Below are 57,671 nucleotides of genomic sequence, written 5' to 3' on the forward strand. Positions count from 1 at the left end.
TCTTCTAGCTCAGGATAATTCTCAAGAGCGTTGAACCATAGCTCTTTTGAACGAGAACACGTTATAACTTGATACCCTTGCTTGACGAAGCGACGAACGATACGTAAACCAATACCTTTTGACCCACCGGTTACTAATGCAATTGTCACTTAGAGACTCCTTTCCATGTGATTATTCAACACTCACTATAGTAGATTGCAATCTGAAATGAAGGACGGGGTTTCTACTTCTAAATTGTCATCACAATCAAACTAAAATGCCAAAAATTAAGAATCCGATTATTCAAACATTCCAAGTAAGAAGGACTTTTAGAAGACGTGACTCTGCCACTCCATTGCTCATTACTCATTACCAAGCATCGAGTCATCTTTGGTACTGTTCTCGTGGCTATCTAAAAACGAATACTGGTGGTTGGTGTCATCCTGCATAAAAATATAGGATTGCTTGTAAGGGGAACGCTCTGAGTCATCCGTGAATACAACAAATGACTCTATGAGCAACTTGCGACCTTCCGCTTTAAACGTAAATGTCCGCTGAGAAAAATCATTGTCCCAACGAGCGACCGCTTGAGCTAGAGGTGGTTTATCTCCCGCACTAGAAAGCATGTGAAACTCGGTTTCTCCCCATTCGCAATTTGTCGGGGAGCAACTTCCCCAAGCATTAACAAACAGCTTTTGGTCATGTTTTTGAATGTCTAGTTCGACCATGCCGTTTGTTTCTGGGTTGACGTTTTTCCATTTACCTAATGCGATTAACTCATTTGCAGAAGCGGCTTGAGATAACAGAACTAGAGCTGCCAGCGTAATGTGTTTTTTCATTGTTTTTCTTCCTCGTTGAAGTCACTTTGGTATTCCATGAATAGACCCAAGTCACGAACGCGAGTTCATAAAAAGTTTTAATTAGGCGGTTAATTGCCCCCATCTTCGCCAAATAGATAACTAAAATTCAACACATCAATATCTCAAACACGCTGCAGTTACTTAGTGAATCAATGAAGAGGAGTGCGGACATGTCCGTTTAGGATTTCCTTTCCTTCTACCTCAAGTGGTTTCACTGCTTTCAGATATCAATTTTCGTCAATATGACGAATGAACTTCGCAGGTGTCCCTCCATAAAGGCTGTCCGGTGGAACATCTGAATTGACCACTGAGTTAGCAGCAATGACAGAGCGAGCACCAATCGTCACTCCCTGATTTATGACAACATTGCTACCTATCCAAACATCATCTTCAATTAAGATCGGCTTGCAAAATGTTGCCCAGTTGCGACGTTCCAGATGATTAAGAGAGTGGCTAGCGGAATAGAATTGAGTATTTGGCCAAATTAACACGTTGTTTCCTATGCTAATCTTTGCGCCATCTAGCATCGTCACGTTCATATTGATGAATGTGCCTTCACCCATGAAAATCGTTTTACCGAACTCACAATAAAACGGAGAGCGAATAATGCTGGACGCAGGGATCTCCCCCATTAATTGATGGAGTAACTTGCTACGTTCGGTTTCATCAACAGTTTGGTTTAGCGTCAGCAATAAATTTGCGGCCGTATTGCGGATGTCATTGATGCTTTGATCGCCACCGTCAAAGTCTTTGCCTTCCATCATTTTTTCGAATTCAGTCATTTTCTTTCCTAGAACTACACAATAGGGAAACCAACAGCAGAAGCTAGCCACCTGACCCTAAGATAATCAATACGAGAAAATCTAACCCAAGCATTGCATGATCAACAGTGACATATTTTCACGAATGAATTTACTGATGGGAATATCATGTCAGAGTGACTGATTTAATTCACATGAATAAAGCCGAGAGAGTATGCGTTTCCTTATATAAAAAAGCTCTCCAAAATAGAGAGCTAAATTGAGTTTTCGAACATATCCGTTCTGGCGTTTAGACATTTTGCTTACAACGGTATCGGCTAAGCGAGTGCTTCTAACCAATTCTGAATATGTTTAGAAACAATCTGGGGCTTTTCCATCGTCGATAAGTGGCCACAATCCGGAATAACGTGAAGTGAGACCTGCTTGATGTGTTTTGCCATCAAAAGATGATTGTCGATCGGACATAGCAGGTCGTCTTTTCCGGTAACAATCAAGGTGGGTACCTGAATATCCTGAAGTAACGGCCTAGCATCAGGACGAGTCGCTAATGCTTGGGCATGAGCCTCAAACCTTTCTACGCCGACGTTATTCGCCATTTGCGTGATTCTTTGAGTCAGAGCTTGGTTCGCTAACTGGTTAGGATGAATAAGCACTGGCATTAAAATATCGGGAGTTATTGACTCGAACTCCCCTGCTTTTGCTTTATCGACTAACGCGTTTCTTTTCTCCGACACCTCTGGCTTTTCATCAGCAGAGTTTGTATCCATTAAGATTAAGCCTTTCACGCGTTCTGGTGCCTGCCTGAAAACTTCAAACGCGAGGATCCCTCCCATGGACAACCCGCCAAGAATGAAACTTTTCGGGGCGTTATCTAGTACTTTACTCGCCAAGGCTTGCATGGATGTGTCGGCTCCCAAGTCACAAGTAAAAGGAGCCACCCAATCGGGCAGCTCTTTATTGACGTCTTGAAACAACGCTTCATCACATAGCAAACCAGGTAACCATAGCAGTGGTACTTCTGGTTTCATCATTAGTTGCCTTGTAGTGTTTGTGGTTGGTCAGAACCCAATACCACGTAGGTGAAGCTCGTGCCTCTTAGGTTCTCAAGGCTGTACGATGCGCCCACAGGCACACTAAACACGTCACCAGTCGTCAACACTAGCTGAGCTTGCTCGCCATCCTTCACTAGATTAAGCAAGGTATCGCCTTCAAAGTTAATCAACACCTGCTTTTCATCACGTTGATGAACTGGAATGTTCGCACCTTCGGTTAACTCGTAAGCCATGATACTCACGTCATCAACGCTTTTAACTTGGAAGTCGTAGCTCGCAGACGGGTGACCGGTTAATGCAAATTGCTTCACGCCAGGCTTGTCAAAGTCGCTGGTGATTTCTCGGTAGTCCTTTTTCAGCGCAACGAACGGCATCATCTGTTCCGCAGTGTAAGTATCAAATTTACTCAGTTCTTCTTCGGTTAGCAGTGGCATTAGTTCTGATTCATTTGGTACGGCATCACCATCAATGGTATCAACCAGTGTACCGTCTGCTTTTAGGTACAAGCCGTAACCTTGGCTATCTTTAATCACATTCGGATGCCAAACCACGCCACCACCAGAGTTGTCGCCACCTAAAACGGAATACATAAAGCCGTAGTCACGCCCTACCACCTCAAAGCCTCTAAAAAGATTGGTAGGAATAGAGATGACATCACCATGTGATAGCACCGCTTCATGTTCACCTTCGTTGCCCCAATAGAATCTAAACTGACCTTTGAAAACCACGAACAATTCCGCGGTATGGTGTGAGTGCAGAGAGTTTTTGATTCCTGGTGGCTGGCCAGCAGCACCGATGTTAAAGCCTGCTGTTTCGCGAATATGAACATGCTGACGGCTGTTTTCAGCTACACCTGCACCGATGATGCAAAAATTATCTTTTAGATCGCTTCCCGGAGTACGCGCGTCAATGAAAGCACTAGTACCAGGAATCAGTTCCATGTAGCGCACGAGGTTATTATTAATTGTATTTTGTAGGGTCATTCTAAATTCCTTTTAACCTAACATCGCGCTTCCATTAGGTTCCGAAAGCGTGATGTTAAGTGCGTAAGCCGCTCACCGCAGCGTTATATTAATTACCTAACGGTCTTCCACCATCGACTGCAATGGTATTACCGGTTGAAAATGTCAGTAGCTCCGCAGCTGCATAAACGGCGTTGGCGACCTCTTGATCACTGGCCAATCGTTTCAGAGGAGTTGATTGCTCTTGCGCGTTGCGCCACTCATCATCTAGCCCTTTAACAAACTCGGTATCCACAAGACCCGGCGCCACAGCAAGCACTCGGATGTCCGGAGACAAAGCCCGACCTAATGAGCGAGTCATGTTTTCGACTGCCGACTTACTCGCGCAATACGCGACATTACTTCCCATGGCTGTTTGAGCCGCAATAGAAGTAATATTCACCACGCAACCTTTGGCGCTGCGAAGTAGAAGTTCGAACGAACGAACCATGGCAAATGGTGCACGAACGTTGACTCGGAAAATCTTGTCTATCAGCTCGTCATTTAAAGACTCTAAATCACTGTGTGCGACAAACTTTGTCATACCGGCGCAGTTCACTAGCAAGTCTAATGAAGCCGATAATTCCTTAACTTGTTCCGCCAATGCGCTTATCGCAGAGCTGTCTTCAACATTCAGCTGATACATGGCATGGCCAGGTCCTTCCAAACTATCCAAGATCTGTTGAGCGGCAATTTCGTTACTGTTGTAAGTGAACACAACGCGATAACCAGATTGCGCTAACTTGGCACATATGGCGGCACCAATGCCGCCACTGCCGCCTGTCACTAAGGCGAGTTTTGTCATGTTATGCCTCTACTGATTTTTCTTTGTAGCGACGCACACGAATATCCGCTTGCTCTTTATGACCAGCGAAGCCTTCTAGTGCACACAGACGTGAACAGTACTCGCCTACTTTTAGCGAAGCCGCCTCCGTAACACGTTGGTAAGTACATGTTTTAATGAATTTACCAACCCACAGACCACCTGTGTAACGTGCTGCTTTGTTGGTTGGAAGTGTATGGTTAGTACCAATACATTTATCGCCGTAAGAAACGTTGGTCTCACGGCCTAAGAACAATGCACCGTAGTTGGTCATGTTATCTAAGAAGTACTTAGGATCTTTGGTCATGACTTGAACGTGTTCAGAAGCAATATCATCGGCCGCTTCAACCATCTCTTCGTAGCTATCACATACAATCACTTGACCGTAGTTTTCCCACGCTTTGCCAGCCACTTCCGCAGTAGGAAGAATCGTTAGCTGACGCTCGATTTCTTTTATTGTCTCTTTCGCAAAAGTTTCGCTATTGGTTAGCAGTACCGCAGGGGAGTTGTAACCGTGCTCAGCCTGACCAAGTAAGTCCGCAGCCGCTAATTCCGGGTCACAGCCCTCTTCATCAGCAATCACCAATGTTTCTGTTGGGCCAGCGAACAAATCGATACCAACACGACCAAACAGTTGACGTTTTGCTTCTGCGACAAAAGCGTTACCCGGGCCAACGATCATATCTACCGGTGCAATAGTTTCTGTACCAAGCGCCATCGCACCCACCGCTTGCACGCCACCAAAACAGTAAATCTCATCCGCACCCGCCATCGCCATTGCTGCAACGATCGCCACGTTTGGTTGGCCATTAAATGGAGGAGCACAAGCAATAACACGTTTCACACCTGCAACCTTTGCAGTAAGAACACTCATGTGCGCAGACGCTACCAATGGGTACTTACCACCAGGGATGTAACAGCCAACACTGTTCACCGGTACGTTTTTGTGCCCAAGCACAACGCCAGGCATGGTTTCAACTTCAACATCGTGCATTGAATCGCGTTGGATCTGCGCAAAGTTACGAACTTGTGTTTGAGCAAATTCAATGTCGTGCTTGGTAGATTCGTCCAATGCGTCCACACATGCCTGAATTTGCTCATCTGTTAGGCGAAACTGCTCCGGAGACCAGTTATCAAATTTTTCTGAAAGCTCACGAACCGCACTGTCACCTTTCTTTTCAATATCAGAAAGAATGTTCTCAACCGTTTGACGTACTTGCGCGTTGTTTGATGCCGATGCTTCTTCAGTGATGCCGTGTTTTAGAATGCGAGCCATGCGTAATTCTCCTTGTGGCGTATGCCTAATGTTTGCTTGTTATTAGTTTCAACAGTGTTTTAATTTTGTTTTGTATGATTTTGGATACGAATGCAAAACAAACATAAACATTTTATTAACACTTAGCAAATCCATTTACCACTCAGGTAATATAAAACTAACCTTTTGATTTAATTAGCGCAAACAACAAAATCCTATTTTAAATAGAGATTTAAAGAACAAAAAACAATCAATTAATGTTGCATTGATCACATTGTTTTTACTCTTTTTTTACAACAACACGTGTTAAGTTTTGCATACCTTTGCAATGGAGAGTAAAAACACATGGATAGCTTTAAGCACATATTGAATAACGCAGAACTGCTTGGCACATTTGTCAAAACGCCGCACCCACACATCATCGAAGTGCTGTCACTAGCAGAGCTTCCTTTCATTGTCTTGGATGCAGAGCACGCACCTTTCGATAGGTCGACACTGGATAGCTGCATTCTTGCGGCTCGCGCCAATCAGCTCCCTTGCATTGTTCGAGTTCAAGATAGCCAACCATCAACCATATTGAATGCATTAGATTGCGGTGCGACTGGAATCCAAATCCCACACGTATGCAGCGCCGAGCAAGCAGAAAAGCTGGTGAAGATGTCCCATTATGGTGAAGGTGGCCGAGGCTATGCCGGCTCAAGTCGCGCCGCTAAGTACGCAACCAAACCAATGGCAAACCACCTCAAAGACAGCAAGAGCGACACCGTCGTCATTGCTCAAATTGAAGACCCAGAAGGTGTGGTAAATGCTGAATCGATTGCAAGAGTTGAAGGTATTGATGCGCTGTTCATCGGCCAAGTAGACTTAGCGGTGTCGTACGGGGCAGAAAGCGTGAATGACGAATGTGTGCGTGAAGCAAGCATTAAAATAATCAAAGCGGCTCAGCAAGTTAATAAGCCTGTCGGCATGTTTGTCGCAAATGCTCAAGCAGCTCGCAACTGGAAAGAACTAGGAGTTAGCTTCTTTTGCGTCGGTTCTGAACATAAAATGATCATCGATGGCTTTCGAAATGAGCAAGCCGTCATGAATTCATAAATTTTCTTTGTGATTTCAAATGTTACACGTATTGTAATTATTAAACTCAGCTCATTATGTATGGCGTGGTACTTAGATTTATCACGATATAAGGAGATTCACCATAAAAGCGAAAGTTACCTCAATCGACGTTGCCAGAATGCTCGGCGTTTCTCAGTCTACCGTTTCTCGGGCATTTAGCCCAACGGCGAGTATTAGTGAGAAGAAACGTAAAATGGTTATGGATGCCGCAACCAAACTTGGTTACACGCCAAACGCGATTGCTCGCAGCCTTATTTCCAACCGTTCAGGGCTAGTTGCCATCGCGCTCGATTGCGAATCAAACCCAATGTACGACTTACAATCTCGTGCACTCGCGATGGAGATTCAAAAGCGCGGCGGTCAAGTTGTACTTTGTCCAATCGACAAAGATGACTTGGATCTTGCTATCTCACGTGCGATTGAATATCAAGTTGATGGTTTGATTATCGCCACCAGCCGTCTCACCTCACGAGCGTTTGCACAATGTGAGAAATTTGGTGTGCATTTAAGCTTAATTAACCGGTATACCGAAGGCATTAACGCGAACAGCGCTGGCTTAGATAACCAACAAGCCGGCACGCAAGCCGCCGATTATTTACTCGATAAAGGCTATAAACAACTGGCTTACGTAAGTGGTGACGCTGGCTCAATGACCAGTGACAAACGTTGGTTAGGGCTCTCTGAAACAGCCAAAGCACGAGGTGCAGCTTCACCTATTTTCATTAATGCTAAATACAATTTTGAATCTGGGTTAGAAGCAGCTAAAGAGCTAATGGAGCACACTTCAAGACCTGATGCCGTGTTCTGTGCCAATGATATCTTGGCTATGGGGGTCATGGATGGACTGAGGCAGCTTGGCTGTAGCATTCCTCAAGATTTTGCAGTGATGGGAGTCGATGACATTCCAATGGCATCTTGGCCAAGCTACGACCTTACCACCATCGCTCAGCCTATCGATAAAATCGTACAAAGTGCTGTCGAAGACTTGATGCAACGAATTAACGATAACGTTGACGCTAAAGGCGAATACCTGCTCGAACCCGGAACGATTATCGAGCGTGGAAGCACCGCCAGTCACCCATAACCAGTTTGTTACCTCACAACAAACTCGCTCTAAGCCAACCGTATTTACCTCCGTGAATTTAGACTAAAAGCCCTAATTAGATATTAGGGCTTCTTTCTGTGATCCCGTTTAAAAATTCACCGGTTGATTTCAAACTTTGCTATCAAACCGCATCAATTGTTATTGACTTGTTAGCCTCATGTTTATATTTTGGATTCGTATGCAAAATTAGGATATGAAGTGCGGACAAATAACCCACTGAACAACGTGACTCAAATGAATGCACATAAAAGTCATGTGATGAACAAGGAAGAACAATGAAACGCGCAATCTTTACCTCAATCACGGCCCTCGGCTTAACGCTATCAAGCATGAATACCTTTGCAAGCAACGTCATTCGCCTAGCTCACGATAGCCAAGAAACGTCACCAGTCCACAAAGCAATGCTGCACTTTGAAAAAGAGCTAGAGTCTCGCTCTGGTGGTGAACTTGAAGTAGAAATCTACCCAGCTCGTCAACTGGGCGATGTAAGAGAAACCACAGAGCTGGTTCAGCAAGGTAACTTACAAATGACATTTGGTGCCTCTGTACTGCTTTCCCCTTACGTACCTGAATTCAACGTGCTTGATGTCTTCTACCTGTTTGAAGATGAAGCGCAAGCTCATAAAGCACTTGATAGTGACAAGATCGGCAAACCGCTGCTCACTTCAATGGAATCAAAAGGCTTTCATGGTTTAGGCTTCATGGAAGTTGGCTTCCGCAGCATCACCAATAACAAGCAACCAATCAACAGCATTGAAGATCTTAACAGTTTAAAAATTCGTTCCGCTTCTAACCCAACACAGATCAGTGCATGGAAATCGGTAGGGACTGCTCCAACACCACTTTCTTGGGGTGAGATCTTCACTTCACTACAACAAGGCTTAATCAATTCGCAAGAAAGCGCGGTTTACTCAATTTACGCTGAGCGTTTTTACGAAGCGCAAGAGTACCTATCGCTGACCAACCATATCTACACAAACTACGTGTTGTTCATGAATAAGGAGTTCTGGGACTCGCTACCAAGTGACCAACAAGCACTTATCAATGAAGTAAGCCAAGAAACTATCGCAGTTCAGCGCACTCTCGCGGCGAAACAGAACCGAGAAGTCATTAAAGAGCTTGAAGCGAAAGGTATGACAGTAAACGTCGTACCAACTGACGTGCGCGCTCAAATGAAAGATAAAATGAATGCTGCGGTTTACCAAGAACTGCGTAGCAAAACTGGTGAAGCGCTATTCGACAGTGTGATCACAGAAATAGAGCAACTCTAATTCGTCTATCACCACTGTTAACCCTTAATAGGTGCCCGTTATTGACTCAGGCTTTAAGAGCTAGCTTTGTCGCTTTACAAATAAGCCGCTTTAAAGCCTGAGATGCTGTTCATTCATTGGCATTCAATGCCCTTTTCAACACTCTTTGGAGTTATGTATGAAATGGTTTCGCCTGTTCGACCGATACTTCGAACCAACACTTATCGTACTTTCTATCTCGTTGATGACCGCGCTACTGTGTTTACAGATAGCTTTACGTTTATTCGACGCTTCAATCGCTTGGGCGGAAGAACTCGCTCGCTATCTTTTCGTTTGGGCGATGTATTTGAGCATCAGCTACTGCATTCGTGACGACCGACATATACGAATTCGCCTGTTCATTGACAAGTTACCGGGCAATTTTACGCAATACAGCTTGATCCTTTCCGACCTTATCTACTTGGCCTTTAGTTGCACTGTTGCGTGGTTTGGCTTCAAAGTGATTGGTCGCAGCTTAAAGCTAGGGCAAATTGCTCCCGCGATGGAAATCCCCATCGCATGCTTATACGCCTCTGTTCTGGTTTGCGCCGTATTAAGTGCTATTCGACTTATTGTCAGCATCAATAAGCGTGTTTCAATTATTGCTTACTCGCCAAAGTCGGTGCGGCTCACGCAACACCGCTACCGTCACTTAAAAGCAAAACATCGCACATCTAACCGTTTACTGGAGCTAAGCTTATGACCTCTGCTTTGTTATTTGGTAGTTTCGGATTACTGCTTCTTATCGGTGTTCCCGTCGGTATTGCCCTCGCAGGAGCCAGCATGCTGGCTATCTTGAGTCTGCCGTTTCTAAATATCGAATTTCTAGTACAAGGTTTGGTGACAGGCCTAGACTCTTTTCCGCTATTGGCTGTGGTGCTCTTCACATTGGCTGGAAACCTAATGAGCCAAGGCGGTATATCAAAACGCCTTTTACATGTCGCAGAAGTCTTCTTCGGTCACTTCACTGGCGGATTGGGGATTGTCGCCATCGTCGCTTGCATGTTCTTTGCTTCCATCTCTGGTACAGGTTCTGCGACCGTTGCAGCTATTGGCTTAACCATGATCCCGTCTATGGTGAAAAAAGGTTACGACCGAAGCTTTGCAGGTGCGCTTATCGCCTCTTCTGGGGGGATCGGGGTGATTATTCCGCCATCTGTTGTAATGATCGTGTATGCCATTACTGCCGAAGTCTCAGTCACCAAAATGTTCATGGCTGGCATCATTCCCGGGCTTGTCGTAGGGTTAGTACTGATCGGCTACTGCTTGATTGTGTCCAAGATTCGCGGCTACAAAGGTAACGATAAAAAAGCCACATGGAGTGAGCGACTAGCCGCACTCAAAGAAGCGATTTGGGCGATGCTGTTACCTGTCATCATTCTCGGTGGCATCTACTCTGGCGTGTTCACGCCAACTGAATCCGCTGCGATTGGTGTCTTGTACGGCTTGTTTTTCGGTATGTTCATCTACAAAGAACTGGATTATAAAAAGGTCATGAAGATCATTTTAGAGTCTTCCTTGTTGGTGGGCGCAGTACTGGTGATTGTGGGCGCCTCGGTTACCTTTGGCAGAATCCTAACACTTGAACGTCTGCCAACCGAAATCGCACAGTTCATTCTCTCTATTACGGAAAACAAACTGCTCATCTTGCTATGTATCACCGCATTACTGCTTATCGTCGGTACCTTCATGGAGACATTAGCGGCGATTGTTATCTTAACTCCAATCTTATTGCCTATCGTGACAGCATTAGGAATGGATCCGATTCACTTCGGTATCGTGATGATAGTCAACTTAGCCATAGGGTTTGTGACTCCCCCACTCGGCGCCAACCTATTTATGGCCAGCCAAGTCGGTAATGTGCCCATTGAATCATTATCGCGGGCAATTCTAGGGTGGATTGGAGCGATGCTCGTCGCCCTAATGATCATCACATTCGTGCCAGCAATTTCCTTAACCTTACCCAACCTCTTAGGTTAACCCTTAGTCACATCAAAAACAGTCAACACTTGAAGTGAGCCAATCGGCTCACTTTTTTATTGCACCACCACAATGCATACCTATCCAAAAACACACCAAGCCTTTCTCGCTCAAGATTTATACAATGTCAACCGGTTATTATCTAATCAAGGCTATCAAATGGTCTTAACATGATTCCTAACACACTATTGATACGAATATGTGTTAATTGTTAATTATATGTTGCCGTTTTATTCTCGTTTGCCAAAATGGATTCGTATGCAAAAACATATTCAAACATGGATGGAGTAAATCATGGCATCAGTTTCACTCAAGAACATAAAGAAATACTGGGACAATTTCACAGCCATTAATGACTTGTCATTAGAGATTAAAGATAAAGAGTTTCTAGTTTTGTTAGGCCCATCAGGTTGCGGTAAAACAACCACAATGCGAATGATCGCTGGCCTTGATACTCCCAGTGAAGGCGAGGTCTATATCGATGGTGAGTACGTCAACGACACTCACCCAAGAGATCGTGATATCGCAATGGTCTTCCAAAGCTACGGTTTGTACCCACAAAAAACCGTTTACGGCAACATTGCCTTCCCTCTTGAGATGCAACGTGTTCCGAAAGAAGAGCTACATGACCGCGTGATGCGTGCAGCTAAGCGTGTTGAGCTAGAACATCTACTAGACCGCAAACCAGCGACACTGTCAGGAGGACAGCGCCAACGTGTTGCGTTAGCTCGAGCGATTGTTCGTGAACCTCGTATGTTCCTAATGGATGAGCCTCTATCCAACCTAGATGCAAAATTGCGTGTTTCAATGCGTGCCCTACTAAAAAATCTACACCATGAATTTCAACGCACCACGGTATACGTAACCCACGATCAAATTGAAGCGATGACATTAGCTGACCGTGTTGCCGTTCTCTACCAAGGCAAAATCCAACAGCTTGATACCCCAAAAGAAATCTACAACAACCCAGCAAGCCTATTTGTTGCAAGCTTTATCGGCTCACCAGGCATGAACTTCATTAAAGGACAACTTGCTGATGGAACATTCTCAGGCGTGAGTTGTTCAGTGTCAGGGTTCAATAGCGAAGACAATGAGGCCGTCACCTTAGGCGTTCGCCCTGAAGATGTCTCTTTGTGCCCTGTCGATGAAAGCCATTTATACGGTGATGTCTACTCGGTAGAAATGACCGGCGAATGTACGTTGATTACCGTTCAAGTCGACGAGCACTACGTTATTTGCCGAACCGATAAGCATTGTACTGTTGGTATGGGCGACCGCGTAGGCTTCAAGTTTAACCTTGAACATACCTACCTTTTCGATAGCGAATCTGAGCAGCGCATTTATCGCGAGCAAGCAACCAGCTGTATCCAAGCCGCTTAATCACTTTAAGACCATCAAGCGATGGTTATAAACGACCACAAATTACGTAGTAAAGGATTACCAAAATGAAGAGAACATTATCACTTCTTGCCATCTGTACTGGCGCTATCTTATCTGCTCCAAGCTTTGCGGCTTGTGACCTCGGTAACACCGAAGCAAAAGGGAAAATCTCCCTGCTGTCGAACAGCTACCCTGTACTCAAGCACTTCTCAGATAAGATGAAAGAGTGCGAAACCTCCACATTACAAGTCAAAAACAAGCTAGTGGGTGGCAGTGCCGTTCAAGAACAAGCACGAATCGTACTTTCTAGCCGCCGTGGCAATTCACCTTACGACGTGATTCAAGTATCGGCTCAAAGCTATCATGAATTCCTACTTAAAGAGCAAATTCAACCCATCACAGACCTTGTTGAAAAATACTGGGACGAGTATGACCTAGCTGACATCCCGCCGAACATCTGGGAACTCGCGACGTATGACGGTGAAATTTACGCGCTACCGATTCAACTAAACATGCAAGAGTTCTTCTACCGCCAAGACCTGTTCGACAAATACAACCTAGAAGTCCCTCACACCTATCAAGAAGTGGTCACCACTGGCCAAGCTCTGCAAGAAGCTGGTATCGACTACCCACTTTCTCAGGCGATGGGTAAAGGTTGGAACTTGGCGACTGAATTCACCAACATCTACCTATCTCTTGGAGGTCAGTACTTTGATGAAGACGGTAAGCCTCTGTTTGACGGCGAAAAAGGCGTAGAAGCGGCCAATATTTTGAAATCATTGTTACCTCTGATGTCTCCGAATGCTTTGTCTCTCTCTAACGATCTAGTCATGGTTAACTTCCAGCAAGATAAAGCCGCGATGGGTAACGTATGGGCCACTCGCGCTGCAGAAATGGATAACGATCAAGTATCTAAAGTGGTGGGTAAGGTGAACTACTCTATGGCACCAACGGCGAATAAGAGCACCACCATACCGTCTACAAGTATATTCTGGGATGGATACGTATTCCCGCACCGCCTCAATGCTGACCGAGAGCTCGTTTTCAAGATCATGATGGAATCGATGAGCAAAGAAAACATGAAAGAAGGGGCAGAATTGGCATTCTTGTCTCGTCAATCAGCAAACCAAGTGGAAGGTGAACAATACCGTTACTTGGGTGCGCTTGCAGAAATGATCGAAAAAGGTGCGAAGCCTTTTCCAACCGAAGGTTACTACGGCCTAGCTCATACCGAGATCGGCAACAAACTCCCTGATGCCCTGCGTGGCAAAACCAGCATCGAAGTGGCACTGAACGAAGCTGCGCAAGGCTACTACAAAGAAGCACGAGCACAAGGTTACATTGACTAAGGAGCGGTCATGAATTTACGTAATTTCCTCGGTTTCTCAGGCCCGTCTATCGCCTCAATGTCGCTGCTGATGGCAGCGCCATTGGTGATGACGCTGTACCTGTCACTAAACCGATTTAACTTTAAAGGCGAACTTCGCTATGTGGGTTTCGAAAACTATTTAGATATCTTGCAAGACGAAGCATTCTGGTCTGCTTTTGAATTCACTTTTATCTACACAGTTTGTGTTGTGATCAGTGTTTTAGTGCTTGGCTTTATTGTTGCCCTAGCACTTAACAAACTCAGCCAGAAAATCCGTGGCTTCTTCATGGCAGCGACACTACTACCATTCGTAGTGACGCCGGTTGTTGGCACCTTGATTTTCTCTTGGCTGTTCCAAGACTTTGGTTACATCACTTACCTGTTAAATCTGGTTGGTATCCAAGTGTATTGGTTCAGCGATGTGTTTGAGTCTCGCGCTTTGATCATCCTTTACGGCATCTGGCAAGTCACACCGTTTGCAGCAATCGTGTTCTTTGCTGGCCTACAGGCGATTCCACAAGACACATTAGAGTCTTCTGTGCTCGATGGCGCTCATCAATGGGACCAAATTAAACACGTTGTCATACCGGCACTTCAGCCGCTGACTCTGTTTATCTCGATGATTTGTATCATGGATGCGTATCGCCTCTTTGACTCAGTCGCAGTAATGACAGGCGGCCTTAATGCCACAGAAACGCTGATGTATTACAACTACCGTGTCGGCATCGTGCAAGACGCCGTAGCGAAAGGCAGCGCAGTTTCAGTACTGACCATGCTAGGCATTTTCGTACTTCTGATCCCTTTCTTATACCTGACTTACAAAGAGCAAAAAGGAATTCGCGCATGAACCCAAGTAACCTAAATATTCAACGAATGATGGTGTATGGAATCATGGGCTTATGGGTTCTATTTTGTGCCTTCCCATTTTTCTGGACCATCATGACGTCCATTAAAAACCCTGTCGATGCGTTCTCCAACCCACCCGTTTGGGTGTTCGAGCCAACCGCAACCAACTACGCCAATTTATGGTTAGAGTTCGGCTTTAGTGAATTCCTGATCAACTCAGTGATCGTCACCCTTGGTGTGGTGGTGATCTCGCTGACGATAGGTTGTTTCGCGGGTTACGCCTTAGCGCGCTACCCAGGAAAGCTAGGCTTCTGGCTTCTGATGCTAGCACTGGTTTTCCGTTCACTTCCTCACACCGTGTTCCTTATCCCCTACTACGAGTTCACTCGTATGGTTGGGCTCTATGACACGCACATTGTATTGATCCTTGTACTGGTTGCGATTAACCAACCCTTCACCATTTGGATGATGCGTTCGTTCTTTATGAACATCCCTAAAGAGCTAGAAGAATCGGCAATGATGGATGGTTGTAACCAGTTCCAGGCCTTTGCCAAAGCCATCGTCCCTGTGATGTGGCCGGGCATTATCACCACTGGTTTGTTCACTTTCTTGTTGGCGTATAACGAGTTCTTGATTCCACTTACGCTTACCGCCACCAACGCCGCGACCATGCCGGTTGCCATATCTCAGTTTGGTGCAGATGACATTAAATACTGGTCAATGACAGCGGCAGGCGCCGTTTCTATCACACTACCCATTGTCGCGTTGATCATTTTCTTCCAGAAGAAGATCGTATCAGGCTTGGTTGCCGGCGCAGTTAAAGGATAAAAGGAGAATACCAATGACACATACATGCGAACGTCCAAACACACAGCAATCAACAACGTCAGCAGCTCGCCCAGAACAAGGTGTGCTAACCAACGATAATGACCTGACCAAAACAGACGAAACACTGCACGTTATTGACTCAATGGTTGACGGCCTTAACGACCACGACATCGACAATATGGGTCGCTTCTTCGCAGAAAGCTTCCGCTGGATGGGCAATGCGGGCTGTGGTTTCAAAGACAACCTCAAAGAGTTTCAAGAAAACTGGCAACACCCTTTCCAAGCGGCCTTTTCAGAAAAAGTGTGTATTGATGAAGCGCGCTTAACTCAAGGTGAGTGGTGTGCGGCGTTTGGTCGTCAAGAAGCGATTCACTCGGGTCCTTTTATGGGCATCGAGCCAACAGGTAAAAAGGTCATTATTCGCTATATGGACTTCTGGAAAGTAGCTGACGGAAAAATCGTCGACAACTACGTGATGGTGGATTTCCCAGCGGTAATGGCTCAACTAGGCGTCGATGCGTTCTCTGGTCACGGCTGGGAGAATAAGGATTCTAAGAGCAATCCTCTTTACCAAGCGCGCTAGAGGTAATTCATGTCCTGCTCTGATAATAAAGAGCGCATTCGTGCGCTCAATCAAGCGATGTATGATTTCGAACCAGCCAACATTGAAGCGCAACTGAACGACTTAATCAGTGATACTGCGACGCTGCAATATGGCTACCCGTTCGAAACACTCGCAACCAAACAATCAGTATTTACCCATCTTTATCAGCCCCTATTGCAAGCGATTCCTGACTTGGAAAAACGCACTTATATCGAAATGGGAGGCAAAGCCAATGGTGGAGACTGGGTGGGATGCGCTGGCTATTACACCGGCAGTTTTATGGAACCTTGGCTTGATATCCCCCCAACCGGACATCAAGTCTCGATGCGCTTTCATGAGTTCTACCGCTTTGAAAATGGAAAAGTGGTCGAAGTCCAAGCGCTGTGGGATATCCCTGAACTGATGATGCAAGCTAATGCGTGGCCAATGTCACCGAGCCTTGGTCGTGAATGGCACCCGCCCGCACCGGCAAAATTAGACGGTATCGTTGGACAGACTGATGCGTTAAGAGCGGATGCGAGTTTGACCGTGGTTGGCGAAATGCTAAACGGCCTATCCAAACACGCTCAAGGAGGAGTAGACGCCATGAATCTTGAATCGTTTTGGCACCCTAAAATGAGTTGGTATGGTCCTTCTGGTATTGGTACAGGCCGTGGGATATCTGGATTTAGAAACTGGCATCAAATTCCTTTCTTAAATGCTCTGCCCGATAGGCGAACCAAAGAAGGTAATGGCTACTTGTTTGCTGATAATAATTACGTTGCCTTTACCGCGTGGCCAGGAATGGAGATGACCGTATCAGGCAGCGGTTGGCTAGGTATTGCGCCATCTAATCAAAACATCACGATGCGAAGCCTAGATTTTTGGCGCGTTGAAGACGGCAAAATTCGTGAAAACTGGGTGTTGGTCGACCTGCTCGACGTCTACCACCAGCTCGGCGTCGATGTATTGGCACGAATGAAAGAGCTCAACAAAGCACGTTACCGTCAGTTTGACAAATAAACACACCATAAAATGAGCGAGTCAGGTATTCACTTAGGCTCGCAACGAGAAAATACAATCAAGGATAGAACAATGACGATGACTGGATTTGATCCAAAATGGCAAAATTTTCCCGACTACATATTAGGTATTACCAAAGAGATCTGGGAAGATCGTGGCTTACACACTCTGCATGATTATTACTCTGAAGACATCGTAGTAAGAACGCCTCAAGGCATCTCTATCGGCAACAAAGACGTGATCAACGCGACCTTAGCTGTGCTTGCACAATTTCCAGACAGAACGCTGTTTGGCGAGGATGTTATTTGGAGCGGTACACCTGAGCAAGGCATGCTGTCGTCACATCGCATCATTTCTACCGCAACCGACAAAGAGACCGGCACTAAGCTCAAGTTTAGAATCATTGCAGACTGTCACGCCATCAATAACCAAATCAACGATGAATGGCTAATTCGAGATCAAGGCTCTATTGCAAGGCAGTTAGGCTATACCCCAAAAGCTTATACGCTACACTTAATAGAACAAAGCGGTGGCATCGAAAAGTGCCAGCCCGTGTTTACGTCTGAATTAGACCAACAAGGCCCTTACTTAGGTGTTGGTAATGACAACCAATGGGGACGTAAGTACGAAGACATCTTACAAGCGATCATGAACGCTCAACTGAGTGTTATTCCACGCGAGTATGACCGCGCTTGTATCGGTGAATACGCCGGTGGCCAATCTGCCCTTTCACATTCTGAAATCGATCACTTTTGGGTGCAATTACGCTCAGCTTTCCCAAATGCCGAGTTTAAAATTCACCACCGTATAGGCCTTGAAGATGACATGATGTCACCACGAGCCGCTATCCGTTGGTCCCTTCAAGGTAAACATGAAGGCTATGGCGCCTTTGGTCAACCAACAGGTGCAGAGGTTTACATCATGGGAGCGTGCCATGCTGAGTTCGGGCCTTGGGGGCTGCGTCGTGAATACGTACTTTACGACGAGCTAGCGATATGGAAGCAAATAATCCAACACACCGGTTAAGGCGTCATTAGAAATTCGAAAGAATTATGTCTTTGAACCCTTTCCTGCTATCAGTGAACAGAGATAACTATGTCTAAATATCAACAAGCAAAACGTGTTGTGCGCGATTACTTCGACGCCATGGAAAACGCAACCCCTGAAAATGTAGAACAAGCCCTCAAAGCGCACACATCAGAAGATTATCTTTGGCGGGGTGTCTACCCTTTTCGAGAACAAGTGAGTGCACAGGCGGCGGCTGAGACTTTCTGGTCACCGCTAATGAAATCCATCACTCGTATGCAGCGTCGTCAAGATATCTTTATCGGAGGAAATAATGACGTTGCCCCTGAAGAGATTTGGGTAATGAGTATGGGCCATTTTATGGGGCTATTTGATGCCGAGTTCCTGGGTATGCGCCCTACCGGCAAGATCGTGAATATCCGCTACGCCGAATTTAGTTGTGTCCAAAACGGTAAGATCACCAAAACGGGGCTATTTCTCGACTTGTTGGGCATGATGGATCAAGCCGGCTGTTACCCACTACCGCCTTCAACAGGGAAACACTTCGTCTACCCGGGACCTCGTAACCACGATGGGCTTTTGTTCGAAGATGCAGCGCCTAACGAAGGCCAAGCTACACTGGCTCTCGTCAATCAAATGGTCGATGACCTATCTACTCTGAACGACAGCGGCGCGATGGGGTGCCCACCAGAGGTACTAGAAAAGAGCTGGTCTAAAGATATGATTTGGTATGGTCCATGTGGTATCGGTGCGTCTTACACGATCCCTCGTTACCAACAACAGCATCAGCTACCGTTTCGCAATAACTTAAAAGACAAAAAGTTTAATGGCCACGTTTGTCGTTTCGCAGAAGGTAACTTCTCTTGCTTTTTTGGTTGGCCAAACCTGTCGAATACACCTATCGGTGGTTTCTTAGGAATGCCCGGCGGTGAGATCCGTGCAGACATGCAAGTGGTCGATGTTTACTACCGGGAAGGTAACAAGCTATCAGAAAATTGGGTACTGATTGACATCCCCTATTGGCTAAAACAACAAGGGCTCGATGTTTTCGAGCGCACTCAACAAATAGTCAATCCTTCTCTATAAGTGAGTTTACAATTGCTCGCAGATTTCAGTCGCTCGGCGGCTGAAATCACCCAAACCTTCATATCGATGATTAAGATATTCATTAACCACTGATTTAACTTTCTACAGCAATCGGTTCTTATATTGCTCTGGGGTTTGACCAGAATATTTCTTAAACATTGAAATAAAGGGGCTAGCTTGGTTATAACCAAGTGTGAGGGCAACTTCTTTAACCGATTGACCATTCCTAAGTAGATCCATCGAATGCAAGTATCGCACTCTCAGCCGCCATTCAGTAAAGCTCATTCCTAATTCACTTTGGCAATGACGTGCCAACGTTCGCTCTGTGGTGTGCACGCGATATGCCCACTGTTTTAAAGACACATCTTCCGTTGGATTCTCTTCTATTGATGCCAGAATTGGCGCGAGATACTTATTGTCGCTCGAAGGCAAGAAGTGATGAGCCACCTCTCGTTCCGACAATTGATCCAGCAACACTTGCACCAAACGTTGGTCTTGCTCCGATTGAGCCACATTGACTTCTCGTAATCGAAAATCATCAATGATTGAGGTGACAATAGAAGTAACTTTGATGAGGCTTGTTTTCTCGGGCAAGTTTTGAGTCAGTTGAGGCGCAATATTTAACGAACAGTAATCTAACGGCTTTCGATTATAACTGCAGTGCATCACGCCAGCCGGCACCCAAATAGCAAGATGAGGAGGAGCGAGAAAGCGAGTACCTTCTGCTTCCATTTCAAGAATACCACCACTGATCAACTGCACTTGCCCCCAAGAATGACTATGAACTCTGGTTTCAGTATTAGAAAGAAATGCTTCAAAATTCATAAATACGTTGGATGGTGCTTTATCGATTGATAACGAGGGGTGAAGATTTCTTGGGTGCTTTTTCAAACTTGTCTTCCTATCGCGTCTAATGTCTTTTTGAAGATACATACAATTAATACGACCTGTCAAACTTGTCTCACTCCAACAAAATGCGACGGTAATCACATGAACTATCTTCTTCCGCTACTGACTGTATTCATCTGGGCGGTTAATTCTATTGTGAACAAAATGGCAGCCAGTGTTATTGAACCTAGCGCCATGAGTTTTTATCGTTGGTTCTTTGCCATGCTAATTCTGACCCCTTTTTGTATTCGTTCTGTTCAAAAGCAGTGGCACATCATTAAACCAAACCTGTCAAAGCTCGCTTTTTTAGGGTTCCTTGGCATGGTGCTCAATCAGTCACTTGGCTACTACGCAGGCATGACCACAACGGCTTCTAACATGGCATTGATCACTTCGTTAGTACCATTAATCAGTGTTTTTATCAGCGTGCCTCTGCTTAATAAATCCATATCTGCCCTGAGCATTGTAGGCGGTGCAATTTCATTATCTGGTTTAGCGCTGATGTTAGGTGAAGGGGATCCGCTCTTTTTCCTACATCAAACCGTCACTCAAGGGGACGGACTCATGTTAATTGCCGCCTGCGTCTACGCGACATACTGCGTGCTACTCAAACGATGGAAGATGCCTATCTCAAATTGGGTGGTAATTTACATTCAAGGCTTGTTTGCGGTCGCCATGCTTACGCCGCTTTGGTTAAGTAGCGAGCAGCTATTACCAACCCAAGGATCACTGCCTTTGATCGCCTACGCTGGATTGGCGGCCTCTGTATTAGCACCATGGATGTGGGTTAAAGCAATTGACGCGATTGGTGCGGACTCTAGCGCAATGTTCATGAATTTACTTCCGGTATTCGCCATCGCCCTTGCCGCAACGTGGCTTGGTGAGCGCATACATCAATTTCATATTATGGGCGGAGTAATGGTCATTTTAGGCGTGGTTCTATCGCAAATCAGACGAAATCACGCAAAACAAGCGTTGCTCGTCACACCCGAAGTGAAGCCGCAAGTTTAATCACGTAGACGAAATTTCGATAACCTAATCAGTCAAAATCATAAGTGCGGATATGCTCGTTGTAGCGCAGGTTTTAGGGCGAACCATTCAGTTCGCCCTTTCGTTTCACTAACAATCATCCCTAAACGCTCATTTTTCGATACTAGAACGCTCTATTTGTATGAATTTTCCTTTCCTCACCGTACACTATGAGCAGAAACTCTATAAAGGAATAGATTGTGAAAGCGGTAAAACGTCATCAGGAAATAATTGAATTAGTACAGACTCATGGTTTCGTCAGCACCGATGAACTAGTGGAGCGCTTTGACGTTAGTCCACAAACCATTCGTCGAGATCTCAATGAATTAGCCGATCTGAATAAGCTGCGTAGAAACCACGGTGGTGCAACGCTCGCTTCTAGTTCAGAGAACTCCTCTTATCAATCTCGCCAGGTTTCTTCTCAAGATGAAAAAGAAAAAGTTGCGACGGCACTGGTTAAGCACATTCCTAATGGTGCCACGTTGTTCATTGATATCGGTACGACACCTGAAGCCATTGCCCGCGCCCTGCTAAAAAGCCATGAGCAACTTCGCATCGTGACGAACAACATCAATGTGGCCACCATTCTGATGACTAAGCCTGACTTTAAAGTTATTTTGGCAGGTGGAGAGGTTCGAAATATTGATGGTGGTGTAACGGGTGAAGCGACTCTAGATTTCATCTCACAATTCCGTTTAGATTTCGGTATTTTGGGGATCAGCGGCATTGACCATGATGGCTCACTACTGGATTTTGATTACCATGAAGTAAGAGTAAAACGTGCGATTATTGAAAATAGTCGATGCGTATTACTTGGCGTTGACCACACTAAGTTTGGTCGTAATGCAATGGTGAAACTGGGAAGCATCTCAGACATAGACCGCATCTTCACCGACATTACTCCACCAAAAGAAATCGCGGCAATTGCCTGTGAAAATGACGTCGCCATTGAAGTGGTGTAAGTACACACTTCTCGACTAGCCTCATGTTTTCGTTGAATACATAACGCACAAAACGTGCGTTATTTCAGCAAACAGACGCAAAGCTCAAACTCTATCACTGCAAGTTGATGCTATTCACATTACTTCACCTATAATTCTGACATAAAGATTTATTACCGAACTGAAGTCTCAGGTTTAAACTTCAATGAAAGAAATACTTAGGTTAATCGAAGAAAACCGTGAAATTACCAGTCATGAGCAGCTTGAAGATACCCTGCTACAACTGACCAATATTATCGGTCACGAATATTTTTTATTTGGTTTAGCGTTACAGCCCAATCTCAAGGATAGTGAAATCCTGATGACGGATAACTACCCAGCTTCTTGGCGCGAGCAATACGACGAATCAGGCTTTATGCATGTCGACCCAATTGTGTCTTATAGCATGCAAAATTTTCTTCCAATCAAGTGGGATGATGTAAAGCAACACAGTGAAGAAGGCACTGAAATTTTTGAAGAAGCACGATGTAACGGCTTAAAGAAAGGGTTCAGTATCCCCATTCATGGCTTAAGAGGCGAGTTTGGGATGATTAGCTTTGCGACCTCAGACACGAAATCTTACGACCTCAATAACCCGAACATCATCATGTCTCAATTGATTGTGCCTTTGATCGCATCAAACATTGATAACATCGCTAAAAATCACAGAGACTCAATCAAGCCAGTGGTATTAACGGCTCGTGAAAACCAATGTCTGACTTGGGCCGCAGAAGGTAAAAGTGCATGGGAAATCGCGACCATCATTGGGTGCTCAGAACGTACCGCGAAATTCCATATCGGTAACGCATGTAAAAAGCTCAACGCGAACAACCGTTATCAAGCAATTACCAAAGCGATACTTGGTGGGCATATTCATCCTGCTGTCTAACTTTTACAGCCTACGCTTCATCGCTGAAAAATATGCTCCGATATCAGAGCATATTAACGGGAAATACCCTCTCTTTCTCTCAAGCTAAACCGTCACCAAGGCCGAGTTTTCTAATCCTCGTTTACGGATTTATGAATGAGAGTAATCAAGCGTTAAGCCTTCCAATTTACTCAATGAACACACTTTCTTTGTATTGTCTGTTCATTGGAATATGCAGCGCGACCGAACGCGTGCTACCAAGCATATGTACTTTGCCGTCCCCAATCCTAGAAGACGGAATTTTCATGCGATTGATAAGCTTTTCAACGGCAGCAGACGTCACGGTCACATAAGAATCAATATCATGCTCTTGTGCATGCTCGTATAAAGATTGAAACATCTTAAGCGTGACGTTACTGACCCCTCCCACTCGCTTCGAATAGTCCTTATCTACGGCAAAACGACTAAGCTCATATATACGTTCGCCAGTCGGTGCCGTTTGAACGCCAAGTAACTCGGGAAAAGTATCTTTAAGCATGTATGAATCGGTCGTTGGTAAGATTCTCCAACACCCCACCAAGTGCCCACCATCTTCTTTCGCATAAAGATAATGCGCTTGTTCAACATCGTATTGATCCGTTTCCATTCCGTGCTGAGTTTCCAGATCCCACTGCAATCGACCATGAAATACTTTGAATCTGAGCTTCAAAAGATCATGGTAATCTGAAGTCGGGATTTTCGTTAAGTTATGAGAATGTATAGAAATTGTCATGTTTTTGTCTCCTTTATAGTGGAAACAAAAACCTAGTTGATAAACGAATCAATTAAACCTGTCCGATCGGACAGTTTCTCTGAGGGAATAATTAAAATAAAATTCTAGTGACTGATCGAATAACTAACAATCAGTTGGCGAAAATATTGGGTACTACTCTAAAAAATAATGAGTACCTTTCAGGCTTAGAAAAACACCTAGCTTCGGCTAGGTGTTTTTTTTATGGTTCGACGAAAGAGAAACGTTAGGCGACTCGATATTGAGGCTCTAATGTACTCACCCCTAATCCACTCTTTTTCGTTACTTTCAATTGAACCGGAATACGCTCTTTCATCGCTTCGATGTGACTGATCACCCCGATCATTTTGCCGGAAGCATTGAGGTTATCTAAAGCGTCGAGCGCAATGTCTAAAGTTTCGGCGTCAAGCGTACCAAAGCCTTCATCTAAGAACAGAGAATCGATACTGGTCTTGTGACTCACTAAGTCAGACAAGGCAAGCGCCAATGCTAAACTCACCAAGAAGCTCTCACCGCCTGACAAGGTTTTGGTGTCACGGACCGTATCGCCCTGCCACGTATCTAATACAGAAAGCTCTAACCCTTCTCCATCTTTACGCTGCAATAAATAACGACCATGCAAACGCTCTAGCTGCTTGTTCGCCAAATACACTAAGTTATCAAGCGTCAAACCTTGGGCAAACTTACGGAACTTGTCGCCTTTTTGAGAACCAATCAATGAATGCAAGTACTGAATATCATCATACTGTGCGCGGTAGTTTTCAATCTGCTCAAATAAGGCTTGCTGCCCTTCTCTGCGCTTGCGATCCGACTCTAATTCGTTACTGATCTCGCCCGAACGTTTTACACTAGCATCAAAGCTCTGTTGCTGAAGTTCTATGTTCTCAATGACCTGTTCAAGACTCGTCTTCAGCCATTCCGCCGCTGACTCTGCTTGCTCAAGCTTATCAAGCTCTCTTTGACTCGCGTTAACCACAGCCAAACACGCGTCCAACTGTTTATGCAGCCTTAATTTCAGTTGCGATAAAGTGTGCTGTTCTTGTTCACTGATTAATGAATCCAAAAACGCTTGTTGATCAGCAAACGGGCTGCTTTCCAGAATTTGATGCCATGTATCTCTTTTCTCTTTGAGCTCAGAACCAGCACTCGCAATATTGTCTGACAGCATTTGATTCTCTGCTTTGGCAGTATGAAGTTCCGCCTCTTGAGCGCTCATCAAGGTCGATATCGCTTTTAACACGCTTTCACATTCCATGAGCTTCTTGGCAGACTCTTCTCTCGCTGCCTTAATCCTTTTATCACCAAACAACCTTGCACGTTCCTCTGTTTGCTTAACGCGCTCCTGAGCCAAGCTATCGATAGAGGTTTGTAAATCAGCGACTTCACGTTCTCGCTCAGTGATTGATTTAGATGTATTGGCAACGTCGGCCTCTAATATCGCTAACTGCTTACGGCCGTCATGAAGCTCGGCAGAAGAACGCTGCCAAGCTTGCGCATCCTTGTGTTTCTGATCAAACCAAACGTCGATCGTTACCGATGCATCTACATGCAATCCGTGACTTTCTATGCTTTCCCTTAAACTCGTTTCGAGTTCCATGACCCCTTTATTCAATTCCATTATCTGAACTTGGGTCGTGTGTAACTCTTTCGCTAAAGATTGCTCGGTTTGCTGATCGAGTTTTAGCTGGCTTAACGCAGTTTGCAGAGCCAGTTGAGCCTTATTAACCGTTTCCCCAGCTTGATGCGCGCCCTTCTCGGCAGCAACGATCGCATTAAGCTTGGTAACGAGCTGTTCTCTGCTCTGTTCAAACTCACTCATCAGGCGTTCTATGTGTTCTGGCTGTGTGATATCAAGCGTCACTGATAAGATTCCACACTGGTTCTGCCAATTATTGACTGATTCAACGATTTGCCCGTTGAGCAAATCGATTCGCTCAGAAAACTCCGCTTTTTGCCGATTAAGAGCCTCAAGTTCCGCGGAAATGTCGCGCCCAGTTTGTTCGGTTTTCTCAAACTCTAATTGCGCTTGGCGCTTCTGTTCGAGTAACTCACTTTGGCTAGCAAGAGAGCCGTTTTCAAGCTTAGGGTGCTCTAATGAACCACACAGCGGACACTCCGAATTAGGCGCTAACTGAGCACGATAATGCGCCAAGTGTTCCTCTTGTGAAATCAATAACTCCATTGATTGAAGTAACTGCTTTTGCGTCTGATAATGCTGCCTCAGCTGTTCTCTTTGGCGCTCTAGCTCTTGCTGCTTACCTAGGCTCTGCTGTACCCACTGCTGCTTATTTTGAACTTCAAGCGTGAATTGATGCCATTGAGATTGAATGCTCGATAGCGAATGCTTCATCGCAATCTTGTTAACCAAGCCACTGAGCTGATTTTCTAATTCAGTTTTTGATGAACCTTGAGCAAGTTGACTCAATTGTTGCTGAGCTTGATTAGAAAGAACAATCGCCGATTGATGGTGTTGCTCCATTTGTTCTGCTTGCTGTTGAGAAGCCTTCAACGCAAGCGCATGCTGTTCAACTTTCTGATGAAGCGCGAGCTCTTCTTGCATCACTTGCTGAGTTTTAGCGGTGTCCCGAAGCCATTGACCATGCTGCGCTTTCCAACTTTCTAGCTGAACTTCCACTTTTTCATCCGCGGCGTTCTGCTGTAAATACTGCTCGAGACCGGTGATATCTTGCGTTAGTTTAATCGCATTTTTTTCATATACAGATAGCGACTGTTTCAGCTCTAGAATCACCTTGGACTGCTTGCTGTGCTGGCTCGCCGCCGACTCGCTTTGCTGAGCCAATTGTTCAATTTGGCTATCTAATGGTTGTACTTGCTCCGTGATCAGCGCCTCTTGGGCAGACTGTTCCTGTTTAGCAACCGCTAGCTCTTGCTCACGAGTGGAATAGTTTGCTTTCGTCTCAACCAGATGCTGCTGCGCCGATTCAAATTTCGTTTGTTTCACAGGCTGCTGAGCAAGCAATTCACGATGGCGGGTATCTGACTCTTTCCACAGGGAGTAAGGTGCTCGCAACTTTTCAGCCGGTTCACTATTTGCTAATCGGTCTAGTTCAGGCTTAGCATCAGAAGCTTCTTTCTGAGCCGCTTGATATGCCAGTTGAGACTTTTCTAATTCAAGTACTTCTTTATTCTTTTGTTCCCACCACTGCTTGTGTGCGGCCAATTTATCGATTTCTTGCTTAAAATTAGCTTGTTTCGCTTCAACGTCAGTCAGCTCCGACGTAAATTGCTCAATCTGCTCTACGCTCAAGAGTTGTACCCCTTGAGCTTGAGATTCAAGTTGTGCCAACGTTTGTTTTGCTTCGCTAAAATGCTTATGAACGCTTTCCGAAATTAGCCCGTAAATTTCAGTACCAGTTAACTCTTCTAATAACTCTGCTCGTTCTGCTTCTTTCGCATTTAGGAACGCCGCAAATTGCCCTTGAGACAGCATCATAGATTTAGTGAAGCGCGCAAAATCTAAACCGGTAAGAGACTCAACCAACTCGGATTTTTTCTTCACTTGAGTCGCAAGTACTTTTCCAGACTCCGCCTCTGCCAGCTCAACTTGTGCAGCTTGCAAGTTACCATCTGCTTTTCCGCGTGAGCGTCTCATACTCCAAAAGGCACGATATGCCTTTCCTTTGACTTCGAACTCCACCTCAGAGAAACACTCAGCCGTTCCTCTGGTCATAATTTCATTGCTGCTGGTAGAGAGTGCGCCTAAGCGCGGCGTACTGTGGTAAAGCCCTAAACAAATTGCATCAAGCAGCGTCGTTTTACCCGCCCCAGTAGGGCCGGTGATGGCAAACAGTCCATTGTCGGCAAATGGGGATTGAGTGAAATCGACTTTCCATTCGCCTTTCAGTGAGTTCAAGTTACCAAAGCGTAACGTCAAGATTCTCATTGTGCCGGCTCCTGATCTTCAATGTCGGATACGATTTTCTGGAAAGTTTGGGTGATGCGAGTGCGTCTTTGCTGCTCTGCCTCTCCCTCAAACTCTTCAAGATCCAAGCGCTTACTAAACACATCAAATGGGGTCAATTCGGCTAACGTTTCATTGTTTGCTTGCTTTAATGAAGCTGAATAGCTTTCACGAGAACGTCGTAACTGCAGCACTTCAATCGTCGTATCTTCTACCAATTGCTGAATACGATTTTGCAGATCTGATAGGAAGTCTTGCACTTGTACTTCAACCGATACCCAAACGCTTTGCTCTTGGTTCTCGTCAGCTAATGCTTTCAGCTGAGACTCGATAGCTCCCAAATCACCTTTTAGGCTGTACATCGCCTGAAAGCGTGGCACAGGGACAGGTGTGATCTTGTCTAACTCACCATTTTCAAACTCAACCACCACCACTTGTTTTTCAGACTTAAGCTCATCGAAACTCAAAGGAATAGGAGAACCGCTATAACGAATGTGCTGCTTTTTGGCGACCACTTGCGGACGATGAATATGCCCTAACGCGATGTAATCTGCCGCAGGGAAACCTTTTGCGTCAAAGCCATCCAATGTACCGATATAAATATCACGTACAGATTCTGTCGCTGTAACCCCTAAAGCGGTGAGGTGACCAGTCGCGATAATAGGAACATTCAGATTGTTTTGTTCTCGTCGCTCACAAGCGCGGCTATGAAGCGCGTGGTAGTGCTGCTCAATCGCTTTGCCCAAGGCTTGTTGCTTTTGGACACCAGAATCACCGGCCTGACTGCTGACAACATCACGCGCGCGAACAAAAGGCACAGCACACAAATACGCCCCAACCTCAGCTCCCGACTTTAATTCGATGATCTGCTCATCTAATGCCTCAGAAGTATTCGCAATTACATGGGTATTCAAGCAGGCAAGCAGTTGCTTGGACTCGTTCAATGTCGAAACCGAATCATGATTTCCACCCAAAACAACTAACTGGCAACCCTGACGATTCAAGTCGACAACGAATTGGTTATACATTTCACGGGCATAACTAGGCGGAGCGCCGGTATCAAAGACATCGCCAGCGACAATAACCGCATCGATGCTTTGTTGTTCTACAAGCTGCAAAAGCCACTTTATAAAAGCAAGGTGTTCGTTTTTACGGCTTTTTGTAAAGAAATTCTGGCCTAGGTGCCAATCTGAAGTATGAAGAATACGCATAAGGATTACTTTCTTATTAGAGTCGATCAATTGTGCCAAGTTAATCTTGGGGTTAAAAGAGAATCTCTACTTTAATTATGTGAGTTAAGGCGCTATTGTTGCTAGTAAGTAATGCTTTTGTTACTAAAAGGCTGAAACAGTCTGGAATCAAAGAATAATAAGTAAAATTAGGAAGACGCATGAGCAGTAGTCAAAATAGAGCAAATGGACAACGCGAAGTAACTTTACGCTTTTTAGCTGAACCGGGTGACGTGAATTTTGGGGGAAAAGTTCACGGCGGCGCTGCAATGAAATGGATCGATTTAGCGGCTTACGCTTGCTCGGCCGGCTGGAGTGGTAAGTATTGTATTACCGCTTATGCAGGGGGCATTCGTTTTGTTGCACCAATCCATGTGGGCAACTTGGTAGAGGTTCGTGCTCGCGTCATTTATACCGGTTCGTCATCCATGCATATTGGCATTGATGTGCAAGCAAGTGATCCAAAAGAGCTCAACAATCGCCTCACTACACACTGTATTGTTATCATGGTTGCCGTTGATGAAAATGGCAATCCAACAAAAGTGCCAGAATGGGTACCTGAAACTCCAGAAGATATTGAAATGCGAGACTCCGCGGTACGTTTAATGAATATGCGTAAGCAGATTGGCGAAGAAATGGAAGCACACGTAAAATACTTAAAATAGCCAACTCATTTAAATTTCATATGAATGATTTAAAACGAGCACTTACCTGCTCGTTTTTTTTGATGGAACATCACCTTATTGCGCTTCTTTTCATCGGTTAAGTTAGCTTGTCATCAATTCGTCATTTTGCTTTGTTTTAATCCTGTTTCTTCTAATGGATGTTTCGTTAAATCAGGAGCAAAGCGTGAGCCTCACCTCAACAACTCTCAGTGAATCGACTTTAAGTAATCTAAAAGCCGTTGAGTACCAATGGGTTCGAACTTTATATGTAGAAGGCTACAACAGCGAAGAAATCAACCACTACATCCAGGCCTGCTTTGGTGGAGACACCACATTTGCTGATCTGTTCCGCAAGGTCGCACTCGATCAAGAAAGCATCTACGTATTACTTCAGTATTTAGGCTGCGCGCCCTCTAGCCGAGAGTTCTAACGACCCTTATCTCTAATTTTTATGCAACAAAGAGAGTGGTTACATATTAATCATTGAAGTCTCACGCAGCAAAATTTAAGTAACCTATCAATAAGCCCCTCTCAGAATATACTCAACTGCGACATTCAGAAGACGAAAAAAAACCCAAGCCACATAAGTGCTTGGGTCTTAGTTACAACAACTATTAGCTTGCATGGGGTAAGGATCCCAGCTAATAGCCAGCTATACGTAACGTAGTGTCTGGGTTTTATTACTGATCGGCGGCCAAACCAAATGATGTAATAAAATGCCATTAGTAGAGCGACCTAAGGCCGCTCTTATCTTTTTTATTCTGCTATACCTTATCCTTTCACACCACCAGCAGTCAAACCACCAACTAACCAACGCTGTGCAAGTAAGAATACAATTGTAATCGGTAACGCTGAAAGAACAGCCGCTGCAGCAAAGTCACCCCACAAGTAATTTTGCGGGTATAAATACTGTTGCATACCTACAGCTAATGTATAAGAGTTTACATCAGAAAGTAGTAATGATGCCACAGGAACTTCACCTACCACACCGATGAACGACAGAATAAACACCACAGCCAAGATAGGAACCGACAGTGGTAATAACACTAATTTGAACGCTTGCCACGGAGTCGCACCATCCAAAGCAGCCGCTTCTTCTAGTGAATTATCAATGGTTTCGAAGTAACCTTTGATTGTCCATACGTGTAATGCAATGCCTCCTAGGTAAGAGAAGATCAGGCCTCCATGCGTGTTCAAACCTAAGAATGGAATATATTGACCCAGCTTATCAAACAGCGCATAAATCGCGACTAACGCTAGAACAGCAGGGAACATTTGGAAAATCATCATGCCTTTTAGGATGGTCTCTTTTCCTTTAAAGCGCATACGAGCAAAAGCGTAAGCAGATGTTGTAGAAAGCGCAACGATAAGAATCGAGGTGATGCCCGCCACTTTTACTGAGTTCCATAACCAAGTTAACACAGGGAACGGTGGAGGCGTGACGCTGCCATCAGCGTTGGTCACAGAGATCCCTAATGCTAGCTTCCAGTGCTCCAATGATGGATTATCTGGGATCAAGCTACCCGTTGCGAAGTTACCCTCACGGAAAGAAATCGCAATGATCATCAGTAGTGGGAAAATAATCATCGCTAAGAAGCACCACAATGCAATATGCGTTGCCCATACTCGGTATTTAAGGTTTTTACCTTGTACCATAGCCATAGTTGTTGCTCCTTAATCTTGAGACAGTTTAGTGAAACGTAGGTTGAGTAACGCTAGAGCACCAACCAATAGGAAGATAAGTGTTGCGATAGCACTTGCTAGACCAAAGTCTTGACCGCCACCGCCTTCAAACGCGATTCGGTACGTGTAGCTCACCAATAAGTCGGTGTAACCAGCAGGCTCAGAAGTGCCAATCATGTTCGGTCCACCTTGGGTCAATAACTGAATCATTACAAAGTTATTGAAGTTAAAGGCAAACGCCGCAATCAGAAGTGGTGTTAATGGCTTAATCATCAATGGGAATGTGATGTGTCTAAAGTTATCGATAAAGTTAGAGCCATCAATTGCCGACGCTTCGTACAAATCTTCTGGAATCGCTTTTAACAGACCCATACAAAGGATCATCATGTACGGGAAACCTAGCCATGTGTTGACAATAAGCACCATGGTTTTGGCTAGAATCGGATCAGAGAACCAGTTCGGGCTAATACCAAATAAACCTTCAAGCACTACATTGATTTCACCAAAACTTTGGTTGAATAAACCCTTAAAGATCAAGATAGAGATAAATGCTGGTACAGCATAAGGCAGAATCAGTAGCACACGGTAGATTGCGCGCCCTTTTAGCTCTTCCCATTGAACGACGCTTGCGAGTACCAAGCCAATAACCAGCGTTAGCGCAACTGTCACAACAGAGAACACAACTGTCCAAATGAAGATGCTAATGAAAGGCTCTTTGATCCCTTCATCTTTCCATACACGCTCAAAGTTATGTGTACCGACATCAACAATAAAACCTGGAGAAACCATGTTACCAATAAATTGACCATTACTGTCAACTGGTTGGTAGAAACCCACTTCCATGTTTGGCTTCAACGTTTCTTTTGTTTCATTGTTAATCAAAGTTTCACCATCTGCCTGCAGCTCGTATAACGGAACAACAGCCGCAAACTTACGTAAGCCGCTCATGCGGATATCGTCACCATTAGGTAAATGGAAATCCACGCTACTTAGTGCTGCACGATTTTTGATGATCGCTTTGATTTTTTCTTTTGTTCCATCCACGCTATCCACTTCAGCGAGATCCATATCAGATGAACCTAGGCTCTGCAGTGAAAAAGTATCGGTGGCGAGTAACTTATCCCCTTTCTGAACAGCGATACGGTGACCATCCTCTGTCTTATACAGAGTAAATGGGTAGCTATCGCCACTTTGGTAAGTTCTATCCATTAATACAGATTGAGTTCTTTCCAAAGAAAGTTGGTTTTTCGCACTATAGTTTGTGAATGCTAACCCGACGGTGTAAGCCAATGGGAAAAGAATGAATAAGATCATTCCGGCAATACCAGGGTAAATATAGCGATGGGCGTAAGTTTTCTTACTGCCAAAAATAAAGAGTGCCAGAGCGGTTAAAATCACAGTAAGCAATGCGAATGCGAGCTCACCGCGAGAATACATAAGAATAGTTGCGTAGCCGTTGACCAGACCTACCGAGCCTAATAATCCCCATTTGATGAAGACACTTTTGCTTGAGGGTAGATTTGCTGGTGCTGAGATAGCATCTGTACCTTGAACTGACTGCATAGAGGAACCTGCTAACGATATATAAAAATAGAAAAGTAAGGAGAGGTTGCCCTCTCCTTAAAAGTTGTTGAAGCGATTACTTAGTCATTTGTTTTTCTGCATCTGCAAGGGCTGCATCTACAGTTTGACGACCGTCAACGACGTTGATGATTGCATTTTTAGCAGCCCCCCAGAACGCACCCATTTGTGGGATGTTTGGCATGATTTCGCCATTCATTGCGTTGTCCATAGTTGCTGCAATACGTGCATCGCTGTCTAGCTCACGTTGGAATGAGTTAAGTGCAACCGCGCCTAGTGGCTTATCGTTGTTCACTTTACGTAGACCATCGTTAGTCAGTAGGTAGTTTTCGATGAACTCTACTGCTAGATCTTTGTTTGGAGAAGCCGTGCTGATACCCGCCGTTAGAACGCCTACGAATGGCTTAGAAGATTGGCCGTTAAACTTAGGCAGTGTTGTTACGCCGTAGTTGATGCCAGACTTTTCAATGTTGCCCCAAGACCAAGGACCGTTGATTGTCATTGCAGTGTTACCTTTGTTGAACTCAGACTCAGATACTGAGTAGTCCATATCTGCAGAGATAACGCCTTTGTCTACTAGGTCTTTCACAAACGTCATTGCGTCTTTTACGCCGCCATTCGCGATACCAGCGTCCTTCACATCATAACCTTGTGAAGAGTACTTAAATGCGTAACCACCATCAGCCGCCATTAGAGGCCATGTGAAGTACGGTTCTTTTAGGTTCCACATGATTGCAGACTTGCCGTCTTTCTTAAGCTTAGCGTTAAGCTCTTCCACTTCTTCCCAGCTTTTTGGTGGGTTAGGCACTAGGTCTTTGTTGTAGATAAGAGAAAGAGACTCAACCGCAACCGGGTAACCGATGTACTTACCTTCAAATTTCACAGCATCCCAAGCGAAATCCACGATGCCTTCTTTAATTTCTTTAGAAGGTTTGATTTCAGCAAGAAGACCAGATTCAGCGTAGCCACCAAAACGGTCGTGTGCCCAGAACACGATATCAGGACCATCGCCTGTTGCAGCTGTTTGCGGGAACTTATCTTGAAGCGCGTCAGGGTGAGCAACTGTCACTTTAATACCTGTGTCTTCTTCGAATTGTTTACCAACTTCCGCTAGACCGTTGTAACCTTTGTCACCGTTGATCCAAATCGTTAGTTGTCCTTCTTCGATAGCAGCATTCGCACCAAAAGAACCCAGTGCAACTAGAGTACCTAGTGCTACAGCGCTTAAAGCGTTTTTCATGTTCATATCCTTTTTATATTTATCGTGTAGGGCTATATCGCTAAGGATGAGCCAATTTTCAACACTATAATCTGAGAAAACGCCCTCAAGCTCATCATCCTAGTTACTACGCCCCTGCTATTATGGCTTAAATTCGTGATCACCATCGGGTCGGGTTAGAGACTAAAATCACAAAATGAATAGTTAGCGTGATCCTAGTCACCATAAATCGGTAATTTTCTTTGAAGTGGATCGCTATTTGGTTCTCAGCCCCTTTATTCGCTCATCCCCTTCTACTCCCCCCAACTATTTTGATTTTGGGAGGATGCGAAAGCAGAGCAAATCTTCGAAACTGTATTCATCCAAGAGTGGATGGTAAGAACCCTTAACTGGTCATGCGTAAGCAAGGAACTGGTTTTTCATTGCCCGAACTCGTCTAAAATCACAAACTAAAGCTAGTGATGGTATTCACGGGGGAAGCTTTGGTTTGTGTGGGGGAAATAGGCGAGAACTTGGCTATGATGGGTGAAGCTTTACAGCTTCTGTTGAGCTTCACCCTTATTTTCTTATTGTCTCAAACTCTGAAACTTACCAATTCCTACTGTTACTGCTCACCCAATAATTCATATAATGATGAGCAGTAGATAATAAAAATTTGATCGAGGACGAGCTAAATGGCGAGTGTCACGTTAAAGAATGTTTGTAAATCGTATGGCGATGTGAAAATTTCTAAGGATGTCAGCTTAGAAATTAACGAAGGTGAATTTGTTGTATTCGTTGGGCCATCAGGTTGTGGTAAATCCACTCTTTTGCGTTGTATCGCAGGTCTAGAAGACATCACATCTGGCGACTTATACATTGGTGAAGAGCGCATGAACGATGTTGAGCCATCCAAGCGTGGTGTTGGCATGGTATTCCAGTCTTACGCGCTGTACCCTCACTTAAACCTGTATGACAACATGTCATTTGGCTTGAAACTCGCGAAAGCAGATAAAGCAGAAATCGATAAGCGTGTTGAACATGCTGCAGAAATCCTTCAGCTTGGTCACCTTCTTGAGCGCCAACCAAAAGCATTGTCTGGTGGTCAGCGTCAACGTGTTGCGATTGGTCGTACATTGGTTTCTCAACCAAATGTCTTCCTACTGGATGAACCTCTATCCAACCTAGATGCAGCACTGCGTGTTCAAATGCGTTCTCAAATCACTAAGCTGCAACGCCAACTTGGTTGCACCATGATTTATGTAACTCATGACCAGGTCGAAGCAATGACCATGGCCGACAAAATTGTCGTACTAGATGGCGGTTACGTTTCTCAAGTCGGTAAACCTCTTGAACTTTACCACTACCCACAAAACCGTTTTGTGGCGGGTTTCATTGGCTCACCAAAAATGAACTTCATGAGTGTCCACATTGAAAATGTTGAGTCTGACCGCGTGATGGTGCAACTGTCTAATGGCGTAACGTTCTGGATCCCGGTTGATGGCACTACGGTAAACAAAGGTGATCGTATGTCACTTGGCGTACGTCCTGAGCATTTACTATCGGCTGAAAATGGTGATGCAACCATCGAAGGCGAAGTGATGATTGTGGAAAAACTCGGTAATGAAACTCAAGTTTATCTAAACCTAGAAAGTGCCGACGCAGACGTTATCTATCGCCAGCCAGATACCCTAGATGTAGAAGCCGGTGACAAATGGTCTATCGGTATTCCTGCTCATCGCTGCCATCTATTCCATAGTGACGGCCGCGCATGTCGCCGATTACACCAAGAGAACGGTGTAAAGCGCTCTTAGCTCTTAGCTCTTAGCTCTTAGCAGTAAGTTTACCCCTCCTTTTGATGAATCCCTCTTGCTTCGGTAAGGGGGATTTTTTTGCATTGATGGCTTATCAAAAAGCGTAACGTTTCTTGGCTATTGTGGATGGTCATTTCGACAGGAAAATCCTTCGATATTAATGTAAGTTGCGATACGCCACTGCCAACTAATGTTGAGTGTATTTTGTCTGGTCGTCAAAATGGAGATAAGTGGGACGTCTTGATATTCAATGCTCAACACCACTTCTGTTTGCGTTTCAGCACATTTCACTCCTACTCGATAAAAGTCAAAGGTATGAGGGTTCATAAGATGAAAAGCGGCGCTAAATAGCACCGCTTGATAGAGAAACATGAATTACTGTTGATTAATGAAGGCCGTGTTATTTGAGCTATTGTTTGCCATGACAAGTGATTGGCTCATATCGCCTTGCACTGTACTGAATGTATTGCTCAGTGAACTATTCGATAGGTTCATCACCGAACCAGAACCTTCACCGGTTTGAATGGGAGGCCTTGGCGCTAAGTACTTAGGTATTGGAGGTTCTGGACAATATCGCACCGATCAAGTCACCATCAACCTCAGGGCCATAGATGTCAGAAGTGGGCAAGTCCTACTGAGCATTACCACCAGCAAAACCATTTTCTCTCATGAAATTGGGCTTGGCGCTTTTCGGTTTATTGATTACAAAGAGCTACTTGAAGTGGAGATGGGCTACACCAATAACGAACCCGTTAATTTGGCAGTGATGTCTGCGATTGATGCTGCGGTAATTCATCTCATCGTACAAGGGGTCCATAAAAACCTGTGGCAGCCAGCTCAAGATTTTGCCCCAAATAACCCTATTATTCAAAAGTACATGCTAGCAAGAAATGAAATTCTATAGCGCTTCGCTTTACCGCTCACCTATATATAAAAGCCAGAACCCTATCAGGTTCTGGCTTTCAAATTGAATTCATTTTAAATCGCCAATGCAGCCTTTGATTAAACGAACTCTTCGTTACCAATATTCTCTTTTGCCCATAGCAACGCTTGTAATCGATTACGCACATTAATCTTCTTAAAGACGTTATGCAGATGCGTTTTCACCGTATTCTCGCTTACAAACAACTGAGTCGCAATTTGGTTATTCGACGCCCCATCACCAAGTAGTTTAATGATTTGCTGTTCACGCTTAGTCAATAGCGAAAACTTCTCACTACTGCTGGCTGGCGTTCGATTGCGATAAAAGCGAATGTATTCTTGAGCAAGCTGTCGACTGAACCAGATTTCACCAGCCAAAACTTGCTTCATGCCTTGCACTAGCATACTTAGTGAATCATCACTATAAAACACACCAACTAAATTTTTCCACTTCAAGAAGCTCGCATAATCAGAGTTTGGCGGGCAATTGATCAACACTTCTTCAACTTCTGAAAAATACTGATCTCTAAGTAAAAAATACGCAGCAAAATCCTCTTCTTTCATATTGGAAAAATCGATAACAATGAGTGACGACATTGAGCCGCCTTCGAATCGGAATTTTTTTACGAGTTGTTGAAATGATAACTGACGAATTGAAACGGCTAAGTCTTTTTCGATCGACTCTTTGAGCAAAGTCGACTGGAGGGTATTTTGCGCAACGAACGTTATAGGTAGTGCTTTATCGTTATTATTCATACTGAAACCTTAATGCTTGACGTTAACAGTAGATAATTTAGTCAATAAGAAAACCTCGTCAATAGACCTGAATCGCAAACTAAAATGATTTATTGATAGTGATTATTATTTCCTTTTCATATCATTTACTTAAGGGATGTTCTTAAAGTTAAGACATTGGTGTGGTTTTAGCGACTTAGTTTTCACATACAAAAAAGGCGCACTAGGCGCCTTTTTATAAGCAATTTTCACTACTTTAGTGAATTGGAGTTTGGCTCTTTTTGTTGAACTGACCAAAGTGTTTTTCTAACACTTCTGGTGTCAACTTGCCTTCCGCTTCTAACTTTTTCAATTCAGCAACGACCGCTTTTTGCTCATCAATTGATGGGAACTCAACTTCTGGTTCGTTACCCATATCTTGAGTCATTTGCTCAAGCTCTTTTTCAAAATCGCTCATAATACTTACCTAAACATAAAAACTGATTCGATTTTACCGATTTCGGCAAATGGAAGCTAGAGCTTAAATGTACCCACCATTTTGTCCAAACGACCAGACAAATCACGAAGCTCTTGGCTTGCTTCCGCTAGTTGCTCCGCAGTGCCTGTGGTGACTTCGTTGATAGAGTTAATTTCTTCAATATTTTGGTTGATCGTATGTACCACTGTCGATTGCTCTTCCGTTGCTGTCGCAACTTGAGTATTACGGTCAGTAATATCCAAAATACGGTCCGAAATACCTCCAAGTACATCTACGGCTTCATCAGATGCCGATACCCCTTCCAAAGTTATCGCTTTACCCGCATTCATCGCGGTTACCGCATCTTTAGCATCACTTTGAAGTTGGTTAATCATCTTCTGAATTTCTTCCGTAGAATCTGCTGTACGGCTTGCTAAGTTACGAACTTCATCCGCAACCACTGCAAAACCACGGCCTTGTTCTCCCGCACGCGCCGCTTCAATCGCCGCGTTCAATGCCAACAGGTTCGTCTGTTCAGAAATATCACGGATCACACCAAGAATCGAACCAATGTCTTGAGTCGTTGACGCCAGCTGCTCGACGACTTGTCCGGTATTTTCGATATCTTGTGCCAAGCGGCTAATCGCATCTTTCGCTTGATTCACGACCTTACGCCCCACATCAGTATTGTCTGATGCGTGTGTCGCCGTTTCTGCCGCTGTTGCTGCGTTAGAAGCGATTTCACTAATGGTCATACCCATTTGGTTAATTGCCGCAACTACTTGCAAGGTTTGGTCACGCTGCTCTTGGCTGTTGTCATGAGTAATGTGCGCTTTACTAGAAACACTTTCCGCAGCCACTTGAAGCGCTTGGCTTGTAGAAGACACTTCTTTCATCGACTGATGTATTTTTTCGATAAAGCCATTAAAGCCATCTGACAATTGGGCAATTTCATCGTTACCTTTCACTTCGATACGCTGAGACAAGTCGCCATCGCCCTGACCTAAGTCTTGGAAACGTTGAGAAATTAACTTAATCGGCTTGGTAATACTGTTTGCCAGCAACACGCCCATTGCGATAAAGGCAATGGCTACGCCCAATGTGGTAAACAGCATTTTCTTAGCTGTTGCATCCAGCTCAGCGAATATCTCTCCGGCTGGCACAACACCAATGACAAACCAGTCCATTGATGCCACATATGCACTAGATACAAAGACTTCTTCACCTTCATAGTGAGTCGTAATCAGATTAAAACCTGACTTATTCAATAACTGATTCGCCTGAACACCATATAGCTGCGTGAGAGAAGATTGAGATTTATCACGCTGACGATGGATCTGTACGTCACCATTACTATTGGTTAAGAACACAAAACCGGTTTTCTCGATTTTGAAGCCATTCAACAACTTCACCATGTCGTCCATCGATTTAGACAAACCAGACATCGATGTACCAGATACCTGTTGGTAGTTCGCGAACATTTTCACGTCGCCATTCGACTCTTGGAACATACTAACCATAGTTGGTTGATTCGATTGAGTGAACCCAAAAAACCAGCCATCTTGCTGACGATTGAGTTCACGTAAGAATCCATTTTGGTTCCAGTAGTAAGCAGAATTACGGTTAGCCACAGAAGCATCGTTCAAATTGAATTGGCTACGCACGTTATTCAGCTGTTTGACGAGCTTCGCTTCTACACTCGGGTCTCGGTCCGTTGTAGTTATCGCATCAATAATGAATTCATTATTCGCAATTTGTTCAGCGGCCAACAATAGCTGTGACACTTCGCGATCAATTTCAGCGTTGATTTGGCCAAGCATCATTGGCAGTTCTATATCAATCAGCCTATGGCTTAACACGTCTCTAGCTTGACGCTGCGCCATCATTCCCACAATGACCGTCGATGCAAGTACCGCAAAGGTAATACCTGCAACAACCTTTTGTTTGATACTCATAGAGTTTAGTTTGAACATCAGTATGCCCTTAAAGTTGGCGTAATAATTTGTAACAGTACGTTATCGGCAATAGAAAGATTTACTTTAAATGATTCATTCACATTTCAAATAATTGATAATTAAATCATTTAAATGGAATAGAATAAACACCTTCCTAGTTAAGTTGATAAGTCATTATTTTTCCATGTACTTGCATGACTAAAACCTAATTTTTCAATCTTGAACTGTTTATATGAGCAGACCTTGCCCCCATAAACTGTTCTAGTTTCGTAAGTTTCAGAATTCAAAGGGAACTTTTTTGTGATTTCCCGACCAAAGAACAAAAAACTAAGAGAGCCATTTACATGCAATCCGACGCTTTCAACACGCTACAGCAATATTTAGAGTCTCAAATCATTGGTCAGAAAGAACTGGTTAAACAGTTGATGATCGCCCTGCTCGCGGACGGGCACATTTTGGTTGAAGGCCCACCAGGCCTTGCAAAAACGCGCGCGGTAAAATCACTTGCCGATTGCATTGAAGGGGATTTCCATCGAATCCAATTCACACCAGATCTACTTCCCGCAGATTTAACCGGAACCGATATTTTTCGTCCAGAAACAGGCGAGTTTACGTTTCAATCAGGTCCAATCTTCAACTCGCTGATCTTGGCCGATGAAATAAATCGAGCGCCAGCTAAAGTTCAAGCGGCCATGCTTGAAGCGATGGCGGAAAAGCAAGTGACAGCCGGACGTAAAACGTATGCGCTTCCTGAGCTATTCCTTGTTATGGCTACACAAAACCCTATCGAACAAGAAGGGACTTACCCACTTCCAGAGGCGCAGCTCGATCGTTTTCTACTTCATTTAGAGGTAGATTACCCAGACATGCAAAGTGAATTAGAGATCCTGAGACTGAACCGTGGAGAGGCTCAAGGTCACTCAGCTGTGACTCCTCACGTCATTCGTCAACAAGATGTCTTTGCAGCGCGTAAAGAAGCACTCGAAGTTCACATGGCCGACAGTATCGAGCAATACATCATCCGCTTGGTCATGGCGACCCGCTCACCAGAACAATACAGCGACCAACTCGCACAGTGGCTAGAGATGGGAGTAAGCCCTCGAGCCACCATCGCACTAGACCGTTGCTCTCGCGCTCACGCTTGGTTATCGGGTCGAGACTATGTCACCCCAGAAGACGTACAAACCATGGCTTACCCAGTATTACGTCACCGCCTATTGCGTAGCTATCATGCTCAAGCGGAAGGGATAACTCCGAATCAGGTCATTTCGCACCTTCTATCTCTCGTTGGTAGCGCATAACCGATGGCTATCGCACTACCCACTCACAGTAACGGTGTCACACTGAATCTGGATGAGTTACTGCAATACAAATCCCAATCCGTGCGTTGGCTGCCACCGGCGAAAAGCCTATGGTCTCAGCTAAATGGTCAGCATGAGAGCGCTAAGAAAGGGCGTGGGATGGACTTTTCTGAAGTTCGCCAGTATCAGGCAGGGGATGACATTCGCAGTATCGATTGGCGTGTGACCGCAAGAACAGGCAAAGCGCACACCAAGCTGTTTTCTGAAGAAAGGGAGCAGCCCGTTATCTTGTACCTTGATCTCAGCAGCAGCATGTTATTTGGGTCAACCTTAATGCTCAAATCCGTACAAATGGCTCACTTGGCCAGCGTCATTAGTTGGATGACCACAGCGCAAAAAGATCGTATCGGCGCGGTGATTGATACTGGCCACCAGTTGATTGAGTTAAAGCCAAGCGCCATGAATCAGGCGCCCCTTAACCTCATGCAACGCCTCATCGAACTGAACAACGCCGCATTAGACAAACTTACGCAAAACGGATTAGAAGCGTCTTCGTTTACACCAGGTTTGCACACTTTGAATAGACTTTGTCCTAAAGGCAGCGAGATTATTTTCATGAGCGATTTCGTGCGATTTGATCAAAGTGATTACTCACTATTCAATCAAATTTGCCGGCATAACCGAGTGAGGCTCGTTCAGTTCTTTGATCCGCTTGAGCTCGGGCAAACTCAATTTAAAGGCAGTAAACCCGTCACCGACGGTAAAAAAACTCAATGGCTCAATTTTTCATCTAAGAGTGACAAAAATAAGCTCGCTGAAGCCTTTTTAAGTAAACAGGAAGATTTGAAAGCGATGTGTCTTTCACAGGCGATTCCATTTACATCGATTTCCTCAGCTCGACCTTTGCTTGAACAGATAACTGAGAATAAAAATGACAGATAATACTCAATCCCCTGTATTAGACCTAAGCCCTAGCCTATTACCCGACGCCCCGAGTTGGTGGCCAATTCAATGGGGTTGGTGGAGCTTGTTAGGTTTAGTCTTGGCAATGATGCTCATTATTGCGTTCTACCTGCGCCACAGAAAAAAGAAAATGGCTTCTAAAAAAGCCGCGTTGAAACTGTTCACGTTACCGACACAGTCTCTCACACCGTCCGGCGCGCTCGAAGTACTGCGTCAAGCCGCATTAAGTTATTACCCAAGAGAACGAGTAGCCCAGCTTACCGGCTCTGAATGGTATGAGTTTTTAGACTCTCAAGTGACGAAACCGATTTTTGCTCATAACCAACAAACGTGGCAGCAAGCCTTATACAGCGAACAGGAACACACGCAAGCTGAAGACTTAGTCAAAGACTGCGAACGTTGGATCACAGAAGCTTTGCCTCCAAAACGAGGTGGACGTGAGTAATTTAACCAACCTTGAGCTGGCATGGTGGTGGATGCTTTTTCTGCTGCCTTTGCCTCTTCTCGTGTACTACTTTGCCCCAAAAGTACCAAGCCCAACGGCGGTAAAATTGCCTTACTTACCCGAAAGCTCGAGCGCAAAAGGGCCAAATATGCGATGGCAGAAAATACTCGCCGTGCTTATTTGGGTCTCTTTAATTATCGCTTCAGCAAGGCCGGTATGGTTTGGCGACCCTGTCGAGTTCCAACCTAAGCATCGTGACCTCATGCTAGTCGTCGATCTTTCTTACTCAATGAGTAAAGAGGACATGCAATATCAAGGGGAATACGTCGACCGACTGACTGCCGTCAAACGAGTCCTTTCTGACTTTATTGAAAGAAGAAAAGGCGATCGCGTTGGGTTAGTGTTATTCGCCGATCATGCTTACCTGCAAACCCCTTTAACCCTCGATAGATCCGCCGTGGCTCAACAACTCAATCAAACCGTCCTTCGATTGATCGGTAACAGCACCGCTATTGGTGATGGTATTGGATTAGCAACAAAAACCTTTGTCGACAGCGATGCGCCTCAGCGTGTGATGGTTTTGCTCAGTGATGGCAGTAATACCGCAGGTGTTCTCGATCCACTTGAAGCCGCTGACATAGCTAAGAAATACAATGCGACTATTTACACCGTTGGCGTCGGTGCGGGAGAAATGATGGTCAAAGAGTTTTTCATGACGCGCAAAGTCAACACCGCAGAAGATCTCGACGAACGCACTTTAATGGACATTGCTGAACGTACCGGAGGGCAGTACTTCAGAGCGAGAGATAGTAAAGAACTCGCGACCATTTACGACACCATCAATCAACTAGAACCCGTCAGTAATACCACCAAAACATGGCGACCTCAGCAAGAGTGGTTTTTCATTCCTCTGACCATCGCTCTAATACTCACGGCGATACTGCTTATTTTAAGGAGAGAGCATGTCTAACTTCACTTTCCTTTACCCATTATGGCTTCTCGCAATATTACTCATCCCATTGTTATGGGTGCTGCGCTTCAACCAAAATAAGTCGCAAACTCTGATTGCAAAGCACATCGAACGCCACTTACCTGGCATGCAAACCGTCACCAAGGCACATTCACGGAAATGGGTTGCGGCATGGTGGTGCATTGCTTCCATTTCTTTAGCAGGCCCTAGCTTTCAACAAGCCGATCGCCCTAGCTTTGAGAGTAATCAAGCAAGAGTGCTCGTGATGGACATGTCTATGTCGATGTACGCGACCGACATTCAGCCTAATCGACTCACTCAAGCGCGTTACAAAGCTTTAGATTTGCTTCCTAATTGGGAGGAAGGCTTAACAGGATTAGTCGCCTACGCGGGCGACGCATATACGATTACTCCTCTCACTTCAGACTGGAAAACCATCGCGAATCAGATACCCAACCTGTCTCCAGACATCATGCCTTATCAAGGTGGCGATGCGGCAGCGGGCGTCAAGTTAGCCATTGAACTCATGGAAGGCGCAGGTATCTATCAAGGAGATATTGTCCTGATCAGCGACGACCTTGATGATGCCGAAAAAGACAATATTGAAAGCCTCATTAAAAATGGGAAATGGCGAGTGTCAATGCTTGCGGTCGGGACTCAATCCGGCGCACCAATCCAGCTACAAGATGGACAACTATTGAAAAGTGATAATGGCACCACCGTCGTTGCCAAAACCAATTTGGGTAACATGAAGTCACTCTCTCAAGAGAGTGGTGGTCGTTTCGCTCCATTTCAGCATAACAACTCCGATATCGAACGAATCGTAAGCCTGACAGCCAATGCGGGGACTAGCCAAATCTCTCAAACACACGGGCCAGAGCTAAACAGTCGCGTGAATAATGGATACTGGTTAATCCCATTATTGCTGATCCCATTTTTACAGTTTTTCAGAAAAGGGGTGTTATGGATTACGTTGGTCACTTTACTGCCATTAAGCGTGGCAAAGCCGGTTCACGCTAACCCATGGAAAACGAATGACCAACTCGGTTTCCAAGCTTATCAAGCGCAAGACTATCAAAATGCCTCTGAGTTATTTGATTCAAAAGAATGGAAAGGCGTCGCTCAATACGAGAATGGGGATTACCAAGCAGCTATCGAATCTTTGTCAGGCTTAACGAATGAAAGTGCTCGTTATAACTTAGCTAACGCCTACGCCCAAAACGGTAACTTGGACAAAGCGATTCAAGGGTATGAAGAGATTCTTTCTGCCAACCCTAATCACGAGTACGCCAAGCGAAATTTGGAAATCGTCCAACAGCAACAGCAACAGCAACAGCAACAGCAACAGCAACAGCAACAGCAACAGCAAGATGATTCCCAAAGTAAAGAGAGCCAACAAGATAAAAATCAGGGTTCTCAGTCACAAAATGATTCAGATGAAGCCCAAGGTTCAAGCTCATCTCAGAACTCCCAAAGTGAGGCTAAACAAAACAATCAAGAGCAATCTTCGAATTCAGAGTCTGCCCCAGAGAATGGTGAACAACGCGGCAATAAAGACGATACACAAGCCAACGATAAAGAAGACACCAACTCTGAGAACAAAGAGTCATCAAACGTTGACCAAATGCCCGCGAACCCCGCCAATCAAAACGGGAATGAACCAAAAAGCGCTCAGCCTAACCAAGCGAATGTCGACCCTTCACAGGACTCTGGGCAAAGTGTTGATCCAGACATGCGTAAGTTAGAGCAAGTCGAAAGCGCAAGGGATCCAAGCCGATTGCTAAGAGCACAAATGATCTTACAAGCACAACAAAAAAGTGCCCCAACTAATCAAAGTAAAAAGTGGTAATTATGAATATCAATCACCGCACATTTTTATCCGTCATTACGGCGTTAGCCTTGAGTTTTGGGCTCTTTAGCCCTCAGGTTTCAGCGGCAACAGCAACAGCCAGCGTCAGCAAAAACCAAGTCACGAAAGACGAAGTATTTCAACTTAGAGTCACGATTGATCAAAAGGTCAGTTCTGATGAACTCGACCTAAGCGTACTGGAAAACAACTTTTATTTAGGCCGCCCTAGCTTTGGGACGTCGATGAATATTGTTAACGGAAAACGCAGTGTTCGCAGTGAATGGACGGTATCTATTGCGCCACTCAGCCTAGGGACACTGACGATTCCAAGCTTCACTATCGACAGTGCTAAAACTCACCCCATTAATATAAAAGTATCGGTTGATAAAAGCGCTCCGAAGCAAAGTGATATGGCCGAGTTCAACCTCAAGCTCGATCAACAACAGCTCTACCCGAGTCAAAGCTCGCAGCTCGATGTAAAACTCATCATCAAAGCGGATCCAAGGCGCTTACAAAACCCGAAGATTACCCCTCCAAATGCAGACGGTGTGGATGTCACTCCTATCGGGGAATCCAAGCAATACCAAGCGGTGTATGAAGGGGTTGAAGTGACGGTTGTTGAACAGTCATTTAGAATCACTGCCACTTCACCAGGAAGCTTTCAACTTAATGGGCCAAAACTAACAGGGGCTGTCATTTATGGTGATCGCTACTCAAATGCCACTAAACTCATTCAGCTAGATACAAAGGTCAAAACTTTCGATATTGAAGTGCTGCCTATCCCTGCATCATACCAAGGCACTTGGCTTCCAACGCCTAAGTTTGTTTTAGGGCAAACGTGGACAACCGGAGATGGCAGTAAACTTGATCATCTGACAACGGACTATGAAGCGAAAGTCGGAGACTCGATCACTCGAACCATTACGATGCATGCGGAAGGGCTAACAGAACAACAGTTACCTAACCTCGCGATAGACTATCCAAATAGTGTTCGAGTGTACGAAGAAAAGCCGCAGTTTACCCAAACTGAAACTGGACAACCCATTGTCATATTCAAACAAGTCATCATCCCAAAACAAGCGGGAACGATTTCTCTGCCAGAGGTAAAGCAGTCATGGTGGAATACAACAGAAAAAAGACAGCAATCTAGCCAAGTTTCGGGGCTAACTTTGACCGTCGAAGAAGGCGAACAGGCTGCGGCTCCGTTACCCGCAATCAACCAGCCAGCTCCTTCCGCAGAAGTCGTGACAATACAAGATGCGGGTCACTGGCCTCTTTTGACAACTGTCTTTGCATTGCTATGGGCTGCAAGTTCTATCTTAGCTTGGTGGTTTTGGAGAAAAACCAAATTAGCACCCTCAAAAAATGAAGAGCCGATTTCAGCAGAGCAATTAGATGCCACTCAAGCGCTCATCGCAGCGATTAACGCTAAAGATGGCATGAAAGTGCAAGCCTGCTACACAAACTGGCTAGCGCTTTCCTCAGCAGGGAACACCGAGCTGAAAGCGCAAGCTACCGAAGAGGTCGCTCAGTTAAATCGCTCGCTTTACGCTAAAGGTGCGAAGGATACGGTGGAAAGTTGGAATCCGGTCGCTCTACGCAAGCTGGTAAAAATGAAGCAGTCCGACATTAAAACGCAAGACTCACCTCTTGCTCCACTTTAAATAAAAATGCCGACACGTTTGTGTCGGCATTTTTTATTTATCAATTCAGCGCTGTTATGAACACGATTCACTCAATTTAGTTTGGCGCTCAGGGGCAAAGACGATTTGATTCCGGCCTGAGTCTTTAGCTCGATATAACGCTTCATCCGCTAAGTTATACAAGGTTTCAAAATTCAAGTTTCCATAGTGAGTCTGAAGGGTCGTGTAGCCAACCGATGCGGTCAGAAACGAGCCTGTACTTGTATCGCAGTGAGGAATTTGTGCATCTTCAATCGACTGACGCACACACTCCGCTCGCTCTCTCACTTCTTCATCATTGGTATCAACCATTAAGAGCACGAACTCTTCACCGCCGATCCGACAGACCGTTTCTACATCGTTATGTAGATGAGAGCTAAGTATCGTCGCCACTTTTTTTAATGCGGTATCCCCTTGCGTGTGACCATAAGCATTATTAAACAATCCAAAGTGGTCTAAATCGATGAGAATCAACCCAAACACAGTGTCCTGATCTCGTTGAATTTCACAGAGCTCTTCCATCACCTGCGCGAGCATGCGTCGGTTGCCTAAACGAGTAAGAGGATCCAGTTTAGAAATAAGATCCAGTTGGTGGTTTGCAATTTCAAGTTGCTGCGTTCGATTTCTAACTTCTTGTTCTAACCGTTCGTTAAAAATCTTCAGCTCTTCCTGCGCTTTCGTTCTCTGCAGTACTTCCGCCAAACTTGATGCAAAAATTCGAATAACTTCCCTTAGCTGAGAAGTTAATGGACTGCGAGTCAACAAGTTATCAGCTGCAATAAATGCCATCGGGACATTACTATTGCTGGTTAACATGGTCATTGCCGTCCAACCAAAACCTACAATATGGTAGTCATGATAAATCGGGACCGACTCTTCAAACGCGACTTGGTTTGGCTGAGATCGTGCAGAACTCACAATGGAACGGTCGACCGTTTCTGAGCGATAGTACGACTCATCCACAATGTTTCCTTGAATATCTGTTCCCCATGTCCCCTGCATGTGAGTACATTCCGCGTCGGTTAGGAAAACCGCAAACCTGTCTATGCCTAAATGCTGAATTGCAAAGCTAACCGCGGATTTACATACCTCGCTGACGCTATCACAGCGTGACAACTCCACCATACTAGAGTGAAGCATTCGTATATTTTCTTCTTGGCGTTTTCGGATGTAGATCTGAGAAAGCAGTGAGCCGAATGACTCAAGCATTTGACGTTGATAATGCGTCACGGGCTGACGGTTAATATAGTTGTCCATCGCAATCCAACCGATTGGCTTATCACCTTCGCGAAGAATTAGCATCCCATTCCAACCCTGACCGACAACTTGCCCTGAGGTATAAAGAGGTGCCTCTTCGACAATCACTAAATTGGTTTTAGAATCTGATAAGGCCTCGATGTATTCTTCTTCAAGTTGGTGCAAATCATACTGAGTATGATGCTCAGCAACGGTGTTGCCCTTTTCATCCGTTCCGTATGTACCGCTAAAGCAACGTTTTTTCATATCAAGCAACATGAAAACCGTTCGGTCAAACCCTAACCTATCTCTGACCGCTTCAACCGATTCTTTATACAGTGCATCTAAGCTGTCTGGATTGGACATCTCCAACGCCAGTTGATGCACTAATTGCATGTTTTCTACAAACTTCTGCCTAAGTTTTATTTCATCGAGATACTGCGCTTCACGTGTATCTCGATGCTTGATTTCAATCGCTGCGTTCTTTTCTGCACGAATACATTGCCAACGCGCTGCTGCTAACTGAAGCACATCTAAATTGGTTTCAAAGGCGCTGTTGGCTTTTTCTTCCTCACACCCTTCCACAATCAAATATGTACGTGATGCAGGAGCGTTATCAAGCATCAAAATAAACGATTCGCCCCCCAAGTCCTCACTGTGATCCCACTGGCATGTATTGATGGCTAAGGGGATCACACCGTCCGCAGTATCAAACTGCGATGCCCATGGCCAGAAGGTGGCAGGATAATTTTCTAGCGGAGTCAATTCACCGAGAGAATAGAGCGGGACGTGGTGCCCTGAAATGGCAGGATCAGAATAGATCGCGATACCCTTTGGATTAAGCACTTCGAACAAATAACCGAATATAAACTCCGACAGCAGTCGATGATCTCGAGTCGCTGATACTTGTTTGGTAAACGCTTTGACAGGCACGGCTTTCATCCAAGGGTAATTATCATTGTTAAAAAATACCCAAGCATTAATATGCAATCAATCTAGTGAAAAACCAGTTGTTAATCGCGTCGCATTTCCTATCATTTGGTTGCCACAAGCTAGAGAAGGGCAACAAAAATGGGATTTCTTTTCCATTTCTTTTCGATACGGCATCCCATTAACAGGAAGAAAAAAGCCCCACATTATGTGGGGCAAAAGTACCATCGCTTATAGTTATAGTGTTTTATATCAATAATTATTCGCCTGTTAGCCGAAATCGCCGTTTACGTAACCTTTGGTTCGATCATCTTTAGGCTCGCTAAAAATAACGCTAGTTTCATTGTGTTCAACTAACTCTCCCATCAGGAAGAAGGCCGTTCTATCTGAAATACGACGTGCTTGTTGCATCGAGTGAGTCACAATTACGATCGTATAGTCTTTCTTCAACTCTTCCATCAACTCTTCAATTTTATGAGTCGCAATTGGATCGAGTGCCGAAGTAGGCTCATCCATTAAAATAACATCTGGTTCCATCGCAATAGTACGAGCAATACACAAACGCTGCTGCTGACCACCAGATAATCCAAAAGCATGTGATTTCAAACGGTCTTTCACTTCATCCCACAGAGCAGCACCACGTAAAGAGCGCTCTACCACTTCATCAATGTGCTTTTTGTCTTTAATACCTTGAGCACGTAGACCATAAGCAACGTTCTCGTAAATGCTCATTGGAAACGGGTTTGGCTTTTGGAAAACCATGCCGACTTTAATACGCAAATCCGCTACATCGATATTGCCGTAGATGTCGTCACCGTCCATCTCTAATAGGCCAGTGATCTTCACACCTTCGATCAGATCATTCATGCGGTTCAAACAGCGAAGTAGCGTAGATTTACCACAACCTGATGGACCGATAAGGGCCGTCACTTGACGCTCTGGAACCGGTAGATTGATCGATTTCAGCGCTTGGTTTTCACCGTAGAAAAGGTCTAAGTCTTTGATGTTAAATTTGTTCATTTCTTTAATCTCTTAATTCGTCAATATTCGTAGTGCTTTTTGCTGACATCAATAGCTGCTATAGCCAATAAATGTGAATGCAAAGCTAGTAAGTAGCAGTATTAAAGCGGCTTGCTATCAGCTTAGTGATAGTGTTGATAGCCAGTACAAGCACAATCAGTACTGTTGCTGTTCCGTAAGCTTGGTTCCACTCTTCTATAGTGAATAGCTCCGTTGTCAGCTTATATAAGTGAACCGTTAGCGTTCGACCTGAATCCAATAAAGAATCCGGAATTCGAGCAACCATACCTGCGGTTAAAAACACAGGGGCAGATTCACCGATTACACGACCAATACTAAGAATGACCGACGTTAAGATACCTGGCATTGCACTTGGCAAAATTAAGCGCCAGATAGTGTAGATTTTTGATGCTCCAAGTCCGTAAGAACCTTCACGATAAGTTTGGGACACCGCCATTAATGCTTCTTCTGTCGTACGAATGATGACTGGCAAAATTAGGATACTTAGCGTTAACGCACCCGACAGAATCGAGAAGCCTAAGCCCAAAATTGCAACGAAGAATGTCATACCAAACAGACCAAAAATGATCGATGGAATACCCGCAAGCGATTCAGTACAGAAACGGATAACTTTCACTAACCGACTGCCAACTTTGGCATATTCGGTCAAATAAATCGCCGTCATGATCCCTAGCGGCGCAGCCACTGCAATCGACGCAATCACCATATAAATGGTAGAGATAATCATCGGGAAGATACCGTGCTCATCTCCTGTACGCGTGTAGTCGTCGGTAATAAATTTCCAATCGACGTGCTGCAGACCATTCGAAAGGATGTACCACATAATCCAGAATAAGAAGCCAACCGTTAGAGCGGCCGCCGCCCAGATAAATGCGCTTAAAATAGTATCTTGGCGGTGACGAGCTTTCTTCAGTTTCACCGTGTCGAGCTTAGCCATTTGTGCGCCCGCTTTATTGATAGTAGACATTGCCATTACCTCGCCTTCTCACGGTTTAAATAAAGCAGAATTGCGTTTAGAGACATGATGAAAATCAGCAGCACCACACCTGTTGCGTACAGCGCATTGGCGTGAACACCACTTGCGTAAGACATTTCGATAGCAATGTTGGCCGTTAAAGTACGAGCCGAGTCTAAAATGCCTTCCGGCATTGCTGGCGCATTACCCATAACCATAATAATCGCCATGGTTTCACCAAGTGCACGGCCAATACCTAGAATGACACCAGTCATAATTCCTGAGCGCGCTGCTGGTACTAACAATTTGAAAATCGTAAAGATTTTAGATGCACCAAGTGCCAATGAACCTTCTTTGTAAGTTCTTGGTACCGCACGGATTGACGTCTCTGAAACGGTAATCACAGTGGGTAGAATCATCACACCCAGTACGATGATACCGGCAAGAATCGTGTTACCCGCTGGCACTTGGAAAACGTTTTGAATCAGCGGAACGATGATGACCAAACCAAAGAAGCCATAAACCACTGAAGGAATACCTGCGAGCAGCTCAACAGCTGGACGAATAATATTCGCAAGACGCTTGGGTGCGATTTCAGCAATAAAAATCGCCGTTAATACACCAATTGGAACACCAACTACGACGGCACCCAATGTCGACACGACAGAAGCAACAATCATGGTCGCTACGCCATACAAGGCAGGTGGAAGCCAATCTTGGCCAAGAACGATGCCAGAAACCCCGGCTTCTTGGAACGCTGGGATACTTTCTTTAACAATGAAGTAAGCAATAACAGCGAGAGAAACAATGCCGATTACTGCACTAGTAAGAAACAAGCCGTGAAAGATACGTTCTTTCCAATCAACGCGTTTCTTCGTACGCAAGCCACGCTTACTTTGAGTCGCGTTGCTTTGAGGAAGCTTTTCACTATTGGTTGCGATGGTCATATTTAAAGTCTCAAATGTCGAGTTGCGAATAATAAAAAACACACAACTGTTCAAAATGGGATAGAAAAGGCTCAGCCCGAAAAAGTGGGCTGAGCAATAATTAGAGTGTTACAAGATTAGTTAACTGAGATGTAGCCTTTTTTCTCAACGATAGCTTGAGCTTCGTCAGTCAGCATCCAGTCTAGGAATTTTTGAGTTTCAGCTGTTGGCTTGCCTTCTTTGTATAGAACAAGGAATGGGCGAGCGACTTGGTAAGAACCGTTTTTCACATTATCTACAGACGCTGGCGTGCCGTTGATGTCTAGTGCGTTTACTGAACCATCAACAGTGCCTAGAGAAATGTAACCAATTGCGTACGGGTTAGACGCAACCATTGTTTTCAGAGCGCCGTTACCGTTAGCAACTTGAGCACGTTGAGAGATAGCAGAAACTTTCTTACCAGAGATTTTCTTCTTCAGTTTCATGATGTCTTCGAAAGCACCACGAGTACCAGATGCAGTATCACGAGTGATTGCTACGATTGGCTTGTCTGCGCCGCCAACATCTTTCCAGTTTGTTACTTCACCTTTGTAGATAGCCGTTACTTGCTCAGCCGTTAGACCTTTAAGACCATTCTTAGGGTTAACCACTACTGCAATACCATCACGTGCAACCACTTCTTCTACTAACGCCGATTCTTTTTCAGAAGATTTAAGGTTACGAGAAGACATACCTAAATCAGCACTGCCGTTTTTCGCAGCTTTAACACCAGCTGAAGAGCCTGGGCCTTGCACTTCAATAAATACGTTTGAGTTTGTTTTCATGTATGTTTCAGAGAAAACTTCCATCAGTGGAGTCACGCTGCTTGAACCAACTGCTGAAATAGTTTCTTTAGCTGACGCCGGAGTCACTGCTAGTGCACCTAAAAGAGCGATTGCACCGATTACTGTCTTTTTCATCACAATTTCCTTAAGTGGCCTTATTGCCGTTGTGTTTCACTTGAACGAGGCTTACTTTAGATTTTGAATATGACAGTTGTGTTTCACTTAATTGAAGCCTATGTGACAGATGAAATAATCGTTATTTACTGACTAGATTGTTATCAACTTGCCTACGAAACCACCCATTTAATAAGATCTCGTACAACTTACAAAATAATGCACATTCCCCCCTCAAGTTTATCTAATCAATTCATTACAAATTGTAATGCCTTATTAATTGATTTATCAGATGTAACAGATAGAATCATTGCTTACACACTTACAATTATAATAATAACCATTCTCATTTAGTAGACGTACACATAAAGGGTTATCAGATGCGACAAATACTTAGTGGCTTATCCATCAAGATTCAAATATTAGTACCAATGCTGTTTTCCGTCGTGCTACTAGTCGGCGGTATCACCATTGGCGGGGAAAACTTAGAACACGCATTTGAAGAAGTGTCAGTAGCAACAGAAGATCTAATTCTTCATAAAGAAGAGTTAAGTGAAATCGTGGATAACAGCTATGGCATGCGTATCAAAGCAATATATAGCTTATTCAACCCAGACGATGTGAAGACACTGGTGCAAACCTTGTCTCAAAAGCAATCGGACAATACTCGCCTATTGAACTCTATCGATACCGTTCCTGGTATGCAGGACGAAGTAAAAGCCATGCGTAAAGCGATGAACCACTATGTGGAGTTTTCTCGCAACACCATGCTGCCTTTACTGAACACTAAGCACCATGAACTCTATCCTGCACCGGACTTTGAAGCGAAATACCAAGCTGCCTCTGCACAATACAGAAATGCAGGGAATGAAATGGTAAAAGCGATCAATAACCTGTCTAAAGAGCTCAACCGTATCGCCATCGACAACGTCGAAACTAATGGAGCAAAACACAGCTCTACTCTTAACTCTGCGATCATTGGCCTACTGGTCGTACTGTCGATCGCACTGATTAGCAGCTGGGTATTAGCAGGCGTTATCGTTTCTCCAATCCGTAACCTTCAGCAAACCATGCGTGAAGTCGCGAAAGGTAACCTATTGGTGAAAGCCGATGAGGAAGGAAAGAACGAGATTTCTGAGTTGGCGCAAGACGTAAACTCAACCGTCGATCAGCTTAGAGAAACAGTTGGCTCACTGATGCGTATCAGCGTTGAAGTGGCATCGGCTTCCACTGAGCTGGCTGCAGTAATGACGCAATCCAGTGTCAACTCTGATCAAGAGAAACAAGAAGTTGAGCAAGTTGCTTCTGCCGTGAATCAGTTAGAAAGCACTGCGACTCACGTGAATGAAAATGCGGTTAGCGCAGATTCAGCTTCCAAACAAGCGGATTCAATGGCGGCACGTAGCTTAGAGTTATTTGAGCAAAGCAACCAAGCTAACGACAAAATGGCTATCCAGTTAAGCGATGCCGCTGAAGTTGTCGGTAACTTGAAAGAGCAATCTGAAAAGATTGGTAATGTCATTGAAGTGATTCAAAGCATTTCAGAGCAAACTAACCTACTGGCACTAAACGCAGCGATTGAAGCCGCGCGTGCTGGTGAAAGCGGCCGAGGCTTCGCTGTGGTTGCGGATGAAGTTCGTATGTTGGCAGCTCGTACTCAAGACTCAACGAAAGAAATCCAAACCATCATCGAAGGCTTACAATCTCAATCTGGAACAGCCAACGAAAGCATGCATAGCTCATTGAGCATGCTTGAGCAGAACCAGCAACTCGCCAGTGAAGTAAGTAATTCATTATCTAGCATCGTTAACTCAATGGCAGATATGACTGAAATCAACACGCAAGTGGCGTCTGCAGCTGAAGAGCAAAGCCAGGTGACGTCTGATATTAACCGTAATATCACCAACATTTACGAGTTAGTCAGCCAAAACGTAACCGGTATTACTCAAGCAGCCGCTGCCAGTCATGAGCTTTCTGACTTAGCAGAACGTCAAAAACAGCAACTAAACTACTTTAAAGTTTAAACGCTCACCAAAAATAAATGCTCAATATAAAAAAGGCCGCGGAAAAGTTCCGCGGCCTTTTTATTTCAAACAGTGAGCTTTATGGTTCTACGCTGGAGTTTGGCTCAGCGACTAACAGTACACTTAGTTCATACTGAGCAGCGTTGTATTGATAAACTTCAGCATTGATGGTGTCAAACACCATGACACTGCTTCCATCCCCAGCCGACGTGTTAGACCATAAGTAAGCTTCAAAATCACCTTGCTCAAAATTGAACGTATTACCAAACGCTTTTGAGCTCAAAGCCGGCGCATAACAAGCCACTTCTTTAAGTGAGACCAACTCTTTGATGTTAGGCATTCTCCAACGTTCAACACCAGCAAACTGATGAAGCTCATGGTTGCCATCCACATCATTGACAGATTCAATCATGGTTAAGGCACTTTGCCAAAAGTATCGTTCCGCTGTTCCAGTACACTTTTTAGAAGAAGCATTCCATGTTTTGCCAACTTGACAACGCATCCAGGTAAGACCCGTTAGCATATCAGTAACAGTGCCATTTTCATGAGCAAAGTAACGTGTGTTGGATGCCGTTTTCGTGATATCTGCGCTGCACTCTTGGGCGATGGCCGTCGTTGAACATAATGCTAGTAATGTCGTAGATAGTAGCTTTTTCATCATTATTTACCCTGTAGTGAAACGAGACGAGCTGGGAATTGGTAAGAGTCATCATTATCGGCGTCGACAGCATCGGTGTAGATCTCAGTATTACTGATTGCACCTCTCTCTGTGCCCAACATGCCTAATTGGTTATAGAAGACCGCTCCTTCCGTGATATATGGGGAGTAGTTGTTGAAGTTAATCGCGTGGCTCCATACCGTCCCATATTTCGAGTATTCGCTACCAATTGTTTGATGTGGAAAGTACTTATGGCTTAAGCCATAAACAGCACCACTTTCATGTTTTTCTGTCTCGCCGAAATCAATAATGTTATACATCTCATGCAATTTAGGTAGACGCCAATCCGTTTGGCCACATAAATTCAGTCCATTAATGTACTCGACATAATCTTGAGTCGTGCAAACCGCATCACCAGCATCATGACAAGTTGCCATCGCTAAATCTTTAGAGAATGGCGTCACCTCATTTGGGATCTCCAAGGCCAAGATACGGTCTTTGTGCTGGATAGACGCTTCATCATTCTTTTTCACTTCCCAAATCAAGCCACTTCTTTTATCAAGCACACATGACCAGTCATCCACCGCATCGTCGAGTTCATTACCCGTATCATCCAGTTTTACAAACTGAAAACCTTTGCCTGTATTCGCATCAACATCCGTTTTATCGAAACCAAATTCTGCGTCTTGGCCAGGGAAATCACTCGGTGCATCGACAGCGTCTTCTGAGTCGTTGGCATCCGTGAAGTAAAGCTGAACACCCGTATCATTGATGGCGGTTGCCGCTTTGATTTTTTCTTTCACTTCCTGCAAGAAAGTGGCAATCTCACCTTCCGACAACTGCCCACTCGTATAATCGGCGCTACTCTCACCAAACGTCGCACTCACTTGAGCCAACATGTAGGCGCGATTATTTGAATCGATCGCCTTGATGGTAGAAATCACATTTTGCTCTAAGTCTGCAAGTTCGGTCGCTTCAAGGTTGTCTTGAATATCGCCATTTATCGTAATGCCTTTAGCTTCTAGCTGTGCTTTGAGTTTGAGGTTGGCTTGATCGATGGTCAATCCATCAGCCATGTAACCGGCCAGTAGTGAGCTAACCCCATTGATGTCATTACCTCTGGATTTAGAAATACCCGGCGCAGCAATATAAACGGTCGAGTTACTAGCACCATTGAGACTTCTAGCTGCTACCCCTGTTTCCACTTCGGAAAGGATAGGCAAAGTTAAAATACTTTTATTGGTACTTGTAATAGAGAACTCACCCTCGGAGTTAGCTTGGGTATTAGGCTCATCATCATCACACGAAAAGCTTTCATTCAAATCGACACACACCTTACTGTCGAGTGCGACATTTTGAGCGACGACCTTACCAGAGACGGTATAAGTAGGTACTGACGTGTCGGAACTGTCCGAGCCACAGCCAGCAAGAGCCAAAGACATGGCCAAAAGGGTTAATTGTGGTTTCATATTTATTTTCTTCTTGGATGTTGTATTACAGATTTACGGGTTGAAACGAACTGGCGTAGCGCCAGCATGAATAAAATAATCAGGCTAGGAAGCGAGCTCGCACCACCAGAGCTGCCACTGCTAGTCGCTTCCGTTTTTGTGCTCGGCTTTGCCGCAACATCACCGCATTCATATTGTTCGATATGACCAACGGTCCATTGCTTTAAG

At 44.7% G+C, this 57,671-nt stretch carries 52 protein-coding genes and 1 pseudogene (2 of these 53 cut by a window edge); 27 read left to right on the forward strand and 26 right to left on the reverse strand.

What is annotated here, in order from left to right:
* The 7 genes from ACHUFI_RS00860 to hisD all read right to left on the reverse strand — a co-directional run.
* Positions 1 to 149, reverse strand: partial view of an SDR family NAD(P)-dependent oxidoreductase gene (locus tag ACHUFI_RS00860; protein ID WP_394246222.1) — the 5' portion only. The gene continues 589 nt to the left of window position 1, outside the view; 149 of the gene's 738 nt are visible here — the first part of the coding sequence; it begins with the start codon at positions 147 to 149; its stop codon lies off the left edge, out of view.
* Positions 150 to 341: 192 nt separating this feature from the next.
* Positions 342 to 818 carry a hypothetical protein gene (locus ACHUFI_RS00865; protein ID WP_394246223.1) on the reverse strand — a complete coding sequence of 159 codons (477 nt, stop codon included), beginning with the start codon at positions 816 to 818 and terminating at the stop codon, positions 342 to 344.
* Positions 819 to 1,066: 248 nt separating this feature from the next.
* Positions 1,067 to 1,621 (reverse strand): sugar O-acetyltransferase, encoded by a 555-nt coding sequence (locus tag ACHUFI_RS00870; protein ID WP_394246224.1) that lies wholly within the window; start codon positions 1,619 to 1,621, stop codon positions 1,067 to 1,069.
* Positions 1,622 to 1,917: 296 nt separating this feature from the next.
* Complete coding sequence (locus ACHUFI_RS00875) at positions 1,918 to 2,631, reverse strand: alpha/beta fold hydrolase (protein ID WP_394246226.1); 714 nt, start codon at positions 2,629 to 2,631, stop codon at positions 1,918 to 1,920.
* Positions 2,631 to 3,635, reverse strand: a complete 1,005-nt coding sequence (locus tag ACHUFI_RS00880; protein WP_394246228.1) for a cupin domain-containing protein — start codon at positions 3,633 to 3,635, stop codon at positions 2,631 to 2,633. Before ACHUFI_RS00880 ends, ACHUFI_RS00875 begins: the two co-directional genes overlap by 1 nt.
* An 88-nt stretch (positions 3,636 to 3,723) precedes the next feature.
* Positions 3,724 to 4,458 carry an SDR family NAD(P)-dependent oxidoreductase gene (locus ACHUFI_RS00885; protein ID WP_394246229.1) on the reverse strand — a complete coding sequence of 245 codons (735 nt, stop codon included), beginning with the start codon at positions 4,456 to 4,458 and terminating at the stop codon, positions 3,724 to 3,726.
* A 1-nt stretch (position 4,459) separates the two neighbouring features.
* Positions 4,460 to 5,752 (reverse strand): histidinol dehydrogenase, encoded by a 1,293-nt coding sequence (hisD, locus tag ACHUFI_RS00890; protein ID WP_394246230.1) that lies wholly within the window; start codon positions 5,750 to 5,752, stop codon positions 4,460 to 4,462.
* Positions 5,753 to 6,076: 324 nt separating this feature from the next.
* Between hisD and ACHUFI_RS00895 the strand changes: the two genes are divergently transcribed.
* The 13 genes from ACHUFI_RS00895 (at position 6,077) to ACHUFI_RS00955 (ending at position 19,362) form a co-directional block, all read left to right on the forward strand.
* Complete coding sequence (locus tag ACHUFI_RS00895; protein WP_394246231.1) at positions 6,077 to 6,826, forward strand: HpcH/HpaI aldolase family protein; 750 nt, start codon at positions 6,077 to 6,079, stop codon at positions 6,824 to 6,826.
* A gap of 139 nt (positions 6,827 to 6,965) precedes the next feature.
* Positions 6,966 to 7,931 carry a LacI family DNA-binding transcriptional regulator gene (locus ACHUFI_RS00900; protein ID WP_394246232.1) on the forward strand — a complete coding sequence of 322 codons (966 nt, stop codon included), beginning with the start codon at positions 6,966 to 6,968 and terminating at the stop codon, positions 7,929 to 7,931.
* A gap of 296 nt (positions 7,932 to 8,227) precedes the next feature.
* A complete protein-coding gene (locus ACHUFI_RS00905) occupies positions 8,228 to 9,223 on the forward strand; it encodes a TRAP transporter substrate-binding protein (protein ID WP_394246233.1) in 996 nt (331 codons plus the stop codon).
* Positions 9,224 to 9,380: 157 nt separating this feature from the next.
* Complete coding sequence (locus ACHUFI_RS00910) at positions 9,381 to 9,944, forward strand: TRAP transporter small permease (RefSeq protein ID WP_394246234.1); 564 nt, start codon at positions 9,381 to 9,383, stop codon at positions 9,942 to 9,944.
* A complete protein-coding gene (locus ACHUFI_RS00915; RefSeq protein WP_394246236.1) occupies positions 9,941 to 11,221 on the forward strand; it encodes a TRAP transporter large permease in 1,281 nt (426 codons plus the stop codon). Before ACHUFI_RS00910 ends, ACHUFI_RS00915 begins: the two co-directional genes overlap by 4 nt.
* Positions 11,222 to 11,515: 294 nt before the next feature.
* The gene (locus ACHUFI_RS00920; protein ID WP_394246237.1) at positions 11,516 to 12,601 is read left to right on the forward strand and encodes an ABC transporter ATP-binding protein; all 1,086 of its coding nucleotides are present in this window, start codon (positions 11,516 to 11,518) and stop codon (positions 12,599 to 12,601) included.
* 65 nt (positions 12,602 to 12,666) lie between these two features.
* The gene (locus ACHUFI_RS00925) at positions 12,667 to 13,950 is read left to right on the forward strand and encodes an ABC transporter substrate-binding protein (protein WP_394246239.1); all 1,284 of its coding nucleotides are present in this window, start codon (positions 12,667 to 12,669) and stop codon (positions 13,948 to 13,950) included.
* Positions 13,951 to 13,959: 9 nt separating this feature from the next.
* Positions 13,960 to 14,817 carry a carbohydrate ABC transporter permease gene (locus ACHUFI_RS00930; protein ID WP_394246240.1) on the forward strand — a complete coding sequence of 286 codons (858 nt, stop codon included), beginning with the start codon at positions 13,960 to 13,962 and terminating at the stop codon, positions 14,815 to 14,817.
* The gene (locus ACHUFI_RS00935; protein ID WP_050487292.1) at positions 14,814 to 15,644 is read left to right on the forward strand and encodes a carbohydrate ABC transporter permease; all 831 of its coding nucleotides are present in this window, start codon (positions 14,814 to 14,816) and stop codon (positions 15,642 to 15,644) included. Before ACHUFI_RS00930 ends, ACHUFI_RS00935 begins: the two co-directional genes overlap by 4 nt.
* A gap of 13 nt (positions 15,645 to 15,657) precedes the next feature.
* Positions 15,658 to 16,227, forward strand: a complete 570-nt coding sequence (locus ACHUFI_RS00940) for an ester cyclase (RefSeq protein WP_394246242.1) — start codon at positions 15,658 to 15,660, stop codon at positions 16,225 to 16,227.
* 9 nt (positions 16,228 to 16,236) lie between these two features.
* Positions 16,237 to 17,250, forward strand: coding sequence for an ester cyclase (locus ACHUFI_RS00945; RefSeq protein ID WP_394246244.1), 1,014 nt, complete (start codon positions 16,237 to 16,239; stop codon positions 17,248 to 17,250).
* Between the two features lie 72 nt (positions 17,251 to 17,322).
* Positions 17,323 to 18,276 carry a nuclear transport factor 2 family protein gene (locus tag ACHUFI_RS00950; RefSeq protein ID WP_394246246.1) on the forward strand — a complete coding sequence of 318 codons (954 nt, stop codon included), beginning with the start codon at positions 17,323 to 17,325 and terminating at the stop codon, positions 18,274 to 18,276.
* 69 nt (positions 18,277 to 18,345) lie between these two features.
* Entirely contained in the window at positions 18,346 to 19,362 is a 1,017-nt protein-coding gene (locus tag ACHUFI_RS00955) for an ester cyclase (RefSeq protein ID WP_394246248.1), read from the forward strand.
* Between the two features lie 102 nt (positions 19,363 to 19,464).
* Here the strand turns inward: ACHUFI_RS00955 and ACHUFI_RS00960 are convergent, their stop codons facing one another.
* Positions 19,465 to 20,253 (reverse strand): AraC family transcriptional regulator, encoded by a 789-nt coding sequence (locus ACHUFI_RS00960; protein WP_394246249.1) that lies wholly within the window; start codon positions 20,251 to 20,253, stop codon positions 19,465 to 19,467.
* Between the two features lie 99 nt (positions 20,254 to 20,352).
* Here ACHUFI_RS00960 and ACHUFI_RS00965 point away from each other — a divergent pair, with 99 nt between their 5' ends.
* The 3 genes from ACHUFI_RS00965 to ACHUFI_RS00975 all read left to right on the forward strand — a co-directional run bounded on the left by ACHUFI_RS00965 (position 20,353) and on the right by ACHUFI_RS00975 (position 23,148).
* Complete coding sequence (locus ACHUFI_RS00965) at positions 20,353 to 21,261, forward strand: DMT family transporter (protein ID WP_394246251.1); 909 nt, start codon at positions 20,353 to 20,355, stop codon at positions 21,259 to 21,261.
* 218 nt (positions 21,262 to 21,479) lie between these two features.
* On the forward strand, positions 21,480 to 22,241 hold the full coding sequence (locus ACHUFI_RS00970; protein ID WP_394246252.1) for a DeoR/GlpR family transcriptional regulator: 762 nt from the start codon (positions 21,480 to 21,482) through the stop codon (positions 22,239 to 22,241).
* 184 nt (positions 22,242 to 22,425) lie between these two features.
* Positions 22,426 to 23,148: a LuxR family transcriptional regulator gene (locus tag ACHUFI_RS00975; protein ID WP_394246254.1), complete on the forward strand. Its 723-nt coding sequence runs from the start codon at positions 22,426 to 22,428 to the stop codon at positions 23,146 to 23,148.
* 166 nt (positions 23,149 to 23,314) lie between these two features.
* Here ACHUFI_RS00975 and ACHUFI_RS00980 read toward each other — a convergent pair whose 3' ends face one another.
* The 3 genes from ACHUFI_RS00980 to sbcD all read right to left on the reverse strand — a co-directional run bounded on the left by ACHUFI_RS00980 (position 23,315) and on the right by sbcD (position 29,050).
* Positions 23,315 to 23,899, reverse strand: a complete 585-nt coding sequence (locus tag ACHUFI_RS00980; RefSeq protein ID WP_394246255.1) for an acyl-homoserine-lactone synthase — start codon at positions 23,897 to 23,899, stop codon at positions 23,315 to 23,317.
* A 244-nt stretch (positions 23,900 to 24,143) separates the two neighbouring features.
* The gene (locus ACHUFI_RS00985) at positions 24,144 to 27,821 is read right to left on the reverse strand and encodes an AAA family ATPase (protein ID WP_394246257.1); all 3,678 of its coding nucleotides are present in this window, start codon (positions 27,819 to 27,821) and stop codon (positions 24,144 to 24,146) included.
* A complete protein-coding gene (gene sbcD, locus ACHUFI_RS00990; RefSeq protein WP_394246258.1) occupies positions 27,818 to 29,050 on the reverse strand; it encodes an exonuclease subunit SbcD in 1,233 nt (410 codons plus the stop codon). The genes ACHUFI_RS00985 and sbcD overlap by 4 nt, the downstream gene beginning before the upstream one ends.
* Positions 29,051 to 29,229: 179 nt before the next feature.
* Between sbcD and ACHUFI_RS00995 the strand changes: the two genes are divergently transcribed.
* Positions 29,230 to 29,733, forward strand: a complete 504-nt coding sequence (locus ACHUFI_RS00995) for an acyl-CoA thioesterase (RefSeq protein ID WP_394246260.1) — start codon at positions 29,230 to 29,232, stop codon at positions 29,731 to 29,733.
* A gap of 184 nt (positions 29,734 to 29,917) precedes the next feature.
* On the forward strand, positions 29,918 to 30,163 hold the full coding sequence (locus tag ACHUFI_RS01000) for a hypothetical protein (protein ID WP_394246262.1): 246 nt from the start codon (positions 29,918 to 29,920) through the stop codon (positions 30,161 to 30,163).
* Between the two features lie 341 nt (positions 30,164 to 30,504).
* On the opposite strand, the gene malG is transcribed toward ACHUFI_RS01000, so the two are convergent.
* The 3 genes from malG to malE form a co-directional block, all read right to left on the reverse strand.
* Positions 30,505 to 31,395, reverse strand: a complete 891-nt coding sequence (gene malG, locus ACHUFI_RS01005) for a maltose ABC transporter permease MalG (protein WP_394246263.1) — start codon at positions 31,393 to 31,395, stop codon at positions 30,505 to 30,507.
* Positions 31,396 to 31,407: 12 nt separating this feature from the next.
* Positions 31,408 to 32,979 (reverse strand): maltose ABC transporter permease MalF, encoded by a 1,572-nt coding sequence (gene malF / locus ACHUFI_RS01010; protein WP_394246265.1) that lies wholly within the window; start codon positions 32,977 to 32,979, stop codon positions 31,408 to 31,410.
* Positions 32,980 to 33,055: 76 nt separating this feature from the next.
* Positions 33,056 to 34,237, reverse strand: coding sequence for a maltose/maltodextrin ABC transporter substrate-binding protein MalE (gene malE, locus ACHUFI_RS01015; RefSeq protein ID WP_394246266.1), 1,182 nt, complete (start codon positions 34,235 to 34,237; stop codon positions 33,056 to 33,058).
* A gap of 653 nt (positions 34,238 to 34,890) precedes the next feature.
* Between malE and malK the strand changes: the two genes are divergently transcribed.
* Positions 34,891 to 36,009: a maltose/maltodextrin ABC transporter ATP-binding protein MalK gene (gene malK, locus ACHUFI_RS01020; RefSeq protein ID WP_394246267.1), complete on the forward strand. Its 1,119-nt coding sequence runs from the start codon at positions 34,891 to 34,893 to the stop codon at positions 36,007 to 36,009.
* A 117-nt stretch (positions 36,010 to 36,126) separates the two neighbouring features.
* On the opposite strand, the gene ACHUFI_RS01025 is transcribed toward malK, so the two are convergent.
* Positions 36,127 to 36,381 carry a hypothetical protein gene (locus tag ACHUFI_RS01025; RefSeq protein WP_394246268.1) on the reverse strand — a complete coding sequence of 85 codons (255 nt, stop codon included), beginning with the start codon at positions 36,379 to 36,381 and terminating at the stop codon, positions 36,127 to 36,129.
* 154 nt (positions 36,382 to 36,535) lie between these two features.
* Between ACHUFI_RS01025 and ACHUFI_RS01030 the strand changes: the two are divergent.
* Positions 36,536 to 36,913, forward strand: a pseudogene (locus ACHUFI_RS01030) (CsgG/HfaB family protein); the annotation flags it as partial.
* A 98-nt stretch (positions 36,914 to 37,011) separates the two neighbouring features.
* Here the strand turns inward: ACHUFI_RS01030 and ACHUFI_RS01035 are convergent.
* From ACHUFI_RS01035 to ACHUFI_RS01045, 3 genes are all read right to left on the reverse strand, one after another.
* A complete protein-coding gene (locus ACHUFI_RS01035) occupies positions 37,012 to 37,686 on the reverse strand; it encodes a LuxR C-terminal-related transcriptional regulator (RefSeq protein ID WP_394246269.1) in 675 nt (224 codons plus the stop codon).
* Between the two features lie 235 nt (positions 37,687 to 37,921).
* The gene (locus tag ACHUFI_RS01040; protein WP_394246270.1) at positions 37,922 to 38,122 is read right to left on the reverse strand and encodes a restriction endonuclease subunit S; all 201 of its coding nucleotides are present in this window, start codon (positions 38,120 to 38,122) and stop codon (positions 37,922 to 37,924) included.
* A gap of 56 nt (positions 38,123 to 38,178) precedes the next feature.
* On the reverse strand, positions 38,179 to 40,095 hold the full coding sequence (locus ACHUFI_RS01045) for a methyl-accepting chemotaxis protein (protein WP_394246271.1): 1,917 nt from the start codon (positions 40,093 to 40,095) through the stop codon (positions 38,179 to 38,181).
* A gap of 326 nt (positions 40,096 to 40,421) precedes the next feature.
* Here ACHUFI_RS01045 and ACHUFI_RS01050 point away from each other — a divergent pair, with 326 nt between their 5' ends.
* Genes ACHUFI_RS01050 through ACHUFI_RS01075 form a run of 6 tightly spaced genes read left to right on the forward strand, consistent with a single transcriptional unit; the run spans position 40,422 to position 47,269 of the window.
* Complete coding sequence (locus tag ACHUFI_RS01050; RefSeq protein ID WP_394246273.1) at positions 40,422 to 41,378, forward strand: AAA family ATPase; 957 nt, start codon at positions 40,422 to 40,424, stop codon at positions 41,376 to 41,378.
* Positions 41,379 to 41,381: 3 nt separating this feature from the next.
* A complete protein-coding gene (locus ACHUFI_RS01055; protein WP_394246274.1) occupies positions 41,382 to 42,320 on the forward strand; it encodes a DUF58 domain-containing protein in 939 nt (312 codons plus the stop codon).
* Positions 42,310 to 42,786 (forward strand): DUF4381 domain-containing protein, encoded by a 477-nt coding sequence (locus ACHUFI_RS01060; protein ID WP_394246276.1) that lies wholly within the window; start codon positions 42,310 to 42,312, stop codon positions 42,784 to 42,786. Before ACHUFI_RS01055 ends, ACHUFI_RS01060 begins: the two co-directional genes overlap by 11 nt.
* A 31-nt stretch (positions 42,787 to 42,817) precedes the next feature.
* Positions 42,818 to 43,756 (forward strand): vWA domain-containing protein, encoded by a 939-nt coding sequence (locus ACHUFI_RS01065; RefSeq protein ID WP_394246940.1) that lies wholly within the window; start codon positions 42,818 to 42,820, stop codon positions 43,754 to 43,756.
* A complete protein-coding gene (locus ACHUFI_RS01070) occupies positions 43,749 to 45,605 on the forward strand; it encodes a vWA domain-containing protein (RefSeq protein WP_394246277.1) in 1,857 nt (618 codons plus the stop codon). Before ACHUFI_RS01065 ends, ACHUFI_RS01070 begins: the two co-directional genes overlap by 8 nt.
* A gap of 2 nt (positions 45,606 to 45,607) precedes the next feature.
* Positions 45,608 to 47,269: a BatD family protein gene (locus ACHUFI_RS01075; protein WP_394246278.1), complete on the forward strand. Its 1,662-nt coding sequence runs from the start codon at positions 45,608 to 45,610 to the stop codon at positions 47,267 to 47,269.
* 54 nt (positions 47,270 to 47,323) lie between these two features.
* Here ACHUFI_RS01075 and ACHUFI_RS01080 read toward each other — a convergent pair whose 3' ends face one another.
* The 5 genes from ACHUFI_RS01080 to ACHUFI_RS01100 all read right to left on the reverse strand — a co-directional run bounded on the left by ACHUFI_RS01080 (position 47,324) and on the right by ACHUFI_RS01100 (position 53,334).
* Positions 47,324 to 49,456: a sensor domain-containing diguanylate cyclase gene (locus ACHUFI_RS01080; protein WP_394246279.1), complete on the reverse strand. Its 2,133-nt coding sequence runs from the start codon at positions 49,454 to 49,456 to the stop codon at positions 47,324 to 47,326.
* 267 nt (positions 49,457 to 49,723) lie between these two features.
* A complete protein-coding gene (gene pstB / locus ACHUFI_RS01085) occupies positions 49,724 to 50,473 on the reverse strand; it encodes a phosphate ABC transporter ATP-binding protein PstB (RefSeq protein WP_394246281.1) in 750 nt (249 codons plus the stop codon).
* 85 nt (positions 50,474 to 50,558) lie between these two features.
* Positions 50,559 to 51,431, reverse strand: coding sequence for a phosphate ABC transporter permease PstA (gene pstA, locus ACHUFI_RS01090; RefSeq protein WP_394246941.1), 873 nt, complete (start codon positions 51,429 to 51,431; stop codon positions 50,559 to 50,561).
* 35 nt (positions 51,432 to 51,466) lie between these two features.
* Complete coding sequence (pstC, locus tag ACHUFI_RS01095; RefSeq protein WP_394246283.1) at positions 51,467 to 52,396, reverse strand: phosphate ABC transporter permease subunit PstC; 930 nt, start codon at positions 52,394 to 52,396, stop codon at positions 51,467 to 51,469.
* A 116-nt stretch (positions 52,397 to 52,512) separates the two neighbouring features.
* The gene (locus ACHUFI_RS01100; protein ID WP_394246285.1) at positions 52,513 to 53,334 is read right to left on the reverse strand and encodes a phosphate ABC transporter substrate-binding protein; all 822 of its coding nucleotides are present in this window, start codon (positions 53,332 to 53,334) and stop codon (positions 52,513 to 52,515) included.
* Positions 53,335 to 53,693: 359 nt separating this feature from the next.
* Here ACHUFI_RS01100 and ACHUFI_RS01105 point away from each other — a divergent pair, with 359 nt between their 5' ends.
* Positions 53,694 to 55,337: a methyl-accepting chemotaxis protein gene (locus ACHUFI_RS01105; protein ID WP_394246286.1), complete on the forward strand. Its 1,644-nt coding sequence runs from the start codon at positions 53,694 to 53,696 to the stop codon at positions 55,335 to 55,337.
* 79 nt (positions 55,338 to 55,416) lie between these two features.
* On the opposite strand, the gene ACHUFI_RS01110 is transcribed toward ACHUFI_RS01105, so the two are convergent.
* The 3 genes in view from ACHUFI_RS01110 to ACHUFI_RS01120 are tightly spaced (at most 2 nt apart) and all read right to left on the reverse strand, a layout consistent with a single transcriptional unit that may run on beyond the window.
* Positions 55,417 to 55,995 (reverse strand): Lcl C-terminal domain-containing protein, encoded by a 579-nt coding sequence (locus tag ACHUFI_RS01110; protein ID WP_394246943.1) that lies wholly within the window; start codon positions 55,993 to 55,995, stop codon positions 55,417 to 55,419.
* 2 nt (positions 55,996 to 55,997) lie between these two features.
* Positions 55,998 to 57,464 (reverse strand): Lcl domain-containing protein, encoded by a 1,467-nt coding sequence (locus tag ACHUFI_RS01115; protein ID WP_394246287.1) that lies wholly within the window; start codon positions 57,462 to 57,464, stop codon positions 55,998 to 56,000.
* A gap of 2 nt (positions 57,465 to 57,466) precedes the next feature.
* Positions 57,467 to 57,671, reverse strand: partial view of a proprotein convertase P-domain-containing protein gene (locus ACHUFI_RS01120; protein WP_394246289.1) — the 3' end only. It continues 2,129 nt past the right edge of the window; 205 of the gene's 2,334 nt are visible here — the last part of the coding sequence; its start codon lies beyond the right edge, outside the window; the stop codon is at positions 57,467 to 57,469.

The sequence above is a fragment of the Vibrio profundi genome (assembly GCF_043642225.1).
In the GTDB taxonomy this organism is placed as follows: domain Bacteria; phylum Pseudomonadota; class Gammaproteobacteria; order Enterobacterales; family Vibrionaceae; genus Vibrio; species Vibrio profundi_A.

Excerpts from the sequence above, each read along its gene's own strand:
- ACHUFI_RS00870 (WP_394246224.1), bottom strand. The coding sequence starts at position 1,621 with ATGACTGAATTCGAAAAAATGATGGAAGGCAAAGACTTTGACGGTGGC.
- ACHUFI_RS01075 (WP_394246278.1), top strand. The coding sequence starts at position 45,608 with ATGAATATCAATCACCGCACATTTTTATCCGTCATTACGGCGTTAGCC.
- ACHUFI_RS00895 (WP_394246231.1), top strand. The coding sequence starts at position 6,077 with ATGGATAGCTTTAAGCACATATTGAATAACGCAGAACTGCTTGGCACA.
- ACHUFI_RS00920 (WP_394246237.1), top strand. The coding sequence starts at position 11,516 with ATGGCATCAGTTTCACTCAAGAACATAAAGAAATACTGGGACAATTTC.
- ACHUFI_RS00880 (WP_394246228.1), bottom strand. The coding sequence starts at position 3,635 with ATGACCCTACAAAATACAATTAATAATAACCTCGTGCGCTACATGGAA.
- ACHUFI_RS00975 (WP_394246254.1), top strand. The coding sequence starts at position 22,426 with ATGAAAGAAATACTTAGGTTAATCGAAGAAAACCGTGAAATTACCAGT.
- pstB (WP_394246281.1), bottom strand. The coding sequence starts at position 50,473 with ATGAACAAATTTAACATCAAAGACTTAGACCTTTTCTACGGTGAAAAC.
- ACHUFI_RS01050 (WP_394246273.1), top strand. The coding sequence starts at position 40,422 with ATGCAATCCGACGCTTTCAACACGCTACAGCAATATTTAGAGTCTCAA.
- ACHUFI_RS01045 (WP_394246271.1), bottom strand. The coding sequence starts at position 40,095 with ATGTTCAAACTAAACTCTATGAGTATCAAACAAAAGGTTGTTGCAGGT.
- malG (WP_394246263.1), bottom strand. The coding sequence starts at position 31,395 with ATGGCTATGGTACAAGGTAAAAACCTTAAATACCGAGTATGGGCAACG.
- sbcD (WP_394246258.1), bottom strand. The coding sequence starts at position 29,050 with ATGCGTATTCTTCATACTTCAGATTGGCACCTAGGCCAGAATTTCTTT.
- ACHUFI_RS00950 (WP_394246246.1), top strand. The coding sequence starts at position 17,323 with ATGACGATGACTGGATTTGATCCAAAATGGCAAAATTTTCCCGACTAC.
- hisD (WP_394246230.1), bottom strand. The coding sequence starts at position 5,752 with ATGGCTCGCATTCTAAAACACGGCATCACTGAAGAAGCATCGGCATCA.
- ACHUFI_RS00980 (WP_394246255.1), bottom strand. The coding sequence starts at position 23,899 with ATGACAATTTCTATACATTCTCATAACTTAACGAAAATCCCGACTTCA.
- ACHUFI_RS01025 (WP_394246268.1), bottom strand. The coding sequence starts at position 36,381 with ATGTTTCTCTATCAAGCGGTGCTATTTAGCGCCGCTTTTCATCTTATG.
- malK (WP_394246267.1), top strand. The coding sequence starts at position 34,891 with ATGGCGAGTGTCACGTTAAAGAATGTTTGTAAATCGTATGGCGATGTG.
- ACHUFI_RS00965 (WP_394246251.1), top strand. The coding sequence starts at position 20,353 with ATGAACTATCTTCTTCCGCTACTGACTGTATTCATCTGGGCGGTTAAT.
- ACHUFI_RS00995 (WP_394246260.1), top strand. The coding sequence starts at position 29,230 with ATGAGCAGTAGTCAAAATAGAGCAAATGGACAACGCGAAGTAACTTTA.
- ACHUFI_RS00875 (WP_394246226.1), bottom strand. The coding sequence starts at position 2,631 with ATGATGAAACCAGAAGTACCACTGCTATGGTTACCTGGTTTGCTATGT.
- ACHUFI_RS00940 (WP_394246242.1), top strand. The coding sequence starts at position 15,658 with ATGACACATACATGCGAACGTCCAAACACACAGCAATCAACAACGTCA.
- ACHUFI_RS01105 (WP_394246286.1), top strand. The coding sequence starts at position 53,694 with ATGCGACAAATACTTAGTGGCTTATCCATCAAGATTCAAATATTAGTA.
- ACHUFI_RS00930 (WP_394246240.1), top strand. The coding sequence starts at position 13,960 with ATGAATTTACGTAATTTCCTCGGTTTCTCAGGCCCGTCTATCGCCTCA.
- ACHUFI_RS01060 (WP_394246276.1), top strand. The coding sequence starts at position 42,310 with ATGACAGATAATACTCAATCCCCTGTATTAGACCTAAGCCCTAGCCTA.
- pstC (WP_394246283.1), bottom strand. The coding sequence starts at position 52,396 with ATGACCATCGCAACCAATAGTGAAAAGCTTCCTCAAAGCAACGCGACT.
- pstA (WP_394246941.1), bottom strand. The coding sequence starts at position 51,431 with ATGGCTAAGCTCGACACGGTGAAACTGAAGAAAGCTCGTCACCGCCAA.
- ACHUFI_RS01100 (WP_394246285.1), bottom strand. The coding sequence starts at position 53,334 with ATGAAAAAGACAGTAATCGGTGCAATCGCTCTTTTAGGTGCACTAGCA.
- ACHUFI_RS01065 (WP_394246940.1), top strand. The coding sequence starts at position 42,818 with ATGCTTTTTCTGCTGCCTTTGCCTCTTCTCGTGTACTACTTTGCCCCA.
- ACHUFI_RS00910 (WP_394246234.1), top strand. The coding sequence starts at position 9,381 with ATGAAATGGTTTCGCCTGTTCGACCGATACTTCGAACCAACACTTATC.
- ACHUFI_RS00885 (WP_394246229.1), bottom strand. The coding sequence starts at position 4,458 with ATGACAAAACTCGCCTTAGTGACAGGCGGCAGTGGCGGCATTGGTGCC.
- ACHUFI_RS01035 (WP_394246269.1), bottom strand. The coding sequence starts at position 37,686 with ATGAATAATAACGATAAAGCACTACCTATAACGTTCGTTGCGCAAAAT.
- malE (WP_394246266.1), bottom strand. The coding sequence starts at position 34,237 with ATGAAAAACGCTTTAAGCGCTGTAGCACTAGGTACTCTAGTTGCACTG.
- ACHUFI_RS01115 (WP_394246287.1), bottom strand. The coding sequence starts at position 57,464 with ATGAAACCACAATTAACCCTTTTGGCCATGTCTTTGGCTCTTGCTGGC.
- ACHUFI_RS00905 (WP_394246233.1), top strand. The coding sequence starts at position 8,228 with ATGAAACGCGCAATCTTTACCTCAATCACGGCCCTCGGCTTAACGCTA.
- ACHUFI_RS01070 (WP_394246277.1), top strand. The coding sequence starts at position 43,749 with ATGTCTAACTTCACTTTCCTTTACCCATTATGGCTTCTCGCAATATTA.
- ACHUFI_RS00925 (WP_394246239.1), top strand. The coding sequence starts at position 12,667 with ATGAAGAGAACATTATCACTTCTTGCCATCTGTACTGGCGCTATCTTA.
- ACHUFI_RS00935 (WP_050487292.1), top strand. The coding sequence starts at position 14,814 with ATGAACCCAAGTAACCTAAATATTCAACGAATGATGGTGTATGGAATC.
- ACHUFI_RS00945 (WP_394246244.1), top strand. The coding sequence starts at position 16,237 with ATGTCCTGCTCTGATAATAAAGAGCGCATTCGTGCGCTCAATCAAGCG.
- malF (WP_394246265.1), bottom strand. The coding sequence starts at position 32,979 with ATGCAGTCAGTTCAAGGTACAGATGCTATCTCAGCACCAGCAAATCTA.
- ACHUFI_RS00900 (WP_394246232.1), top strand. The coding sequence starts at position 6,966 with ATGCTCGGCGTTTCTCAGTCTACCGTTTCTCGGGCATTTAGCCCAACG.
- ACHUFI_RS00985 (WP_394246257.1), bottom strand. The coding sequence starts at position 27,821 with ATGAGAATCTTGACGTTACGCTTTGGTAACTTGAACTCACTGAAAGGC.
- ACHUFI_RS00915 (WP_394246236.1), top strand. The coding sequence starts at position 9,941 with ATGACCTCTGCTTTGTTATTTGGTAGTTTCGGATTACTGCTTCTTATC.
- ACHUFI_RS01110 (WP_394246943.1), bottom strand. The coding sequence starts at position 55,995 with ATGAAAAAGCTACTATCTACGACATTACTAGCATTATGTTCAACGACG.
- ACHUFI_RS01040 (WP_394246270.1), bottom strand. The coding sequence starts at position 38,122 with ATGAGCGATTTTGAAAAAGAGCTTGAGCAAATGACTCAAGATATGGGT.
- ACHUFI_RS01055 (WP_394246274.1), top strand. The coding sequence starts at position 41,382 with ATGGCTATCGCACTACCCACTCACAGTAACGGTGTCACACTGAATCTG.
- ACHUFI_RS00865 (WP_394246223.1), bottom strand. The coding sequence starts at position 818 with ATGAAAAAACACATTACGCTGGCAGCTCTAGTTCTGTTATCTCAAGCC.
- ACHUFI_RS00955 (WP_394246248.1), top strand. The coding sequence starts at position 18,346 with ATGTCTAAATATCAACAAGCAAAACGTGTTGTGCGCGATTACTTCGAC.